We start from the raw sequence: 57,113 nt of genomic DNA on the forward strand, positions 1-57,113 counted from the left end.
ACCGCCCTGACGGTCACGGGATTTGGGAATGGACGACCCGGGGGACGGCCCGAGACGAACGAATTTCCTGGTGCTTCAAGGACCGCGAGCGGTGCGGAACTCAAAGGGGGTTCCTCCGGGCGGCGCGGCGGAGTGTGTGACGTTCCCTGCGCCGCCCGGAGAGCTGGGGTGTTACACGGTCCCCGTCAGGTGCTCGGGCCGCACCGGAGTGCGGTTGAGCTCCAGCCCGGTCGCATTCCGGATCGCCGCGAGGACGGCCGGGGTGGACGACAGGGTCGGGGCTTCACCGATGCCGCGCAACCCGTACGGGGCGTGGTCGTCGGCGAGTTCCAGGACGTCGACCGGGATGGTCGGCGTGTCGAGGATGGTCGGGATGAGGTAGTCCGTGAAGGAGGGGTTCCTGACCTTCGCGGTCTTCGGGTCGACGATGATCTCCTCCATCACCGCCACGCCCAGGCCCTGGGTCGTACCGCCCTGGATCTGGCCGACGACGGAGAGCGGGTTGAGCGCCTTGCCGACGTCCTGGGCACAGGCCAGCTCGATGACCTTGACCAGGCCGAGTTCGGTGTCGACCTCGACGACCGCGCGGTGGGCGGCGAAGGAGTACTGGACGTGTCCGTTGCCCTGGCCGGTGTGCAGGTCGAAGGCCTCGGTCGGCCGGTGCCGCCACTCCGCCTCGATCTCGACGGTCTCGCCCTCCAGGACGTCGGCCAGGTCGCCGAGGACCTCGCCGCCGTCGGTGACGACCTTGCCGCCCTCCAGCAGGAGTTCGGCGGTGGCCCACGCGGGGTGGTAGGTGCCGAACTTGCGGCGCCCGACCTCCAGGACCTTCTCGCGGACGAGTTCGCAGGTGTGCTTCACGGCGCCGCCGGTGACGTACGTCTGCCGGGAGGCCGAGGTCGAACCGGCACTGCCCACCTGGGTGTCGGCCGGGTGGATGGTCACCTGGGTGACGCCCAGCTCGGTCCGGGCGATCTGCGCGTGGACGGTGACACCGCCCTGGCCGACCTCCGCCATCGCGGTGTGCACGGTGGCCACCGCCTCGCCGCCGACGACCTCCATGCGCACCTTGGCGGTGGAGTAGTCGTCGAAGCCCTCGGAGAAGCCGACGTTCTTGATGCCGACCGCGTAGCCGACACCGCGTACGACGCCCTCGCCGTGCGTGGTGTTGGACAGACCGCCGGGCAGCTGCCGTACGTCGGCGCCCTCGCTGGACTCCCACTGGCGCTCGGGCGGCATCGGCATCGCCTTGATGCGGCGCAGCAGTTCGGCGACCGGGGCCGGGGAGTCGACCGGCTGCCCGGTCGGCATGATGGTCCCCTGCTCCATGGCGTTCAGCTGCCGGAACTCCACCGGGTCCATGCCCAGCTTCTTCGCCAGCTTGTCCATCTGTGCCTCGTAGGCGAAGCACGCCTGGACCGCGCCGAAGCCGCGCATGGCGCCGCAGGGCGGGTTGTTGGTGTAGAGGGCGATGGCCTCGATGTCGACGTCGTCGACGACGTACGGGCCGACCGCCAGCGAGGACGCGTTGCCGACGACCGCCGGGGAGGCGGACGCGTAGGCGCCGCCGTCCAGGACGATCCTGCACTTCAGGTGCGTGAGCTTGCCGTCCTTGGTGGCGCCGTGCTCGTAGTGGAGCTTGGCCGGGTGGCGGTGGACGTGCCCGAAGAAGGACTCGAACCGGTTGTAGACGATCTTGACGGGCTTGCCGGTGCGCAGCGCCAGCAGGCAGGCGTGGATCTGCATCGACAGGTCCTCGCGGCCGCCGAACGCGCCGCCGACACCGGACAGCGTCATCCGCACCTTGTCCTCGGGCAGGCCGAGGACGGGGGCGATCTGGCGCAGGTCGGAGTGGAGCCACTGGGTGGCGATGTAGAGGTGGACGCCGCCGTCCTCCTCGGGCACGGCGAGGCCGGACTCGGGGCCGAGGAAGGCCTGGTCCTGCATGCCGAAGGTGTACTCGCCCTCGACGATCACGTCCGCCCGCGCACGGGCCGCCTCCACGTCGCCGCGGACGATCGGCTGGCGGTGGACGATGTTCGGGTGCGGGACGTGGCCGATGTGGTGGTCGTCGCGGCCCTCGTGGATGAGGATCGCGTCCGGGGCGGTCGCGGAGGCCTCGTCGGTGATGACCGGGAGTTCCTTGTACTCGACCTTGATCTTGGCGGCGGCGCGGCGGGCCGTCTCCGGGTGATCGGCGGCGACGATCGCGACCGGCTCGCCGTGGTGGCGCACCTTGCCGTGGGCGAGGACCGGGGTGTCCTGGATCTCCAGGCCGTAGTTCTTCACCTCGGTGGGCAGGTCGTCGTAGGTCAGGACCGCGTAGACGCCGGGCGTGGCCAGGGCCTCGCCGGTGTCGATCGAGACGATCTCGGCGTGCGCGACGGTGGAGCGCAGGATCTGGCCCCAGAGCATGTCCTCGTGCCACATGTCGGACGAGTACGCGAACTCGCCGGTGACCTTGAGGGTGCCGTCCGGGCGGAGCGTGGACTCGCCGATGCCGCCCTTGGTCTGCGAACCCTGCGTGATCTTCGTAGGAGCGCCGTTGGCCGGCATGTCAGACCCCCTCGGACTGGCGTGCGGCCGCCAGGCGGACCGCGTCCATGATCTTCTCGTAGCCCGTGCAGCGGCACAGGTTGCCCGACAGCGCCTCGCGGATGTCCGCGTCGGTCGGGTTCGGGTTGTTCTCCAGCATCTCGTCGGCGGCGACCAGCAGACCCGGGGTGCAGAAGCCGCACTGGACGGCGCCGGCGTCGATGAACGCCTGCTGGATCGGGGACAGCTCCGTGCCCTCGCCGGTCTGCGAGTCGGTGCCCTTGGCCTGCCATGCCTTGGCCGCGTCGAGCGGGGTGCCGCAGGCGCCGGTCGCGCAGCCGCCCTCGGCGCGCTGCTTGGCGAAGTCCGCGAGGCCCTCGACGGTGACGACCTCGCGGCCCTCGACCTGGCCGGCCGCGACCAGGCAGGAACAGACCGGAACGCCGTCCAGGCGGACCGTGCAGGAGCCGCACTCGCCCTGCTCGCAGGCGTTCTTGGAGCCGGGCAGGCCGAGGCGCTCGCGCAGGACGTACAGCAGGGACTCGCCCTCCCAGACGTCGTCTGCTTCCTGCGGACGTCCGTTGACAGTGAAGTTGACGCGCATTACGCAGCTCCCTCCGAGGCGCGGCGGGCGCCGCGGTACGACTCCCAGGTCCAGGTGAGCGTCCGGCGGGCCATGACCCCGACCGCGTGGCGGCGGTAGCTCGCGGTGCCCCGGACGTCGTCGATCGGGTTGCAGGCGGCGGAGCACAGGTCCGCGAACTGCTTGGCGACCGACGGGGTGATGATCTTGCCGTTGTCCCAGAACCCGCCCTCCTCCAGGGCCGCGTTCAGGAAGTCCTCGGCCGTCTTGGCCCGCACGGGCGTCGGGGCGGCGGAGCCGATGCCGGTCCGGACGGTGCGGGTCTCGGGGTGCAGGGCGAGGCCGAAGGCGCACACCGCGATGACCATGGCGTTGCGGGTGCCGACCTTGGAGTACTGCTGCGGGCCGTCCGCCTTCTCGATGTGCACCGCGCGGATCAGCTCGTCGGGCTGGAGCGCGTTGCGCTTGACGCCGGTGTAGAACTCGTCGATCGGGATCAGACGGGTGCCGCGGGCCGCCGATTCCGCCTCGACCCGGGCGCCGGCCGCCAGGAGGGCGGGGTGGGCGTCACCGGCGGGCGAGGCCGTGCCGAGGTTGCCGCCGACGCCGCCGCGGTTGCGGATCTGCGGGGAGGCGACCGTGTGCGAGGCGAGCGCGAGGCCCGGCAGCTCGGCACGGAGATTCTGCATGATCCTGGTGTACGGGACGGAGGCACCCAGCCGTACGGTGTCCTCGCCGACCTCCCACTCGGCGAGGTCGCCGATGCGGTTCAGGTCGAGCAGGTACTCGGGCCGGCGGTGGTCGAAGTTGATCTCGACCATCACATCGGTGCCACCCGCAATCGGCACAGCGGTGGGGTGCTCGGCCTTCGCGGCGAGCGCCTCCTCCCAGCTGGCGGGGCGAAGGAAGTCCATGACCGGCTCTCTTCTTCTTCGTCTCGTGGGTCGTACAGATTGAGCCAATCCGTGTGCGGCGGGCCCGGCTCGTTCATGTCCTGTTAACGCGGAGTGGACTCAGTACACCGCCCAGTACTCCGGCGGGGTCAGTCACCGAAACCATGAAGGAGTTGGCTGGCCACGGTGGGCATCTTGTAGATTCGTATGAACAGAGGTCATCGGAAACCTCTTCGTTTTCCTCGGGAAACGCAGGACACAGCCCGACGACCCCGGAGAACGGCCTGTGCGCCCCGCGCCGGGTCCCTCCCCCGTCACCCATCCAAGATTCATCGTAGGTTTCGAGACAAGAGAACGGCGGCGACGAGATGCGGCTTCGCGCACTTCTGGACACCGATGCGCTGGGCCTGCGGCTGCTCGGCGGCGAGGACGAGCTGGACCGCTCGGTACGCGGCGTGATGACCACCGACCTGCGAGACCCGAGCCGCTACCTCTCCGGCGGCGAGCTGGTGCTGACGGGCCTGGCCTGGCGCCGGGACGCGGACGACTCCGAACCCTTCGTGCGCATCCTGGTCCAGGCCGGGGTGGCGGCGCTGGCGGCCGGCGAGGCAGAGTTGGGCGATGTGCCGGACGACCTGGTGCTGGCCTGCGCGCGGCACCGGCTGCCGCTGTTCGCGGTGCACGAGTCGGTGGCCTTCGCGACGATCACCGAGCACGTCGTGCGGCAGGTCTCCGGCGAGCGGGCCGGGGACCTGGCGGCCGTGGTGGACCGGCACCGCAGGATGATGACCTCGGGCCCGGCGGGCGGCGGCCCGGACGTGGTCCTGGACCTGCTCGGTTCCGACCTGGACCTGCGCGCCTGGGTGCTCTCCCCCACCGGCCGGCTGATCGCGGGGCCGAAGGTCGCGGGCCCGGCACTGCCGCCGGAGACCTGCGCCAAGCTCGCCGCCGAGCACCTGACCGCCGCCCGCACGGGCCGCCGCGGGCCCCACCGGGTGCTGCTGGGCGGCGCCCCGTACGCCCTCTTCCCGATCCGCTCCTCCGGCCGCTCCCCGCAGGCCGCCAGGGACGTGCGCGAGACGGTCCTGTCGGACTGGCTGCTGGCCGTCGAGGCGGACGCGGGCGACTGGCCGGACGAGCGCCTCGACCTGCTGCAGGGCGTCACCCAGCTGATCGCGGTCGAGCGGGACCGCCGGGACGCGGCGCGCACGGTGCGGCGCCGGCTCGCCCAGGAGGTGCTGGAGCTGGTGCAGACGGGCGCCGCTCCCGCCGAGATCGCCGCACGCCTCAGGGTGGCGGCGCCGGTGCTGCTGCCCGGGCTCGGGGCGGCCCCGCACTGGCAGGTGGTGGTGGCCCGCGTCGAGTGGGAGGGCAGCGAGGGGGAGGCCGGCCCCATCGCCCAGTCGCTGCTGGAGGAGGTCCTGGTCGATCCGCAGGCCACCGGCCCGGAGCCGTTGGACCGCATCGCCGTCGCGCACACCGGCGACGAGGCGATCGCCCTGGTGCCGCTGCCAGCGGTCTCCGCCGAGCACGACGGCTCGGAGACCGGCCTGCTGGCCGACGCGCTCCTGCAGGCGGTCCGCGAGCCCCTGTCGGCGGGCCTGAACGACGACGGGCGGCTCACCCTCGGCGTGAGTGCGGCCGTGCACTCGGCGGAGGGGCTGCGCGGCGCGCTGGAGGAGGCCCGGCACGCCCGCCGGGTGGCGGCGGCCCGTCCCGGCCGCGTGTGCGCGGCCGGCCATCAGGAACTGGCCTCGCACGTCCTGCTGCTTCCGTTCGTCCCGGACGATGTCCGGCGCGCCTTCACCGCGCGTCTGCTGGACCCCCTGACGGACTACGACCGCCGGCACCGGGCCGAGCTGATCCCGACGCTGGAGGCGTTCCTGGACTGCGACGGCTCCTGGACCCGCTGCGCCACCCGGCTCCACCTGCACGTCAACACGCTGCGCTACCGGGTCGGCCGCATCGAGCAGTTGACGGGACGGGACCTGTCGCGCCTCGAAGACAAGCTGGACTTCTTCCTTGCGCTGCGCATGAGCTGAGCCGGCAGGGGCGTGAGGGGCCAAACCAAGTCACGCCAATGCCCCACTACTTTGTGAAATCTTTCACCCACCCTCTTGGCCCGGCCCGGGCATTGGTGCTGGAATGCCGCCACCACTCAACAGCTCGATGGCGTGCTCGGGGAGGGCAACGTGGCGCATTCCGCCATGTCTGGTAACGGAACGACCGCCGGTGACGATCCCCTCCAGACCGCGGTATGGCGGTTGCGCTCACGGGCCTGCTGGGTGGATGCGGCGGCCCTGCTGCCACCCGACACCCCGAAGGCCGCGCTGCAGCGGGCGGGGCTCCTGGTCGAACGGTGCCTGTACACCGAGCGGGGCTGGGAGGACGCCGAGGACGCCCTGCGGACGGCCGAGGCGCTCGCCCACACCGACGAGGAGCGCGGCGCCGCCGCCTGCGAGCGCGGTCAACTCGCCTACGCCGCCACGCTGCACGCCGTGCGGGACCGGGCGGACGAGGCGCGGGCCGCGCTGGGGCGGGCGGCGGCGCTGATTCCTCCGGGGGGTGCGGCACGGGCGCTGCTGGACTTCCGCAGGGGTCTGCTGGCCGAGAACCTCGCCCGCTCCCCGCAGGCGGCCCGCGCGGCGTACCGCCGGGCCCACGCGGGCGCCACCGCGCACGCCGACCCGCTGCTGCTGTCCTTCACCTGGCGCCATCTCGCCGGACTCGCCCTGCGGGACGGCGAGATGGCGGAGGCGCGGCACGGTTTCGCCGAATCACTGCGGATCCGGGAGGAGTTGGGCTACCTGGTGGGTACGGCCCCTGCGCTCGCGTCCTTGGCGGACACGGAGTCCGAGCCGGAGGCGTCGCGGCTGCGGGAGGAGGCCCGGCGGCTGTTCAGGCTGCTCGGGGGTGTGCCCACGTGGCTGGCCCGCCAGCTGACACCGCCTGCTGCGGGGGCAGCGACGGCCTAGGGTCCGTTGCGGCGACGCTCCCGGCTCGTGGGCGACGGATCGCTGGGGAGCCGCTCTCCGGAAAATCCCGGGCTTGCGCCCGGAGCATGGAGATAGCCTCGGCACTGCCATCGTCCGACGGGGAGGGGTAGGGCATGCAGGAGCGGGACTGGGTCGACCGTGCGGGAGAGCTGTTCGAGGCGGCGATGTTCGGCGGGGACACGTCCGCACTGGACCGGTCGGACGACCTGCTCGACGGGATCGAGGCTCCGCTCTCCATGGCGCGGGGCAAGGTACTGCACGTCCGCTTCCTGGACGACCGCGAGGAGAACGGCCAGGAACTGGTGCTCTTCGAGCGCGCGGCCGAACTGTACCGGCGTCTGGGCGACACGTCGGGTGAGGCGGACGCGTTGTTCTGGGTCGGCTGCTGGCACCAGGTGGTGAAGGGGGACGGAGCTGCCGGCAGGCCGTACTTCGAGCGGTCGTACGCGCTGGCGCAATCCGTCGGAGACCGGAGGACGATGTCCTACGCGGTACGCCATCTCGGCTTCGCCGACAAGGACGCAGGCCGCTTCGACCAGGCCCGCGAGCGGTTGACCGAGTCGGTGACGCTGCGCCGGGAGATCGGCTTCAGGCCCGGGGAGGCGGCCGGCCTGGTGGCACTGGCCTACCTCGCGGCCGAGACCGGCGACCCGTCGACGGCGTTCCACCACCTCGACGAGGCCAGGTCGGTCGCCGAGAGCTGCGGCGCCAAAGCCGTGACGGGGTGGATCGAGCAGGCCCGCACGCTCATCGGCGCCCAGGATCCGAAGTGAAGGTGCCGGTCACAGCCGCTCACTGAGAACCGCGCCCGGTGTCGCGGCCGCGACGCCCTGGCACGGGCCTGGGCACAGCAGGAGCGCGGGGAACTGCGCGAGCAGCCACCACGGGACCCGCGCCGGCGGGCGAACCGCACCCTTCCCTCCGGGAGGTCCCGCTCAGCTCGCACCGGCGAAGTGCTCGCCCACCAGCTGCCGCACGACGTCGAGATCCCGCGCGATCAGCGCCTCCAGCAGCGCCGCGTGTTCCGCCGCGTCCGCCACCAGGTCCGCGCGGCCGTGCCGGACCGGGCCGTCCACCGGCGGCCACTGGGACCGCCGGTGCAGATCCTCCGCGACCTGCACCAGCTGCCCGTTGCCCGACAGGGACAGCACCGCCCGGTGAAAGGCCCGGTCGGACTCCGCGTACGTCGCCGCGCAGCCGGAGGACGCCGCGCGTACCGTCGCCTCCGCGAGCGGACGCAGCTCGGCCCATCGCTCACCGGGCACCGTGCGGGCGAGCCGCAGCATCACCGGGACCTCGATCAGAGCCCGCACCTCGGCCAGCTCGGCCAGCTCCCGCGCACCCCGCTCGACGACCCGGAAGCCGCGGTTCGGCACGACCTCGACGGCGCCCTCCAGAGCGAGCTGCTGCATGGCTTCGCGCACCGGCGTCGCCGAGACCCCGAAGCGTTCGCCGAGGACCGGCGCCGAGTAGACCTCGCCCGGCTGCAGCTCGCCCGCCACCAGCGCCGTCCGCAGCGCGTCGAGGATCTGCCCGCGCACCGAGGAGCGCTGCACGACGGCTCGTGGCCGTGGAATCGGCTGCTCGGCGTGCGTGTGCTCGCCCCGCGCGCCCGGCACGGCGGTGTCCCGCTCCCGGTCCACGTCCCGCGCACGCTGCTGCGCGGGCACCCGGGCGGCGCCCTGTGCCCCGGCGGGGCTGTGCACGCCCTGCTTCACGGGGTCCTCCTCCGACCGGTCGGCACTTGGGTCATTAACGGCGGGTTGTTACTTGTCCGTCAAGCACCTTAGGCGTACAAGGCGACGGTTCAAATTCCCCGCCGGGCGAATAAGGTTAGCCTTGCCTTTACGACTGAGCCCTCCTGGCGATCAGCGGTCTCCCCGTGCCCGCTGCGGCTTCGCCGCTCACCGCCGCGTATGCCCGCCCCTGCGACATCCACCCGGACCTGGTCGCGACCGCCCTCGATCCGGCGGAGCCGATGGCCCGAGTGAGAGATGACTCACCGCCGACGGGCTCACGGCGAGCGGCAGCCGCCCCGGCGCCTTCCCGGCCCCGGGCGAGGCGCAGGTGCTACGCGGCCACGGACACCGGGCCCGCCCGGACGTCCCGCCCGAGCGGAGTCTCCCCCTGACTCCCCCCTGGCTCCCCCTCCGCTCCCGCCTCCGCTCCCGCCTCCGCTCCCGCCTCCGCTCCCGCCTCCGCTTCGGCGGCTCGCCCTCCGGCTGCCCGAGGACGCCTTCTGCACGGTGCGCCCCGAGGACCCCTGCGCCACCTGCCCGCACGCCTGCACCACCTGCCCGCACGCTGCACCACCCGCACGCACGCCCGCGACGGCGACTCCATCGCCAAACCCGCGGCGGCCACTGCCGCCTGAGTGTCCATCAGGTCATGAACTCGCCCCCGAGTCCTCTAGGATCGTCGGGATCGGGTCACCCACCCTCGGATCCGCAATTCACAATTTCCTCACTCGTCGCAGGAACTTTCCGAGGAACCATCCGTACGGGTAGTCTTATTCGAACTCAACTCCCGCCCCTCAAGCGGCAGTTCGAGCAGATCGTCGTCCTGGGCATCCCCTTGCATATTTATGACGACCTCTTGCCCCGAAACCCCCTGAGGGCCCTCGGGAGTGGGCCACTATGGCGGGCGTTACGCCCTATCCCAATGCAAGGGACCCCTGATGAGACTGACCGACATATCGCTGAACTGGCTGCTTCCCGGCGCCGTACTGCTCCTGGGCATGCTGGCGGCGGTGGCGGTGCTCGCGCGCGGCAAGCGCTCCTCCGGGGAGAACGCGAGCGCGGACGACTCCTGGGAGCGCAGCGAGGAGCGTCGCAGGCGCAAGGAGGCCGTCTACGGCACCGCCTCCTATGTGTTGCTGTTCTGCTGTGCGGCGGTCGCGGCCGCACTGTCCTTCCACGGTCTGGTCGGCTTCGGCGAGCAGAACCTCGGGCTGACCGGCGGATGGCAGTACCTGGTGCCGTTCGGCCTGGACGGTGCGGCGATGTTCTGCTCCGTCCTCGCGGTGCGCGAGGCCAGCCACGGTGACGCGGCCCTCGGCTCCCGGATACTCGTATGGATGTTCGCCGCGGCCGCGGCCTGGTTCAACTGGGTGCACGCGCCGAGGGGCGTGGGGCACGACGGCGCACCGCAGTTCTTCTCCGGCATGTCGCTGTCCGCGGCCGTCCTGTTCGACCGCGCGCTGAAGCAGACCCGCCGGGCCGCCCTGCGTGAGCAGGGTCTGGTGCCGCGTCCGCTGCCGCAGATCCGCATCGTGCGCTGGCTGCGGGCTCCGCGCGAGACCTACCGGGCCTGGTCGCTGATGCTCCTCGAGGGCGTGCGCAGCCTGGACGAGGCCGTCGAGGAGGTCCGCGACGACCGGCGGCAGAAGGAAGAGACCCGGCAGCGCAGGCGCGACCAGCAGCGCGTGGAGCGCGCCCAGCTGAAGGCCATCAGCCGAGGCCACCGCGGCTTCGTCGGCCGCACCGGCGCCCGACAGGTCGAGATGCAGGCCGTGGAGCGCGGCCCCGCGCAGGCCACCGCGGAGCCTGCCATATCCGCGCCGGAGCAACTGCCCGTACGCTCTCGGCCCTCCCTTCAGCCGGTTCGCAAGGGTTCTGAGCCGGTCACCGTCGACCTCACGGCCGAGGACGACACGATGGCCCTGCCGCGCCTGGACTCCCTGGAGCGCAAGCTGAAGGATCTTGAGCAGCAGTTCGGCTAGCCCGTCCGCGGGGAGGCCAGTGCGTCACTGCGGATCCGTCGTGGCTGCTCGCGCAGTTCCCCGCACCCCTTTCCGGCGCTCGACGCGCCCCGGGGCGGGGGGCGGAGCAGAACCACCACACCCCCCCCCCCCGGTCGCGCCCCCCTCCCTGGTGGGGGGTTTGTGCGCCCGGGTGTCTTGTTGGTGTTGACTGGAGTTCTCCCCCGCCCCGTTGCCGTCTCCGGCCCGCCTCAGGCGGCCTCGGCGCCGAGTTCGAACCACACCGACTTGCCCACCCCGTGCGGTCGTACGCCCCAGGAGTCCGCGAGGGACTCGACCAGGACCAGTCCCCGGCCGTGAGTGCCGTCCCCCGTGTCCGGTGCGCACGGGCGCGGCCTGCGGGCCACGAAGTCCCGTACCTCCACGCGCAGTCCGTGCGACGAGACGACCGCGGTCAGGACGGCGTCGTCGTCGGTGTGCACGAGCGCGTTGGTGACGAGTTCGCTGGTGAGCAGCTCGGCTATCTCCGAGCGGCCGGGCTTGCCCCAGTGCCGCAGCAGTTCGCGCAGCTCCCGCCGTGCCTCGGGCACCGCCCTGAGATCCGCCCGCCCCAGCTTGCGCCTGAGCCGGTGCGCGTGCGCCCGATCCGTGATGGTGTCGGCCTCTTCCCCCGCCTTCGCCGAGGAGGCCCCGATGGCCACGGGACCGCCCCCTCGCGCCTGCCTCTTCATGACCCCCGCCTGCATGTTGCCGAACCTGCCCCTCCTGGTCGAACACGTTCACGGGAATCCATGCCCAACGCTCTTGTGGGCACGCATGACCCCCCGCCGACGGCCGACTGTTCGGCCACGCCCGTACGGCCGTCCGTTCGGCCCCGTGGCACCCCCGCGCCTCCTCCGGACCCGCCAAGAGCGCCGTACCACGCCACGGGCGTCCCATCCCGGCAGGGTGCAGCCGTCCGCCGACGGTGGCCGACGGGCCGTCACACGGCGTGAAAGTGGCCGGAAACCATCGCTCCGGTCGGCTCCTTCAGGGCCGGGGGACGTTGCGCAGATTGGAGCGGGCCATCTGGAGCATGCGGCCGACGCCGCCGTCCAGCACGATCTTCGAGGCGGACAGCGCGAACCCGGTGACCATCTCCGCGCTGATCTTCGGCGGGATGGACAGCGCGTTGGGATCGGTGACGATGTCCACCAGGGCGGGGCCCTTGTGCCGGAAGGCGTCCTTGAGCGCCCCGGCGAGCTGCTTGGGCTTCTCCACCCGCACCCCGTGGGCGCCGCAGGCGCGGGCGACCGCGGCGAAGTCGGGGTTGGTGTTGGCGGTGCCGTACGAGGGCAGGCCTGCCACCAGCATCTCCAGCTCGACCATGCCGAGGGAGGAGTTGTTGAACAGCACGACCTTGACCGGCAGGTCGTACTGCACCAGCGTCAGGAAGTCGCCCATCAGCATGGCGAATCCGCCGTCGCCGGACATGGAGACGACCTGCCGGCGCCGGTCGGTGAACTGGGCGCCGATCGCCATGGGCAGCGCGTTCGCCATCGAACCGTGCGAGAAGGAACCGATGATCCGGCGGCGGCCGTTGGGCGAGATGTAGCGGGCGGCCCACACATTGCACATCCCGGTGTCGACCGTGAAGACGGCCTCGTCGTCGGCGACTTCGTCCAGGACGGCGGCCACGTACTCGGGGTGGATCGGGACGTGCTTGTCGACCTTGCGCGTGTACGCCTTGACCACGCCCTCCAGTGCCCCGGCGTGTTTCTTCAGCATTTTGTCGAGGAAGCGCCGGTCGGTCTTCTCCCGCACCCGCGGGATCAGACAGCGCAGCGTCTCGCGGACGTCGCCCCACACGGCGAGGTCGAGGCGGGAGCGGCGGCCGAGCACCTCGGGCCGCACGTCGATCTGGGCGATCTGCACGTCGTCCGGCAGGAACGCGTTGTACGGGAAGTCGGTGCCGAGCAGGATCAGCAGGTCGCACTCGTGGGTGGCCTCGTAGGCGGCGCCGTAGCCGAGCAGCCCGCTCATGCCGACGTCGTACGGGTTGTCGTACTGGAAATACCTGCGCACGTCGTCGGCAGAAGAAAGCCCCGCTCACCGGGGGCGTGGGGACGCGTAGGTGAGCGGGGCTTCGTACCGCCCCTTTCCCGCGGCGGATGCGGGCGCCGTCGGGGCGGTCCCTCGTCCCAGCGGGGCCGTTCATGGTGAAGCTGCCGAAGTAGGCCGTAACGTCGTGCAGCCCCGTCGCAGGATCTCTCCTCCGCGGCGGGGCTGTTGTCGGGACGGGAGGATTCGAACCTCCGACTCCCCGCTCCCAAAGCGGGTGCTCTGACCGCTGAACTACGTCCCGTTGCACAGGGGTTGACCAACCTGTAGCGTGTGTGATTCCGCTACCCATCGGGGGTGTCGTGACGGTTTGTGTTCTAGCGCGCTTACAGCCGCCGACCGGCTGTCGAGGGGCTCCATAGCTCCTCGCGCGCTGCCCTGGACTGACGGGCGTCTCGCCGAGACGTGCCGGTGTCCAGTGTGCTCGCGAACTTCACACAGCGGAGGAACAAAGTGGCGTCCACGCAGACGACCTCACAGAACTGCCACCACCCGGGCCGTGATCTGGCGATCGTTGCACTGGTGTCGACTCTCGTCGGGCTGCTTGCCTTCACGGTTGTCGGCTTGCTCGGTGGCGGTACTCTCGACGCCCTGAAGACCGGCGGAGGAGCTACCGTCGCCGTCGGGGGAATTGGCCTCGTCGTGCTCCAGTATCTGAAGCGCAACGACTAGTGCTCACCTGAAGGGGCGGCCTCTGAGAGGTCGCCCCTAGCGAGAGCCCCCGGCGCGACTCGAACGCGCGACTCCCGACTTACGAGGTCGGTGCTCTGGCCAACTGAGCTACGGAGGCGATAGCCCCGCCCACAAGGGACGGGGTGGGTTGTTGCTGCCCGGGTCCCGTCGTCGGACAGCATGTGCGCCCTCGCGGCGTCGCTGCCGGCGCACTGCTCACCGCTTCTGGGACTGCCGTCCCCCCAACGGTGGTTAGGGCGCGCGCTGCGCAGTCGCGCACGGGACGCCCCTCTGTGTGACGGGCGGGATTCGAACCCGCATCACCCGGACCACAACCGGGCGCTCTAGCCATTGAGCTACCGCCACCATGAATCCCAGCGCGGCAGACCCCTGGACTCCAGGGCGGGACACGTCGGGACCGCACAGGCGGGAGGAATCGAACCTCCGTGGACGGTTTTGGAGACCGCTGCTCTACCACTGAGCTACGCCCATTCGTCCGGACCGTGAGGCCCGGGTGTTGGTCGCCGCGCCACGGTGACAGCACCGAAGCCGCGTCCTCTGTGCGCCTCTGCGTGATCCGGTCCCCCGGTCCGTCAGCGCTACAGCAGTGAAGGGGCCGGAGTCGAACCGGCCGACGCCAGGCGGACGCCCACCGAGTGTTGCCCGGGGTCACCTGCGGTCTCGTTCGAACCCGTCCACACATGTCCAAAAAGTCGCTGGCGTTGGGGTTCGAGCGCTGTGAATGTGTCTCCGCCCGACCAACCGGGCCGCACTGACTTCGGAAGGGATCCGCTTCATGCTGTCTCGCCGTACGTCCCTGAGATCCGCCGTCGCCGTCCTCGGCATCGGTGCCGCGATCGCGCTATCTTCGCCCACGCCCGCTTTCGCCGCCAACGAGGGCGACCACTGGTTCGGCACAGCGCACTGCACTGCGGATCACAAGATCGAGCTGCACTACGTCAATGGCGGCTGGCACGACGTGGTGGAACTCAACCCGACCTATGTTGGCGGCTACTGCAAGTTCGTTCTAATGGACAACCAGCGCGTGCTCTGGGACTCCGCGGGTGCCGGCTCCGGCTGGTGGCCCGACGGCCCAAACCACTACATCTGTGCCTTTCTCGTGGACACCACTACCGGCGATGCCGTGTACGCCTCCAGCGACGTCTGCAACTGAACCCACAGTACGAGGACCATCGGCGCAAGAACCGCCGTTGCGCCCGTCGAAACCTTAGGACGGCCGGACCGCTTCAACCGCGTCGTCAACCCGGAGGAGAGAGCGGGGAGCGCGGGAGCGGTGCCGGCCGTCGAGGAGGGGGAGCGGAGCCGCGCCATTCGCCGGCGTCGCACGTCCTCCCCCTCCTACTTAGGTAATGGGGGAAGTGTTAGGCGTTAACGATCTTGATAGCGCCCCCCGGCCGGGGTGGGTCCAAAGTGCCAAACTAACCCCTGTTTTCAGTTCTCTCTTAACGCGTGTTAGAGAGAGTAGAAATAGGTGGTTAGTTTGGCACTTTGGACCCTAGTGCGGCTCAACTGGCTACGCTCACTGGCAACATGGGTCACCACGCCTACGCTCCGGAGTTATCCACAGGAGGCTGTGGACGATGAGGACGCTACCTGACGTCAGCCACGCGGGTCGGCGACGCCGCAGAGGACGCCAAGAGCCCCGGGAGGCGGCTCCATGGGGCTCCATAGCTGTTATCAACCCGTTACTTCACAGGCTCTCCTGATGAGCCACGTCCTCCAGGGCGTCCGCCTCCAGGTCGATGTGATCCGGCGTCACCAGTGCGACGGACAGCCTCTTACGCACATCACGAGCCCCGCGGTACGTCTCCCCCACGGTCACCTGAAATCCGACGTCGAGAAGCATCTTCCGGCGCACCTGCGTGTCGCCCTCCGCCTCGCGCCATGCGTCGCCGTACGTGACACCCGTGCGGATCTCCTCCGTGCGTGCCGGGACGATGGGCTGTTCCTTCAGCCGGTCCAGCTTGTCCGACCGACCTTGTATCTGCCGCCCGACGGCGTCCGCTGCAGCCCCACGGAGGTTGGCGAGTTGGCCGGCGAGAGTGTCGATGTCCGCCTCTAGTTCCTTGATCTCGTCGCGATGGTCGACACCGGGGATGGTGACGACCTCGACGAGTTCGAAGCGCCCGAAGCGGGCAAGGAACTCTTCCTCGACGTACTCGTCCACGGGGCCGGCCGTGACGTACGTGGGCTTGACGCACACGCGGCCGTGGGCCTTCGCTGCGCACCGGTACTGACGCTTCGCGGTCTTCGTGTGCGGCCCGGGGTTGATCCATCCCTGATACAGCTTGCCCTCGCAGGAGCCGCAGAAGACGACGCCCAAGAGCGGGTGTGCGTCGCTCTTGTTCTCACCACGGGTGCCCTCCCGGGCGTCCATGGCGGCTTGGAGGCGACGCCAGGTGACATCGTCGACGAGCTGCGGCCCGAGCTTCACCGGCTCGCCCTCGTCGTCGCGAACGGGCTCGTTGCCCAGCGTGAGCCATCCACGCAACGACGGTTGCCGGAGGAGGGAACTCACCATGCCGGGGTTCCAACGGGCGTTGGGATCCGTTTTTTTCGGAGGCGTGGCCACCAAACGCCGGTGATTGGCAGGCGTCATACCTGGGTGTTTGGCGTTGAGCCATGCCGCGATCGTGTTGTACGACTTCGGGTCGGCGTTGTCCAGCACCATGGAGACCATCTCGTCAATGATGCTGGCCGTTTTCTCGTGACGTCCCAGCCACCAACCCTCGTCCTCGTCCGGATGCGGCACGGGCATTCGGCCGAACGGAATTCGCCCGCCTTTCCATCGGCCGACGCTGCGGAGATATTCGGAGGCCCCCTGCGTCCGCTCCTGAATTGCCTGAACTTCCATCTGAGCGGCGAAGGCGAGGATCATCAGAATGAGTTCCGACATGGGCGACGTCATGTCGAGTTCGAGTCGCCCGCCGCCCGGGCCCTCGGCGAAGATCAGCCGCTTTCTGTTGTCCCTTGCCCACCCCGCGAGCCACGCCATATCTCGCATGCTTCGGACTGCCCTGTCGAGACGCCACCACGCGATAGCATCGAATTCCTCGGGTCGGCTGAACCACGGACCCAGCTCGGGCCGGTCCTTCGGGGCTACCTTCGCCGCACTGACGTCAGGGTCGTCAGCCCAGCCGATGACCCGCCCGCCGATGGCGGCCGTCACGGTCTCGATGGCTATCCCCTGACGGTCAAACGAGGTCGAATTGTCCTTGACCCGGGACAGCCGTCGAGCGCCCAACACGCGTGTCTGCATGGGGAGTAGTGTACATACGCAGGTGTCCCGTGTACGGGTTGTCGTACTGGATCCACTCCTTGCCGCGCAGCGCGTGCCCCACCGGCGACTTGATCCGTTGCGCGAACTGCATCACTTCGGTGTGTGCGCCGGCCGTGCCGCTGCCGCAGAAGAGGGTGACCCGGCCGGCCTTGTCGATCATCTCCACGAGCCGGTCGATCTCGGCGTCGCCGGGCCGGACGGTGGGGCGGGAGGTGACGAGGGCACTCTCGAGGGCCTTGTCCGGGGCGGGTTCGGCGGCGATGTCGCCCGGCAGGGACACCACGCTCACTCCGCTCCGGCCCACCGCGTGCTGGATGGCGGTCTGCAGCAGCCGGGGCATCTGCTTCGGGCTGGAGATCAGCTCGCTGTAGTGGCTGCACTCCTGGAACAGCCGGTCCGGGTGGGTCTCCTGGAAGTAGCCGAGGCCGATCTCGCTGGAGGGGATGTGCGAGGCGAGGGCGAGCACCGGGGCCATGGAGCGGTGGGCGTCGTACAGGCCGTTGACGAGGTGCAGGTTGCCGGGGCCGCAGGAGCCGGCGCAGGCGGCCAGCTTTCCGGTGATCTGGGCCTCCGCACCGGCCGCGAAGGCGGCGGTCTCCTCGTGGCGCACGTGGATCCAGTCGATGGCGGCGTTGCGGCGGACGGCGTCCACGACCGGGTTCAGGCTGTCGCCGACGACGCCGTACAGGCGGCGCACGCCGGCGCGGACGAGGATGTCGACGAACTGTTCGGCGACGTTCTGCTTGGCCATGGCGGTCGTCTGCCCCTTCGGTGTCCCGGGATGCACCTCCCCCGTTCCATCAATCCACAGGGGCCGCGGTTACGCCTCCCACACGGCCGCCGCCGTACGGTCGTCGGCGTAGCCCTTCACCCGCACCTGGGCGTCCGCGAGGAACGCGGCCAGGCCCGGCGCGGCGCGGCGGGCCCAGCGCCGGGCCAGGTAGGCGCAGAGTGCGGCCTCCCCCCGCAGCGGATCGGCGAGGCCGCCGGTGCACATCACCAGCACATCACCCGGACGGGCTACCGAGGCACGGAAGCGGAACGGCTCCCGGGGCGGTTCGGGGGCAGGCTCGTACGGGCTCGGCGGGGTCGGGATGCCGAGGTCCATGGTGAGCCGGTCGCCCTCCGGGGTCTCGGCGGGGGGCGAGCCGAAGCCGAGGACGGGTTCGGCACCGTCGGCGGCGGACACCTGCGGCTCGATGTCCTGCCACGCGCCGTCCCGCAGCCGGAACAGGCCCCCTTCACCCGCGCCGAAGAACACCCGGGTCCGGCAGTCCGGGTCGGCGGGCAGCAGCAGACAGCGCAGGCTCGCCGTGTACTCCTCGGGGTCCAGGCCCTGTTCGACCGCGCCGGCGCGCAGTCTGCCGAGACTGCGGTCGGTCAGGCGGTGCAGTCCGGACTTCAGCTCGCCGCGCCGGGCGGCCCGGATGTCCTCGACCAGGCTTCGATGGCTGCGGCCCACGGCCTGCCCGATCAGCCGGCAGGCCTCGGCCGCCGCCAGGTGGGCGCCCGGTGCGGCCCGCGCGCCGGTCGCCATGGCGACGAGGAGCAGCGCCTGCTCCCCCGTCCCGAACCGCGCGGTGAGCAGCGAGTCCCGGCGCGGCTCGCCTCGGTACCGCCCCGAGTCCCCGCGCAGCGACACGGCCCGCAGCGTGCACGCCCCGTACCGGGCACCGTCCAGCACGGTGTCGGCGACCAGTTCACCGAGGTCGTCGGGGTCGGCGGCGGGCAGTGCGGTGGGCTCGGGGTCGTAGGTGGGAGGGCCGGAGCCGACGTAGTCGAGGGAGGAGGGCGGCGGGGGCGGCGGGGGCGGCGGGGAGGGCAGGGGCGCTGTGGCCGGAGCTTGGCGATCGGGTGGAGCAGGGCGGTCGGGTGGGGTGAGGCGGTCGGGTGGGGTGGCCGGTGCGGAGGGACGGTCCGCAGGGGGCGCCGCCCCCGTCCGGTCCCCGGCCTCGGCCGGCGCGGGCGGGAGGGTCACCGGGGTCCCGGGCTCGGTGGCCGGAGGGTCCCATGGGGCGCGCTGCCGGGGCGGTGTCGTGCCCAGGGGTGGTGCGGAGGCCTGCCCGGCCTGGGTCTGCGGCGCGGGCGCGGCGGTCCGTCCCGTCGCGGCGGGCGGCGTCGGCGTGGTCGCGGTGGGCGGCGGTGACGCCGCTCGCTGCAGGGGGACCGCGGGCTCCCTGCGCGGCTGCTCGCGCGGATCCCGGGGAGCCGTGCCACCGGTGGCTCCCGCCGCCCCGCCGGACCGCCCCGCCACCGCGTTCTTCGCCGAGGTGAAGCGGTCGTCCAGGGAATCGGGCGCGGCCGTGGGGCCGGTGTCCTCGCTGAAGTCGTCGTACAGCTGGCCCCACCAGTCGTCCTCATGACGGGCGGGGCTACCCCCCTGCTGGCTCATGCCCCTAATTGTCCACCGCACGGGCCGGTTGAAAACGGGGCATGGGGAAAATCCGGGCCACGAGCCCGCCTCGAACGACACACCGGGGGACATCCCGAACTCCCGTACGAGAGAAGGGAGATGACCGCCGGGCGGCCCCACCCCCCACGGGTGGGCCGCCCGGCGACATCCACAGTGACCCGGCCCCGCATCCCCTTCGCACGCGCCCGCGCACGTGCGGGCCCGGGTCACCGGCCCGCGCGACCGGTGCCGCCGGGGCGCCGGCCGATTGGCCTGATTGTGGCTTGGTTTCCTGGGAGGCGGCTGTGGGTCGTGAGCACGGCCGCACCTCCTCGGTGCTGCCACCTTGGCAGAGTCACCGTCGGTACGACGATGATGTGCGGCGGCGGGTTTGCGCCGTGGCCGGTTCCCGCCAGGGCGCATCGCGCAGAGGGCTGGCTCTCAGGGGAGGGACGTGGGTCGATGCTGGCAGCGATAGGCCTGGACGAGACGCACGAGGCGGCGTACCGGGCGCTGGTGTCCGTGGGCGCCGCGGAGGTGGCCGATCTGGCGCGGCGGCTGTCGCTGGCCGAGCCGGACACCGAGCGTGCGCTGCGCCGGCTGGAGCGGCACGGCCTGGCAGCCCAGTCCCCGGCCCGTCCGGGCCGCTGGGTGGCCGCCCCGCCCGGGGTGGCGCTGGGCGCGCTGCTCACCCGGCAGCGGCACGAGCTGGAGAAGGCGGAGCTGGCGGCCGCGCTGCTGGCCGAGGAGTACCGGGCGGCCGCCGCCGAGCCGGAGGTGCACGACCTCGTGGAGGTGGTGACCGGAGCCTCGGCCGTCGCGCAGCGCTTCCTCCAGCTCCAGCTGGGGGCCGCCGAGGAGGTGTGCGCGCTGGTCACGGGCAACCCGGTGGTGGTCTCCGGGACGGACAACGACGCGGAGGAGCAGGCGGCGGGGCGCGGGGTCCGCTATCGCGTGGTGGTGGAGCGGTCCGTTCTGGACCTGCCGGACGGGCTCACCGAACTGACGGCGGCGCTCGGCCGGGACGAGCAGGTGCGGGTGGTGGACCGGGTGCCGACGAAACTGGTGGTCGCCGACCGCTCCCTCGCCCTGGTGCCGCTCACCTCGCGGTCGGCCGAGCCGGCCGCGCTCGTGGTGCACGCGAGCGGCCTGCTGGAGCTGCTGGCCGGGCTGTTCGAGTCGGTGTGGCGCGAGGCGCTGCCGCTGCGGCTCGGCGCGTCCGGGGTGGCCGAGCAGCAGGCCGACGGCCCGGACGCGACCGACCTGGAGGTGCTGTCACTGCTGCTGGCCGGGCTGACCGACGCGAGCGTGGCCAAACAGCTCGACCTGGGCCTGAGGACCGTGCAGCGCCGGGTGAAGCGGCTGATGGAGCTGACCGGGGTGACGACCCGGCTGCAGCTGGGCTGGCACGCCTACGAGCGGGGCTGGGTGGCCCGGGAGGGCTCCCGCTGACCTGCGGTTTCTTCGGCTCTCCGGCACTCTGGGCAGATGGGAGCGTGGGAACTCCTGCTGGTCGGCGTGGTGATGGTGCTCGGCCTGTGCGGAGTGCTGGTACCCGGGGTGCCGGGGTCCTGGCTGGTGTGGGCCGCGGTCCTGTGGTGGGCGCTGAAGGACCCGCAGCCGCTCGCCTGGGGTGTGCTGGTCGGGGCCACCGCGGTGCTGCTGCTGTCCCTGGTGGTGCGCTGGATGCTGCCGCCGAGACGGCTGCGGGCGAGCGGTGCGACGCCCCGTATGGGGGTGTACGCCGGTGTCGGCGCGTGCCTTGGCTTCTTGCTGATCCCGGTGCTGGGCGCGGTGCCGGGCTTCATGGCCGGCATCTACCTGCACGAGCGGCTGCGGCTCGGCGGGCACGGCGAGGCGACGGCCGCACTGCGCACCACGATGCGCTCGGGCGGCTCCAGTGTGCTCACCGAGCTGTTCGCCTGTCTGTTGATCGTGGGGGCGTGGCTGGGAGCGGTGGTGTGGGGCTGAGCCGGCGGCGGACACGATGGTGCGGCACTGACCGGGCCGCACGCGAGATGGTGCGGCACTGACCGGGCCGCAGGCGGCGGGCACCGTGCATCCGGACTGCGGGGGACGACCGGGCGGGGCGGGCGGCCGGAGCACGGCCCCCGGCGCCGGGCGGTCAGCGGGCGACGGGATCCAGGCCGGTGGGTGCGGCCGCCTCACGGACCAGGGCGGCGGCCACGGTGTCGGCGACCGCGCGCATGCCCGCGTCGTTGAAGTGCAGGTGGTCGCCCGGGTCGTAGCCGGACAGGATGCGCTCGGGGGCGGCCGGGTCACGGACGGCCGCGTCTGCGTCGGCGACCGCGTCGAAGGCACCGCCGGTGCGGATGAACGCGTTGACCTTCTGCCGCACCGCCTCGCGGGCCGGTGTGTAGCCGGAGAAGCCGCCGTACGGGGTGAGGGTGACGCCGACGACCCGGATGCCGCGGGCGTGGGCGCGGGCGACGAGGGTGCGGTACGCGGTGGCGAAGGCGGCCGGGTCGGTCGCCTCGGGGGTGCCCTTGATGTCGTTGATGCCCTCCAGCACGACCAGGACCCGCACCCCGGCGCGGTCCAGGGCGTCGGCGTCCAGGCGTGCGAGGGCGCTCGGTCCGGTGCCGTCGCGCAGCAGCCGGTTGCCGGCGATGCCGGCATTGAGGACGCCGAGCCGGTCGCCGCTCAGGCGCTGGGCGAGCCGGTCGGGCCAGCGGTGGTTGGTGTCGGGGGTGGAGCCGGTGCCGTCGGTGAGGGAGTCGCCGAAGGCGACGACGCTGCCGACGGCGTCGCCGCGGACGTCGACGCCGGTGACGTAGTACCAGGAGCCGATCGCCGTGGTGTACGCGGAGCCGTTCTCGTCGGAGGCGTGGCCGGCGGGGGCCAGGTAACTGGTCTGCAGGGCGGTGCGGTGGTAGGTGGCCGGGCCGCTGTCGACCGGGGTGAACACGGTGACCAGCAGGTCGGCGCCGGCCGGTACGGACAGCGGGACGGGGTCGGTGAACAGGTCCTGGCCCGGTGGGACGGTGACCGTCGGGGCGCCGCTGAAGGTGGCGGTGTGCAGGGTGTGGGGCACGGCGTCCGGCCCGGCGGCGCGGCGCAGCGCGACCGTGACCGCACCGAGCTGCAGCGGGGCGGTGCCGAACCGGTTGCTGACACGGATCCGCACGGCGGTGCCTCCGACGCTGACGTGGACGACGTTGCGGATGGTGGCACCGGGGAGCGCGGCAGTGGTGCCGTGGGGCGCCGTCTCCCAGCTGCCCGTCCACGGTGGCGGCGCGGGTTCGGCGACGGCCACCGCCGTCGTCTCGGGCAGCAGCGCGACCACGAGCGCCACGAGGACCCGTCCGACCATGCCCATGTGCGCCCGCCCTTTCGTCGCCCGTCGGAGGCGACCGTCCCACACGGCGGGAACGGGGGGCCGGAACATCACCCGCGGTCCACCCGGTCGGCGTAGGCCCTCCGGCCGGGGCCGAGGGCCGCTCGCTGTGCCGGACAGGCGGAACCGAACGGTGTACGTCCGCGCCGGGGGCCGGCGGGGAAGAAGCCCGGCCCCCGGACAGGCGGAACCGAACGATGTCCGTCAGCGCCGACGGCCGGGCGAGGAGGAGCCCGGACCGGGCAGCGCGCCCTCCAGGTCACCGGCCCGGGCAGCGCACCCGCCACGGTCACCGAACCAGGCAGCACACCCGCCACGGTCACCGAACCAGGCAGCACACCCGCCACGGTCACCGACCCGGGCAGCACACCCTACGGATTCACCGGACCGGGCAGCGCGCCCTCCAGGGTCAGCAGCCACACCTTCCGGTCGAGTCCGCCCGCGTATCCGGTCAGTGAGCCGTCGGCGCCGATCACTCGGTGGCAGGGGCGCACGATGAGCAGGGGGTTGGCGCCGATCGCCCCGCCGACGGCCCGGACGGCGGCGCGGGACGCGCCGATGCGCGCGGCGATCTCGCCGTAGGTGGTGGTGGCGCCGTACGGCACGGAGTCGAGCGCGGCCCACACCCGTTCCCGGAACGCGGTGCCGTGGGTGCTGAACGGCAGGCGGAAACCCTTGAGTTCACCGGCGAAGTAGGCGGCGAGCTGTTCCTCGGCCGCCCGGAAGGGCCCGGGGTCGTGCCGCCAGCCGTCCTGGACGACCCGGCCGCCCTTCTGCCCGGGCACGGACAGCGAGGTGAGCGCGCCGTCCGGTCCCGCGGTGAGCAGGAGCCGGCCGAGCGGGGCGGCCACGCCCGTCCAGTAGATCGTCTCCATCAGTCGGTCCACTCCCCCGCGACACGCAGATGCTGGACGGCGTAGGACCGCCACGGCCGCCAGGTGTCCGGCACGTCCATGCCGGGCGGGGCCACGTCGGGATCCCCGAGGGTGCGCACGCGGACAGCGGCGACGACGGCCGGGTCCATGCCGGGCAGGGCGAGCAGCGCGTCCTGGGCGTCGTCCCGGTCGGCGCCCGGGTCCAGGTGCACGGTCCCGTCGGCGAGGGCGGCGGCGAGTACGCCCAGCGTGTCGCCGGACGGGGACCCGGACCCGCCCTCGGCCACGGTCCCGGCAAGGGCGGCGGGCTCCGGGAAGAGGTGGGTGAGGCTGCCGCAGGGGGCGTCGAGCGCCTTGCCGTACCGCTGGACCAGGCTCTCCGCGCCGGCCACCCCCACCAGCGCCCGTACAGCGGGTTCCAGCGGGTCGACGGCACCGGGCGAGCGCAGGCCTGGCCGGGCGGCGACCAGCGGGGCGAGCCGCGGGTCCGCGCCGAGCCGTTCGTCCACCGCGTACGGGTCGGCGTCGAGGTCGAAGAGCCGCCTCAGCCGCTGCACGGCGGTGGTCAGGTCCCGTGGGTCGGTCAGGTGCAGCCGGGCGTCGAGCCAGCCGCCCGGATGGGTGCCGCCGCCCGCCTTGGGCGTCCGGCTTCGCTCCTGGACGGCGACGATCGCGGTGCCGTACGGCAGCCGCAGGGTGCGCCGGTAGGTACGCAGACCGGGGGCGCCGCTCACCTCCTCGACGCCGGGCACGGCCTCCCGCGCCAGCTGGTCGAAGACGGCGGCGGCCTGGTAGGGGCCGCGGTGGGCGAGCCGGAGGGGGATGCCCGCACCCGGGGTGGCCCGGCGGGCTCCCCTGCCCCGGGGGGCGGCGTCCCGTACGCCGGTCGGTGTCGCGTCGTACACCTCGCGGATCGTGTCGTTGAACTGCCGCACGCTGGCGAACCCGGACGCGAACGCGATCTCGGTGACCGGCAGGTCGGTGGTCTGCAGCAGCACCCGTGCGGTGTGCGCGCGCTGGGCGCGGGCGAGGGCCACGGGTCCGGCGCCGAGTTCGGCGGTGAGCTGGCGCTGCACCTGGCGGGCGCTGTAGCCGAGCCGGGAGGCGAGGCCCCCGACGCCCTCGCGGTCGACGACGCCGTCGGCGATCAGGCGCACGGCCCGGCCGACGGCGTCCGCGCGCACGTTCCACTCGGCGGACCCCGGCACGGCGTCGGGCCGGCACCGCCGGCAGGCGCGGAAGCCGGAGCCCTGCGCGGCGGCGGCCGTCGGGAAGAACCGCACGTTCCGCCGCTTCGGGGTGATCGCCGGGCAGCTGGGCCGGCAGTAGATCCCGGTCGTCTCGACGGCGAAGAAGAACGCGCCGTCGAACCGTCCGTCCCGGCTGCGCACTGCTTCGTACCTGGTGTCCTCGTCCATCACGTCTTCCAGTGTGGGACGCGGCCGCACAGCGGGCTGGCGGAAATCGGACGTGCAGTCGGCTCGGGACCGCCGTGACGGTCGTGGCCCGTCGGGACCACCGTGACGGTCGTGGCCCGTCGGGACCACCGTGACCGTGCCCGTCACGCCTGTCATGGCCGTCATGGCCAGGGCATGCCGTGACGGCCAGGGGGTGCCGTGACGGCCAGGGGGTGCCGTGGTGGCTCGGGATGCCGTCATGGCTGGGGGGTGCCCTCGTCCCACTGGTCGTCGTGCCACTGGTCCAGGAGCTCCTCGGCCGTGTCGGCGGCCGGCTCCCGGCGGCCGTCGTGCAGGGACTGCTCCGCCCAGATCACCTTGCCGCGGGCCGTGTAGCGGGTGCCCCAGCGGGTGGTGAGCCGGGCGACCAGGAAGAGGCCGCGGCCGCCCTCGTCGGTGTCCGCCGCGCGCCTGAGGTGCGGAGCGGTGCTGCTGCCGTCGGAGACCTCGCAGATCAGGTGGCGGTCGTACAGCAGCCGGACGCGGACGGGCGGGGAGCCGTAGCGGATCGCGTTGGTGATCAGCTCGCTGAGGACCAGCTCGGTGGTGTAGCCGAGGTCCGACAGTCCCCAGGTGTCCAGGGTGCGGGCGCACGCGGAGCGGACCGGGGCCACGGCGGCCGCCTCGGAGGGCACCTCCCACTCGGCGATCCGGTCGCGGTCCAGCAGCCGGGTGCGGGCCACCAGCAGGGCGACGTCGTCGCTCGGCCGGTCCGGCAGCACCGTACGGAGGATGTCGGTGCAGGTCTCCTCCGGCGTACGGCCGACCGTGCCGGCCAGCGCCGCGTGCAGCTGCACCAGGCCCGTGTCGATGTCCCGGCCGCGGTCCTCGACGAGCCCGTCGGTGTACAGCACCAGCCGCGATCCTTCGGGCAGCGTGAGCTCGCACGTCTCCACCGGCATGCCGCCGCCCAGGCCGAGCGGCGGGCAGACCGGCACGTCGGGGTAGGAGGCGGTGCCGTCGGGCAGCACCACGGCGGGCCCGGGGTGACCGGCCCGGGCGATGCTGACCCGCCCGGCGACGGGGTCGTAGAGGGCGTACAGGCAGGTCGCTCCGGTGATGCCCGCGCCGGCCTCGCCCGTCTCGTCGCTGTCGATGCGGCTGACCAGCTCGTCCAGGTGCGCCAGCAGTTCGTCGGGGCTCAGGTCGAGGGCGGAGAAGTTGAGCACGGCGGTGCGCAGCCGGCCCATGGTGGCCGCCGCGTGCAGCCCGTGCCCGACCACGTCGCCGACGACCAGCGCCACCCGCGCCCCGGGCAGCGGGATGACGTCGAACCAGTCCCCGCCCACCCCTGCCCGGGCCGGCAGATAGCGGTGGGCCACGTCCAGGGCGGACTGCTCGGGCATGCGGCGCGGCAGCAGGCTGCGCTGCAGGGTGACGGCCGTGGTGTGCTCGCGCGTGTAGCGCCGGGCGTTGTCGATGGCGAGTGCGGCGCGGGCCACCAGTTCCTCGGCGACCGCCACGTCCTCCTCCTCGAAGGGTTCGGGCCGTTCGGAGCGCCAGAAGCTGGCCACGCCCATGAGGATGCCGCGGGCGCGCAGCGGGACCACCATCATCGAGTGGATGCCGTGTTCGATGATCCTGCGCGCGTTGACGGGGTCCTGGTCCTGCCATCCGCTCAGGGCGCGCATGTCGGCCTCGAGCACGGGCTCGCCGGTGCCGAAGCCGATCGCCTGCGGGGTCTCGGAGCCGAAGTCGGTGAGCGTGCCGACCGGGAACAGCGGATGGTCCTCATGGATGCCGGTGAGGGCCGCGCGGCGCATCATCGTGCCCTCGGGCTCGCCGCCCTGCTGGATCGAGTCGACCAGGTCGATGCTGGTGTAGTCGGCGAACCGGGGAACCGTGAACCGGGTGAGTTCCTCGGCCGTGTGTGCCACGTCGAGGGTGGTGCCGATCCTGGTCATGGCGTCGTAGAGCAGCCGCAGCCGGTGCTCGGCCACGGCGGCCTTACCTGCGACGGCCCGCAGTTCGGTGGTGTCCCGCAGTGTCACGACGCTGCCGGGCGGGCCGCCGTAGGGCGCGGTCGGCCGGACGCTCACCGCCAGCAGCCGCTCACCGGCCTCGCACACCTCGTCCGTGACGGGCCGCCCGCCGAAGAGCAGTCCGTTCAGGCCCGGTCCGAGGCCGAGGCCGGCGACGTGCCGCCCGTGCGCGTCGGCGGGCAGGTCGAGCAGGCGCCGTGCCTCGTCGTTGGCGAGCAGCAGCCGGCCGTCCTCGTCGAGGATGAGCACCCCCTCGCGCGTGGCGTGCAGCACGGCGTCGTGGTGGTCGTACATCCGCCGCAGTTCGGCCGGTTCCAGGCCGCGGGTCTGCCGCCGCAGCCGGCGGCTCACCAGCGCCGTTCCGGCCGTCGCCAGCACCAGGGCACCGGCGCCGGCGCCCAGCAGGAGCGGCATCTGCCGCATCACGCGCGCGTTCACGCTGTGGACGGTGATGCCGACCGACACCAGCCCGGCGACCTTGCCGCGGCCGTCGAGGACCGGGACGGTCGTGTCCACGGCCTGGCCCACGGGCGTGCGGAACGTGGAGGTGTACCGGTGCCCGGCGAGGCCCTGGGCGTAGGTGCCGGTCACGTGCTTGCCGATCAGGTTCGGGTCGGGGTGCGACCACCGGTAGCCGGCCGGGCTGAACGCGACGACGTAGTCGACTCCCGACGTCCTGCGGGCCGCCTCCGCCCGGGGCTGGAGCAGCGCGCTCGGGTGGGCGGAACGCATGGCGGCGAGCGTGCCCGGGGCGTTCGCGAAGGACTCGGCACCCACGAGCGAGCGGGCCCGGGCCTCGGCCAGGCTCGCCTGCTGGGCCTGCAGGGCCAGCGCCGTCACGGCCACCGCACCGAACAGGACCACGATGACGAACTGCAGGACGAACATCTGGCCCGCGACGGTGCGCAGGCCCGGCGGGAGGCGGCGGTGGCCCTCGGCGGCCGGGAGCGCCTCGGCCTGCGCGGGGGCGGGCCGCACGTTGAACAGGCCGAAAAGCCTCTTCATGGTCTATTTCTAGCATCAGCCGATGTAACGGACGCGCTCGACGGGCACGGCACACCGGCCCGGCCCACACCCGGAAGGGCCGGGCTCCGGTCGAACATGATCAAATCACGACGCGGGGTGAAGGACGGCCGCCGATGACGAACGCACCTTCACCACCGCGCGCAAGGCATCGTTGTCATGCATGACAAGAGACGGTCGTCACAGGACTGTCAAGCATGACCGGGCACCACGACGGATAACTTTTACCAAAGATGACGGGTCGATGACCGAGTGCGGGGGAAACGTGAACGATCTGGGTGGGTCGGCAGGCGCATCGGACGCCGGGCCGCTGCGGCAGGAGGACATCGAGGTGTACTCCTCGCTGCTGCCCCGGCTGCCGGGTCCCATCGACGGGACGACGCCGCCGAACGCGGTACGCCGGCTCGTGGCGAACGGACTGCTGTACCGCAGCGGCGAGGACGACGCGGGGGGCACACCCGGCGACGGCACCGACGACGCCATCTACATGGCCGTCAACCCCGGCCTCGTCTGCGGCCGGCGTGCGAGCGAGATCCTCGGTGAGGCGCAGGAGGTGCTCGACCGGCTGCTGCACACCCAGGAGGCGCTGGCCCCGGCCGTGGAGGCGTACCGGCTGCACCGGGACTCCGGCGGGTACGAGGTGCACTCGGGTCTCGCGCACATCAATGCCGCCATCGAGATGGCCACCCGCGAGTGCCACGAGGAGATCCTGACCTCGCAGCCGGGCGGCCCGCGCTCCGCGGAGGTGCTGGCGGCCTCGCTGCCGCCGACGCTCGCCATGCTCGGCCGGGGCGCCCGGATGAAGACGATCTACCAGCACAACGCCCGCACCAGCGCGACCACCCGGGCCTATGTGCGCACCGTCGAGGAGCAGGGCGCCGAGGTGCGCACGCTGGACGAGAACTTCGACCGGCTGATCGTCTTCGACCGAAAGATCGCCTTCATCCCCAGCACCGCGGACCGCACGGTCGCCGTCGAGGTGCGCATCCCGGCCGTCGTCTCCTTCCTGGCCCTCGCCTTCGAACGGTCCTGGATCCGTGCCGTCCCCTTCACCCCGCCGGGCCGGGACAAGGTGACGGCGCGGATCACCGACGAGCTGGAGCTGGCGATCATGCGGCACGTGGTGGCCGGCGACAAGGACGCGGTGACGGCCCAGCAGTTAGGGATCAGCGTCCGGCGCTGCCAGGAGTACATCGCCCGGATCTCGGCGCGGTTCGGCAGCCGCAGCCGCGCACAGCTCGGGTACCTCATCGCCAAGTCGGGGGTCCTGGAGGGGGATGCGGAGTGCCCCCCGATGACGGACGAGGTCCCCGGCCCGGGTCAGGTCGACCGGGTTCCCGCCCTGTCGTCCGTCTGTCCGCCGGCCTGATCCGGTGGCTCCCCGCTCCGGCCCTGCCCCGCACGTCCTCCCCCGGCCAGCCAGGCATACGCCGCATGGGCCGTCACCACTCCCACCCCCAGCACCAGGCATACCGCCCACAGCACATCCCCGCCGTACGTGTCGCGCACGGTCATCCCGAGCGGGGCGCCCAGCACCAGGCCCAGGTTCCACACGAACTGGTAGGCGCCCTGGTAGGAGCCCGCCCGGCCCTCGGGGGCGTGCCGCACCAGGAACGCGGACGCCTGCGGCACCAGCAGGATCTCGCCCAGGGTCCACACGGTGAGCGCGGCGGCGTACGACCATGCGCTCCCCGCCACGGAGTTGGTGCCGAAGCCGACCGCGATCAGCAGCCCGGCCAGGACGAACTGGGCGTCCATGCCGAGCCGTTCGGCCAGCCGGGAGACGACGGGCTGGAGCACGATGATCAGCAGGCCGTTGAGGGAGACGACCAGGCCGTAGGTGTGGGGGTCCAGCCCGTGGGCGGCCATGTCCAGGGGCAGTGTCGACTGTTTCTGGAGGTAGATCAGGGCGAGGCAGAAGGACAGGAACAGGAAGCGGGCGACCGGCCCGGAGCGGAACGGCGCGAGCAGACCCCGCCCGGGGGAACGCGCCTCTCCGGCCGCCCCGCCGCCCGTCCCCGCATCCCGCCCCGGCAGCCGCAGCGCGATCAGGCTGTAGCCGACCGCGGTGGTCATGTTGAGGACGATCAGCCAGAGGGCGCCGCGCTCCAGCAGCACTCCGGAGACCGCCGGCGACACGGCCGCACCGATGTTGGACGCCCAGTACAGCAGGCCGAAGGCCCGCACATGGCCCGTCGCGGGCAGCTTCCCGGAGACGACCACCGCCCCGGCCGGCTTGTGCACCGTGGAGGCGCAGCCGGACAGCACCACGACCCCGGCGAGCACCGCGGCCCGATGGGTGCAGGCCAGGGCGGCGGAGGCGGCCAGCGATGCCGCCTGCGACAGCAGCACCGCCGCCCGCGGCCCCAGCCGGTCGGCCAGCACCCCGCCCACCAGCGACCCCGCCACCGACCCGGCGCCCCACAACCCGACCAGCACGCCGATGGTGCCCAGGGACAGTCCGGTCTCGGCGGCCAGGAACAGCGAGAGGAACGCGGGGACGAGGATGCCCAGCCGGTTCAGCAGCGTGCCGGCGAACAGCAGCCAGAACACCGGTGGCAACTGCCCCCGCCGTCCCTCACGCGCGGACGGGGAGCGCACGGCCGTCATGCCGATTCCAGCTCCTGCCAGTCGGTCAGGCTCTGCAGGGCGAAGATGTCCTTCACGGAGGCGATGCGGTCCTCGAGTTCGGTGGTGTCGCCCCGCTCGACGATCGTGCCGTAGGTCTCGCGCAGCGCGCGGATGGTGGCCCGCAGACCCTGGTTGGCGTAGATGACGGTGGACACGCCCGCCTTGACGGCGTCGTCGATGTGCCAGTCGGGGTAGGTCGTCGGGACGACCACCACCGGTGCCCGGTCGCCCCACTCGGCGAGGAAGGCCAGCACCTGCTCGTTGGTGGGCTTCTTGGAGTGCACGAGCACACCGTCGGCGCCGGCGTCGACGTACGCGTGGCAGCGCTCCAGGGCGACCTCCACGCCGAGCCCGTCGATCAGCGCCTCGGTGCGGGCGATGACGAAGAAGTCCTCGGTGCGCTGGGCCTGCTTGGCGACCCGCAGCTTGGAGCTGAAGGTCTCGGTGTCGAGGAGGGTGTGGCTGGTGGCGACGAAGCTGTTCATCTTGGGGAACTGCTTGTCCTCGATGGCGACGGCGGTGATCCCGGCGGCCTCGTACTCGCGGACCATGTGGGCCACGTTCAGGTTGTTGCCGTAGCCGGTGTCGACGTCGGCGACGACCGGGATGCCGAGCGCCTTCTGGGTGTGGGCCGCGGCCTCCAGGTACTCGGTCATCGTCAGCACGCTCGCGTCGGGCAGGCAGCGGGCGGCGGACACCTCCAGGCTGGACGCCCAGACGGCGTCGAACCCGGCGGCCTCGGCCAGCCGGCCGCCCAGCGCGTCGTGCGCACCGGCGACCCGTACCGCGCTCCCGGCGGCACGACGGGCGGTGAGGACCGTACGGAAGGAGGGGTGTGGGGTGGACTTGAGCATGGCGGTGCTCCTCCAGGCGAGATGGGGCGAGTGGGCGAGGGCGTCAGACGGACGCACTCACGCCGATGGCGTCGGCCGCGGTACGGGCGCGCCGCAGTGCCTCGCGCCCGCTGGGGGCGACGGCGACGACGTGCCCGTACCGGGCGGTGTTGTTGGGAAGCGCGGGCACGTGGGTGCCCGGCTCGACGTACAGGCCGACGTCGACCACTCCGGGCAGCCGGGCCGCCGTGTCGACGCCGGCGACGGCGGTCACGACGCCCTGCGCCGCCGGCAGGAAGGCGATGGCGGCGGCCCGGCTGCTGCCGGGCACGGGCAGGGGGCGCGGGTCGGCCCGCTCCAGGTACATCGCCACCAGCTCGGCGGGAATGTCCACACCTGTGCTGAGGGCGACGAGCTGCGTGATCCGGTCGCCTGCCGGGCGGCAGTTGATCTCGATGAGGCGAGGGCCGTCGGCGGCCAGCCGCAGTTCGACGTGGGCGGCGCCGAAGTCGAATCCGACGGCGCGCAGCGACCGTAGGGCCACGTCCGCGCACTGCTCGTCCAGGCCGGAGCCCAGGGCGGCGGGCACGTGGTGTCCCGTCTCGCAGAAGTACGGCAGTTCGCCCAGTTCCTTGGAGGTGACGGCGAGGACGACCGCCTCCCCTCCCCGCACCAGCACCTCGACGCTGACCTCGGGTCCGTCGACGTACTCCTCGACGAGCGCCGCCGGGATCTTGCGCTGACCGCGCTCGTTGTGGGTGTCCTTCAGCAGCAGCCGTACGTGATCGGCGGCCTCGTCCCGGTCACGGCACAGGCGTACGCCGTTGCTGCCGCCGTCGTCGAGGGGCTTGACCACGCAGGGGTACGCCAGGGCGAGGCCGTACACCTCCTCGGGCCGCTCGACGCGGGCGAAGCCCGGCACCGGCACTCCGGCCGCCGCGCACCGGGCCCGGGTGGCGGACTTGTCGCGGGCCGCGCGGACGCCGTCCGGGTCGGGGCCGGGCAGGCCGAGGGTGCGGGAGGCCACGGCGGCGCTGATCATGTGCCATTCGCCGACGGCGACGATCGCGTCCGCCGGGCGGTCGAGCCCCTCCACGGCGGCGACGACGGCGGCCGGGTCGTTGGTCTCGCAGGTGACGACCTCGTCGACGAGGGAGAGGTCCAGGCGTTCGTGCCCCGGCGCCAGGTACATCGGCAGGTCCCGGGTGAGGAAGGTGACCCGGTGCCCGGCCCGGCGGGCGGCGGCGATCGCCTCGTAGCCGCTCCCGGTGAGGTTGCTCTCCAGGAACACGACATGCCGTGCGCTCATCCGGCGGCCTCCGGGCCGACGACCGCCGGGCCGGCAGCCTCCGGGCCGGCGCCCCGGGCCCCGCCGTCCCGCATCTCCCGCACGACGAACAGGTCCTCGCACAGCCTGCGCAACTCGTCGAGGTCTGCGAGGAGTTGCTCGGGTGAGGGAGCGCGCAGCTCGATCCGCAGCGGTGATCCGGCACCCTCGTGGCGGGGCTGGACCAGATCGCCGGGGTGCTTGTACACGTCGACCTGCGCGGTGGACGCCAGGGCGCGCACCCGCTCCAGGCCGGCGTACTCGACGAGCGTCCCGGCCCGGTCCGGGTAGGGCGTGACGACCGCGGCGGCCCCGCACCGCACCGGCTCGACCGAGGGCTCCACGCCGCGCAGGACGTCCCGGTAGCCGCCGATGAGGTTGATGCCGTAGGCCTCACGCAGCAACGGGGCACGGTTGGCGCCGGGGCGGCCGGCCACCTCGATCAGACGGGGGCCGGTGGGTCCGTGCACGAACTCGACGTGGGCCAGACCCCGGCGGATGCCGAGGGCGCGCACGGCGTCGGCGGCCAGGGCCCGCATCCGCTCCCGCTCGGCGGGCGTGAGGCGGGTGGCGGTGACCCGGGCGAAGTGGTGGAAGTCGGTGCCGCCGAGGTCGGTGCCGGTGACCACGTCGACGACGGGGGTCGTCCACACCCGCTCGTCGAGGACGAGGCACTCCACGGAGTGGTTGGTACCGGTGAGGAACTCCTCGACGAGGATCTCCGCCGGGGTGTCGGTGACGCGCTGTCCGGCGCTGAACTCCGGGAGGGTGGCGGCCAGTTCGCGGTAGGCGGCGGTCAGCTCGGCGGCGTCCTCGCAGCGGGAGACGAAGTAGCTGCCCCACAGGTTGCCGGGCTTGAGCACCACCGGGTAGCCGGTGCCGGCGGCGAAGGCCAGCACCTGTTCCTCGCTCGTGACGACGGCCGAGCGGGCCGAGGCGTGCTCGCCGATGTGCTCCGCGAACCGCCGCCGCATCTCGCTCTTGCTGCGCACGGCCGCCGCGGCCTCGCCGCTCATCGCGGGCAGCCCGAGCCGTGCGCAGACCTCGGCCCACAGCTGCACGAGGGTCTCGTCGACGTTCAGCACGGCCTCGATCCGCCACCGCCGACCGATCTCCTCGAGGCTCCGTACGACCGCGTCGGCGCCGTCGGCGAACCGTATCCGCTCGACGAGGGCGAACTCCTCCGGTTCGAGGGTGTGCACGCTGTCGGAGTCCCGCAGCACGCCGAGAGCGACGCCGGAGTCGAGCAGCCCGGTGTAGAACTCGGGTCGCTGGACGGCACCGAAATACAGCACGAGGGGTTCATTCGACATGGGTCATCGCCTCCCGCAGCGAGTCGAGCCCTTCGGCGATCCGGTCCTCGGCGATCGCGTACGACAGCCGCACGAACCCCTCGGCGCCGAAGGCGGTGCCCGGGGTGACGGCGATGTGCGCCTGTTCCATGAGGACACCGGTGAGGGTGTCGGTGTCCGGGACGGGAACGCCGCCGATCTTGCGGCCGAGGACCTCGCGGACGTCGAGGAAGTAGTAGAAGGCGCCCTGGGGTGTGGCGGCGGGGCGGATGTGGTCGATGGCGGCCAGGGCCTCGCCGACGCGGGCGTGCCGGCGGGCGAGGATGTCGCGGGCCTGCGCGGTGAAGCCGTCGAGTTCGCCTCGGGCGGCGGGCAGCAGCGCGTGCTGGACGACGCTGGTGACGTTCGAGGCGGTGTGGCTCTGCAGGTTCTTCAGGACGTCGATCAGCGGGCGCGGTCCGTGCACATGGCCGGCCCGCCAGCCGGTGACGGCGAAGCTCTTGGAGAACGAGCCGATGCCGACGGTCAGTTCGCGGGCCTCGGGGACCAGGGCTGCGGGGTGGGCGTGGGTGACGCCGGGCAGTACGAGTTCGCCGTAGCACTCGTCGAAGACGATCCACACCCGGTGGGCGAGGGCCCAGGCGGCGATGCGGGCGAGCTGCTCCGGCGGGCAGACGGCGCCGGTGGGGTTGTTCGGGGTGTTGAGGACGAGCATCCGGGTGCGCGGTGTGCGCAGCGCCTCCAGGCGGTCCACCTCCGGCACGAACCCGGTGTCGGAGGTCTCCACCGGCACGGGCTCGCCGCCTGCGATGCGGATCTGGGCGGCGAAGGTGCCCCAGCCCGGGTTCGGGACCAGCGCCTGGTCGCCCGGGTCGAGCAGGGCGAGCGCAGCGAGGTGCAGGCCGTGCTTGGCGCCGGTGGTGACGATCACCTCGCCCGCCTCGTACGGCACCGCGGACAGACGGCTGATGCGTTCGGCGAGGGCCGCGCGCAGAGCGGGCAGTCCGGCGGTGTCGGTGTAGCGGTGGGTGTCGCCGTCGGCGGCCGTGTGCAGGGCGCGGAGGACTTCGGCGGGCGGGGCGAGGTCCAGCTCTCCTGCGGCGAAGTTGATGATCTCGACGCCCTGGGCGCGCAGGGCCTCGGCCTTGTTGCGGGTACCGGAGGTCTTGGATCCGGACACGGAGTGCGCGCGTGCGGCCATGCGCATGCGGGGCTCCTATCTGTCTGAAGGGTCGTGCGAAGGACGGACTGCGGGTGCACCGGTCAGCCTGCGACCACCCCCGCCAGCACCGACACCGAGCTGACGACGAGCAGTCCGAGGACGGCCTGCCTGAAGCGTTCGGAGTCGAAGCGGGCGAAGATGCGCTCCCCGACGAAGATCCCGATGAACAGGGCGGGCACACCGGCGAGCAGCGCCCACCCGACGTCGGCGGTGAGCTGTCCGCTGAACCCGAAGCCGGCCAGCGATGCCGTGCTCGTGCCGGAGAAGACCACCCCGAGCGTGGCCCGCTGGACGCGGGGCTCCAGCCGCAGGCTCTGCATCGCGGCGACCATCGGCGGGCCGTCGATTCCGGTCGAGGCGAAGGAGGCGCCGGAGAAGGCGCTGATCCAGGCGACCGCGCCGAGCCCGCCGCGCACGGTGACGCGGCGCCACACCATGAACGTGCACAGCAGCACGACGGCGGCGATGACCAGCGAGAGCGCCCGGGCGGGCAGCTCGTGCAGCAGCCACACCCCGAACGGCACGCCCGCGAGGCCCGCGCCGAGCGAGACGGCGGTGATCCGCTTGTCCACGTGCCGCCAGTCCCGTACGGCGATCCACAGGCTGAGCGGCAGCGCCATGATCGCGGCCACGACGACGGCGGTCACCGGGTCGAGCAGCAGCGTCAGCGGCGGCACCGCGACCAGGGAGAAGCCGAAACCGGCGGTGGTGCGCACGACGGAGGCCAGGGTGAGGACGAGGAAGACTCCGACGACGGCGGTCATACGGCCTCCACAACGGGGTTGGTGAGCTGGCCGAGGCCCTCGACCGCGACCGTCACGACGTCACCGGGGTACATCCGGGAGACGCCCGCAGGGGTGCCGGTGAGGATCACGTCGCCGGGCAGCAGGGTCATGGCCGTGCTGATGTGGGCGATCAGCTCGTACACGGGGCGGACCATCTGGTGGGTGCCGCCGTCCTGGCGGAGTTCGCCGTTGACGGTGGCGGTGATCCGCAGTGCGGCCGGGTCCAGGTCGGTCTCCACCCAGGGGCCGAGGGGGCAGAAGGTGTCCGACCCCTTGGCCCGCCACCACTGTCCGTCCGGTTTCTGCAGGTCGCGGGCGGTGACGTCGTTGGCGCAGGTGTAGCCGAGCAGGGCGGCCGGCACCTCCTCGGGCTTCAGGTCGCGGCAGCGGACGCCGATGACGGCCGCCAGCTCCGCCTCGTGGTGGAGTTCCTCGCTGTACCCGGGGAAGACGATGTCCGCCCCCGGGCCGATCACACTGGTGGACGGCTTGAGGAAGATCAGCGGCCGTTCCGGCACCTGGTTGCCCAACTCGGCGGCGTGCGCGGCGAAGTTGCGGCCGACCGCGATGACCTTGGAGGGCTCCACGGGGGCGAGCAGCGTCACCTCGGCCGAGGGCCGATCGGGACCGGCGCCCGGGCGGCGGTCCCCGTACGGATCGCCGTCGAGCGGGGTGATCAGCCCGTCGGCGCCGAGGATGCCGTACGAGACGCCGCCGGCGCCGAAAGCGCCGGGGTGCTCCCCGGGTTCCGTCTCCTGGTACCTCACGATGCGCATGCGTCACCCGTTCTTTCGCTGTGCTGGTGTGGTGCGTCCGGTCGTCAGGGCCTTGCGCAGCAGCGCCGCCAGATGCGTGGCCCGGCGTTCCGTGCCCTGGGAGATCTGCGTACGGCAGGAGAAGCCGTCGGCGACGATCGCGGTGCCGGCGTCGGCGGCCCTCACCTTCGGGTACAGCTCACGCTCCGCCGAGGACCGGGAGACCTCCCAGTGGCCGGGCTCGTAGCCGAAGTTGCCGGCGAGGCCGCAGCAGCCCGCGGTGACCACGTCGGTGTCCACGCCGAGCCGTTTGAGGACTTCGAGCTCGGCGCCGTGGCCGGGGCCTGCCTCGGTGTGGCAGTGCGGCTGGAGCACGGCCTCGGTGTCCAGGGTGCCGAAGGGCCAGTCACCGTCGTGCCGGGCGACGAGTTCGGCGAGCGTGGTGGTCTGCTGTGCCAGCCTGCGTGCCGTCGGTGACTCGGGCAGCAGCTCCACGGACTCCTCGCGCAGCGCCTGTGTGCAGGACGGCTCGACGCCGACCACGGTGCGGCCGGCCGTCAGGTGCCGCTCCAGGGACTTCAGGGAGCGGTCCAGCACGCTTCGGGCGACGCCCAGTTGACCGGTGGAGTACCAGGTCAGGCCGCAGCAGACCGGGCCGTCGGGCAGGACGACCTCGTAGCCGAGCGCCTCCAGCACCTCGACGGTGTCCTGCGCACCCGACGGGTCGAGGAAGTTGGAGAAGGTGTCCGGCCACAGCACGACCGTCTCCCTGGTGGGGGTGGTCGCCGCCCTGCGGGCACGGAACCACTGGCGGAAGGTGCGGGGCGCGACCCCCAGCAGTCCCCGCCGCGTCTCCAGTCCGGCGAGCCGGGACAGCCCCCGGGCGATCCCCGGCCGCCGCGCGAGCGCGTTGACGGCCCCCGGCGCGAGCGAGGCGAGCCGGCCGAGCAGCGGCAGCCAGCCGAGCACGTAGTGGGCCCGGGGCCGCAGCCGTCCCTTGTAGTGCTGGTGCAGGAACTCCGCCTTGTACGCCGCCATGTCGACGTTGACCGGGCACTCGCTCTTGCACGCCTTGCACGACAGACACAGGTCGAGCGCCTCGCGGACCTCTTCCGAACGCCAGGCGTCCGGCAGGGTCTCGCCGCGCAGCATCTCGCCCAGCACCCGGGAGCGGCCCCGGGTGGAGTGCACCTCGTCACCGGTGGCCTGGAACGACGGGCACATCGCGCCGGCGGCGTTGCGGCAGCTGCCGACGCCGATGCAGCGGCGTACGGCGCCCGCCATCGAGCCGCGGTCGGCGGAGAGCGTGAGCAACGGCAGGGAGTGCCGGTCGTGGCCGGGCCCGGGCCGCACGGAGGCGTCCAGTGGGGCGGGGTCGACCAGGATGCCCGGGTTGAGCAGCCCCTGCGGGTCCCAGATGTTCTTGAACTCCCGGAAGGCGCCGATGAGTTCGGGTGAATAGGTGCGGGTGAGCAGCTCGGAGCGGGCCCGCCCGTCCCCGTGCTCGCCCGAGGCGCAGCCGCCGTGCGACACGGCGATGTCGGCGGCCGTCTCGATGAAGGTGCGGTAGTCGGCGATGCCGGTCTCGCTGGTGAGGTCCCAGTCGACGCGCAGGTGCAGACAGCCCTCACCGAAGTGGCCGGTGATGGTGCCCTGCCGCTTCCGCTCGTCCATCAGGGCGTGCAGGTCCTTCAGGTATCCGGCGAGGTTCTCGGCGGGTACGGCGGAGTCCTCCCAGCCGGGCCAGGCCTCCCGCCCGTCGGCCATGCGGGTGGCGATGCCGGCGCCGTTGCGCCGGATGCTCCACAGGGCGTCGGTGCGTGCGGAGTCGGTGAACACCTCCCAACGGGCGCCGGCCTCCCGCCCGATGCGCCGGGCCCGGGCCTCGGCGTCCGCCGGGTCGGTGCCCTCGATCTCGCAGTACAGCCAGGCCCCTCCGGGCGGGAGCAGGTCGACGCCCTGAGCCCGGCCCGGCCGCGAGCGCAGCGCGTCCACCAGGGCGGCGTCCATGCCCTCGACGGTCAGCGCACCGGCCCGCGCCAGGGCGGGGGCGGCAGAGGCGGCGTCGTACACGTCGGGGAAGCCGAGGACCAGCAGCACCCGGGCGGCGGGCACCGGCACCAGGCCGATGGTCGCGCCGAGGACGATGCCGCAGGTGCCCTCGGAACCGACCAGGGAGCGGGCCACGTGGAAGCCCCGCTCGGGCAGCAGCCGGTGCAGCCCGTAGCCGGAGACCTGCCGGCTGAACCGCCCCAGCTCGGTGCGGATCGTGGCGAGATGAGCGTCCCGCAGGTCACGCAGCCGGGCGTCGAGCTCCTGGTCGCCGGTGGTGCCCGCGCCCATGCTGAGCAGCCGTCCGTCGGCGCGCAGCACGTCGATGCGCTCGGTGATGTCGGCGGTGGTGCCCCAGGCCACGGAGTGCGGACCGCAGGCGTGGTTGCCGATCATCCCGCCGATGGTGCAGCGCGAGTACGTCGACGGGTCCGGGCCGACGGTCAGCCCGTGCTCGGCGGCGCGGGCTCGCACGGCGCCGAGCACCGCGCCGGGCTGGACGGTCGCCGTACGGGCGTCCGGGTCGATCTCCAGCACCTGGTTCATGTGCCGGGAGAAGTCCAGCACCAGGCCGGGGCCGATGGCGTTGCCGGCGATGGAGGTGCCGCCGCCGCGCGAGGTGACCCCGACCCCGTGGGCCGCGGCGACCGCCACGGCGGTGGCGGCCTCCTCGGCGTCCCGGGGTTCGACGACCGCGGCCGGCACGACCCGGTAGATCGACGCGTCGGCGGTGTAGGCGGACCTGGTCAGGGCGTCGGTGCGGGCGGCGGGCAGGCGTTCGGCGAGCTCACGCAGAAAGCCGTCCGGGACGCCGCCCGACCCTGCCCGGGACGAGACGTCAGACGTCATTGCGCGGGAAGAAGTCGACGAGCAGCATGTCGCGGACGCCGGCGCGGTGGCCCTCGGCGGGTTCGATCGCGTCGACGCCGTGGAAGACGCGCCGGTCGTCGATGACGATCGTCTCGAACGTCTCGGTGAGCGTGGTGCGCAGCAGCGGCCGGTGCTCGCGGTCGTAGATCTGCGAGGCACCGCCCTGGACGCCGCTGCGGCCCATGAAGACCTGGGCGACGAAGTGGTGGCCGTCCTCGTGGACGCCCTCCGGAGCGGGCAGGCCCTCGGCGTCACGGGTGGCGACGATGCGGATCTGGTGGATGCCCACACCGCCCGTCTCCCGGTCGAACGCGCCGGGCAGCCGGTCGGCGAGGGCTGCGACGAGGGTGCGCAGCACGCCGGAGGACGCGAACTCCCCGGCGAGCGGCGGGAAGTGCCGGTCGATGCCGCCGTGCAGGGCGTTGACCTCGACGGACTGGTGGAAGGCGCCCTGCGAGTCGGGCTCCAGGCGGTCCACGCCGCTGAACGAGCCGTAGCGGCGGCGCCGGTAGTCGGCCCCGTCCTTCAGGTACGCGTCCACGGGCAGGTCCTCCCAGGCCTCCCGGAAGACCTTCAGCTCCTCTTCCGAATGGGCCGCCAGCGCCTGGAGCAGGTCGGCGGCGGGTATGTGCAGGAACGGCGCAACGGTGGTGGTCATCAGTTTCCCCCTCAGGTCGGCGAACTCGGGCGACGCACGCGGGTGCCGGGCTCGGCGGCGGGCTCGGGGTTCGAGCCCGGACGGCGGGCCGAGCGACGGGCTCGGGCGTCGGGTTCAGCGATGGGCTCAGGCGACGGACGGTGCGATCGGCCGCCCGACGTCCCAGCCGATGTCGGTGGTGAGCGCGTGGGTGGCGGTGAGGAGGACGGCCCCGAGGACGGTGGCCGGGATCAGAAGGCGGCGGAGCACGGTGGTACGGCCTTTCCGGATGGCGGTGCGGATGAGCTCTGTGGTGGCGGCCTCGGTGGGCCGCTCGGGCCACGCTTCGTGCGCTGGTGTTCACAGCGGGTTCAGGTGGCCTTCCACAGCGTGTCCCACCCGTAACAGCCGTTTCAAGATCACTAAGGGGGCCGGAACCCGCAGTGCGGAAACATGACGGGGCGCGTGCCGCGCGCAGGGATGCGTTCGGTGAGGCATGCGCGTGTTGGGTTGACATCACCGGGGCGTCCCCGTTCGCACCGCCCAGGCCATGCGGTCACCTTTCGCACCGCCCAGGCCATGCGGTCACCTGCCGAGGGCGCGAGCGCCGCCTCCCGCACGATCGGCGGGTGGGTGGCCGCGGTGGGTGGCCACGACATCCTCCGGCGGGACGCACCCGGTTCCGGACGCGCAGCCGCATTCGGCAGGACGGAGCCGCCTCCGGCAGAACGCAGTCACCTCTTACAGAAAGCAGCCACCTCCGGCAGGGCGCCGGAGCGGCCTGCCGGAGGTGTGGTGTGCTGCGGCCGGGCCGCTACGCGCAGCAGCCCGCCGGGGAGGTGTGGTGCCGTGGTCAGGTTGCTATGCCCAGCGGCCCCGCTTGGCCTCCATCGCCGCCTTTCCCTCCGCACCCTTCCGCTTCCAGTCCTTCTTGATCTCGGACCTGAGGCGGGCGTCGGTCTTGGCGACGATCCACTGGTTCTCCCGCATCAGCTTGCGGTAGCTCTCCAGTCGGCGGGCCGGGAGTTCCCCGCTCTCCACGGCCTGGCGCACCGCGCAGCCGGGCTCGGTCTCGTGTACGCAGTCGTGGAAGCGGCACTGTCCGGCCAGGTCCTCGATCTCGGAGAACACCTGCCCGACCCCGGTCCCGGCGTCGAACAGGCCGACTCCCCGCAGCCCGGGGGTGTCGATGAGCACGCCCCCGGAGGGCAGGGGCAGCAGGTTGCGGGTGGTCGTGGTGTGCCGGCCCTTGCCGTCGACGTCCCGCGCGGCCTGCACATCCATGACGTCCTCGCCGACCAGGGCGTTGGCGAGGGTGGACTTGCCCGCGCCGGACTGGCCGAGCAGTACGGACGTGCCGGAGCCGACGAGGGCGGTGAGCACGTCGAGGCCCTCGCCGTGCAGTGCGCTGACGGTGAGTACGGGCACGCCGGGCGCGGTCGTCTCGACGTCCTGGACGAGGTGGGCGAGCGTCACCGGGTCCGGCACGAGGTCGGCCTTGGTGAGCACGACCACGGGCTGCGCGCCCGACTCCCAGGCCAGGGCCAGGAACCGCTCGACGCGCCCGAGGTCGAGTTCCAGGGCGAGCGAGACGGCGACGACGGCGTGGTCGACGTTGGCGGCGAGGATCTGGCCCTCGGACCGCTTGGAGGAGGTGGAGCGCACGAAGGCGGTACGGCGAGGCAGCAGCGTCCGTACGTACCGCGGGTCGCTGCCTTCAGGGTCGACCGCGGCCCAGTCCCCCGTGCACACGACCTTCATCGGGTCACGGGGGACGACGAACTCGGTGTCGGCACGGACGGTTCCGGCCGGGGTGACGACGTCGCACTGACCGCGGTCAACGCGGACGACGCGGCCGGGCAGGAGACCCTGCTCGGCGTAGAGAGCGAACTCCGCTTCCCATCCCTCGTCCCAGCCGTACGGGGCCAGAGGGTGCGACGAAGCGGAAGAAGCCGAAAGAGAAGAGAGATTCAAGGGGAACCCTTCACAGGGCGGCCCCGGCCGCGCGCACTCGCAGGCGCGAAGAGAGCAGGAAGGATCAGCCGGAGACCACGGAGGTGGAGTGGATGAACTTCTGGTTGCGGGCAACGCCCATCACAGAGACAGCCATGGGTCACACCTCCCGTTTCTCACTCGACAGACGGCAGCGGCCAACAGCCACTGCGTGAAGCGGATCTCACCCTAGAGGCGGCCGCATTCCGGTGCCACCGATTTTTCTGGCACGGTCAAAAACCGTGCTGGTCGAGGAGTCGCATCAGGTTGCGCTTGCGCTTCTGGCCGGCACGCAGAGCGGCGAGGTACGCGGTGAACTCGTCTTCCGTGCCCAGGCGGCCATGACAGTCGCGCATGCTCAGCAGCAGACGGGTCACTTGCTCGTACACGGCGTTGCCTGTCTGTTTCATGAGCGGTTCGACCAGCCGCAGGTAGACCCCGAGCGCGTCGGCAGGACGGACGGCGCGGGCCTGGTCGGCGAGGGCGAGCCACTGACGGTCGTGCGCACGCGTTGCGGCCGCGGCCCGCCAGGCGGTGTCGACGTCCCCGTCGTCGAGCAGGGCATCGACCAGGACCGGGCCGCCGTGCCAGGACTGCTGCCGCTGCCCGGTGTCGGCGCGCAGCAGCACGAGCGCCTGCTCCCGCTCGGCCTGCCAGCAGCCGGCCGCCTGTGCCGCCGTACGCAACTGCTGGTACGCGACCAGGGAACGGCGGGCAGCGAACCGGGTACGGCGCAGGGCGACGGCGTCAAGGAGCCGGTCGGCGCGGGTGTAGCGGTCACAGAGGTAGTCGACCAGAGCGATGTCGGGGGTGAGGTCGTCGGGCGTTTCCTCAATGCCCCGTTCCGCCCACCGCAGGGCCTCGTCAGGGCGGCAGGCGGTGTCCAGTTCGCGGGCGACGGTCAGGTGGGTGCTGCCGTCCGGGGCGAGGTCGGCCGCGTGCACGGCGACCCATCCGTCCAGGTCTCCTACGGCCTTGGCCAGCCGTTCCATCAGGTACTTCTCTGCCCGGCCGGTGCGGTTGCGGCGCCAGGCGGCAGCCGCCAACTCCCTTACCCGGCACACCCCTTGCGCGCCGAGGACATCCTCGTAGTCGAGGGGGTCGATGCCGGTGAGATCGTCCAGGTCACTGAGCAGATGGCCGACCAGCCACCGCGCGGTCTCGTTCGAGTCGGGGCGTGCTGCGCGGCACGCGTCGAGGTGGGCTTCGGCAGCCGCAGACCCGATTCGGTCCAGGTGACCGTCGGAGTCGTCGATCGCGTCCTGCGCCTCGCTCAGCAGCCGCATCGCCTCCCGGGACAGCGAGATCGCGTCCGCGGCCCGCCCGGCGGCGGTCAGCGCGGCGATCGCGGCCACCGCCTGAGAGGCCTGTTCGCCGTAGGCGTGGGCATCGGCGGACTCGACGTAGCCGTAGCGTGCGAAGGGGGCGGTGTCGAGGAGTTCCCGGATCCGGGTGCGGACCTCGACCAGGTCCCCCCGGGCGCTCGCCGCCCTCAGCTCCAGCCGACGCGCCAACTGCCGGTCCTCTGCAATCTGTTCCCGTACCAGAGCGAGCAGCTCGTCCCTGGAAAGCGCAGCCAGCCACGCATCCAGCTCCTGGGCACGAGTCCTGGCCCGGCCGCGCTGACGCGGCACGGCCTCCGGCTCGGCGAGCAAAGTCAGGCCCAGGGCGACCAGGTGCTTGCAGAAGTTGCCCTCCATGCCGTACGGGCAGTCACACTCCCCGACGAGGCCGTCGGGTCCGTCGAGGGTCAGCTCCGCCTGGTAGGCGTCCGCCCCGTGGACGGTGGCCGTGATCCAGCCTTCGCCGACCTCCACAGCAGTCACCGCGGCCAGATACCCTCGGCCCCGCTCGAAGGACCGTGACCCGGCCAGCGCCCGCAGGTCGTCCTCGTCGAAGTCCAAGTCCTGTGCCACAGGGGCATTCAACCGGAGAAACGGAGCGACGGCCTCTGCAGTACCCGTATCGCCGGATGGGCCGGCACGCACGTCCACACCCGCACGCCGGGCAGCCGCGGCTCACGATTGCAACGCTGACTCGCTCTCCTGCATGCCTGAATCATGACATTCGCCTCCCCGAGTTGATCACTGTTCATACGAGGACCTCGTTGATCACAGATCGTCGGTGTCATCCGCTGTGTCGAGGCTGATCCCCGGATCCTCGGCGCTCGACTCGTCGTCCAGAATCGGCTTGCCCATCACGTCCGAGATGCTCCGGAGCAGCGCCGCTCTACGGGCGGTGAAGAATCCGTCGAAGTCATCGGTGGCCATGAGTTCCGGTTGGGCCAGGTGGGAGCGAATGCGTTCGGCGACGCTCTCGTGAGGGGTCTGCGCGGTCTTGACCAGACGGCCCAGGTAGTCGGAGGGAGATGCCCCTCCGATGATTCGGTTGGTGCGCGCCGTCAACGGGGTCTTGTTGATGATCGAGTTGTAGTCGGCGGGGGCGTATCCGGCTTTTTCGCACCACGTCTTGGGGAAGATGTGGTGGATGTCAATGGACTCGTCGAAATATCCGGTGACCTCGGCCTTCTCTCCGGTGCGCCAGTCCAGGGCCCCCGCCTTGAGCAGCAGTGCGTAAATCCCCTTGTAGGCAGCGCTGTTGCGAGTACGGAGAGTCAGCAGGCGTCCGGGGGCGAACTGCGCAGCGGTGACGGTCCGGGGCTCTGCCGCATCCTCGCGGATCCAGTCGACGACATCCGGCAAATCCTGGCTGAAGCGCGTCTCGGTCGAGCCGCCGTACAGCTCCCCGAACACACCGCACCAGTACCAGCGGGCGAGCTTGCGCTGGGCCCCGGCGCTCTGCGCGGCATCTCCCGCCAGGGCCAGGATCGCGGCAAGCGGTATCAGCTGTGTCCCGTAAGGCAGGAACTTCGTATCGAAGAGAAACTGCTGGTGCAGGAACTTGGCCGCCGCCTTGAACCCGTCGATGACGGACGACGAGAAGCGTACGTAGTCCTCCAAGGCGAGGGCGAGCATGTCCTTGCGCTTGCACCCGATGCGCGGCAGTCGCTCCTCTTCCGTCCCGCGTTCGGCCTCCCGCCTGCGCCGTTCGGCCGTGGCCAGCAGGGTGACTGCCTGGAGGAAGTCCGTGTTGGAGACCTCGCGAAGGATGCGGTACTCGGGCGCGTTCCAAGCAGCCCGGCACTTCCGCTCCCAGTGGTTGCGCAGATCGAACTCGTCCGCCGCGTAGGTGGCGGTCAACAGCTCGAAGACGGTCAGGGTGACACCGCCGGTGTTGACCTTCTCAAACACCTGGCACACGGCTTGCCGTGGGGTCGCCTGCCCGAGTTCGATGACCGGCACGTGGTAGCGGTCGAAGGAGCGGACGAAAGCCTCGTTGAAGTCGCGCCACAGTCTGCGCTTGTCCTTGTCGCCGTCCCAGTAGTCGGTGAACTCGTAACCCCAGTCGCCGCCGTCGAAGACGGCGTGAAGCGGGAAGAGATGCGCCTCGTACTCACGCTCGGGAGTCGAGTAGTCCTCGACGACCTGCCCCCGGAAGTTGAGGACCTTGCGCGTTTTCGGCAGGAACCGGATGGCGTCCTCGCGGTCGCTGTTCTCGTCGAGAGCCTGAACCATGTCGACGTAGAACCAGCCCGACACCTGATGCTTGCGCAGGTCCTGGGTGACCACCGGACCGTTCAGCTTCAGGGACTGGAACAGCGACGTCAGCCGCTGCTGCCCGTCGAGTACGAGCGTGTCGGGCTCGGGCTCACCGGCCGGGGTGGCCCCTTCGATGGGCCGGTACTTGAACCGGACGTCACCACCCGCCTTGAGCAACATGACAGTGCCGACGGGATAGCTCAGCGAGATCGACGCAAGGAGGCTGGCGATGTTCGGGTAGGGCCACACCCAGCCCCGCTGGAACTCGGGCAGTTGGGCCTTGCCAACCTCGACCTGCCGCAGCAGATCTCGCAGCGGCCGCTTGTCGATGCTGAACGCTTCGTCGGGCACATCGGCTCCTTGAGGCTGCCGGTCACCAAAGGTGGGCGCCTGAGGTCGACTTGTCTCGTGCAACAGAAAAACTACTGGTTGTCATGACATCGGGTGCCAGAATTGCAAAACCCCTCGGATCTTCATCAGTGGCAGGCCCGAGGGGCGTGCAGGCCCGCAGATTCACCGACCGTCTCCACTCCCTCCGAGGGCGATCCGGAGCGGTCCCGGCCGGCCGGGCCCTGCAGAAGCACTGCGACCCGGTTCCGGGCAATATAGCGAAATGCGGACAAGATCATGTCGATCAATAAGATTTCGGCAAGGTCGCCAACCTTGAAAGAACGGAGATCGCCAATGAGATGATCCACGACATACTCACCGACCCGAACCCGGTCGAGAAGGTCAACACCTCGGCAGCGGGTCAATAAGGCGGCATCACCCGGGACTTCAGGGTTCACGGCGGCGACTGGGTGCCCGTTGGAGTTGGCGTGGCGGTCGGCTCACCTTCGAAGGATTTCTGTGATGAAGTACCGGCCGGAAGACTTCGTCGTCGACGGAGCTCTGCGCGATGCATGCATCCTCGACACCACGCTGGACGACTGGCGGCGCATGTTCGAGGGGTTGCGCGTGCTTCCGGGACGGCACGTCCTCACGTGGACGCTTGCCGATACCTCGGACACCTGTATTCCGGATGCCCCTGCCGTCTGGTCCCGGCTTGAACAGGACCCAGAGGAATCGGCGAGCCTGGCCATCGACATCGGAGGCATGTGGTTCACCAGTCACCTCTTCGAGATCGAGGAGATCGAGTTCACCTTCGACCCCCGCGACGTGGTGGACCAGGAGACGTTCGAACCTGTTCGCGACTTCGTGACCTGGCTGGGGACAGCCACGGGCCAAGAAGTCATCGTGACCATGGAGGGCACCGACCACGCCACCATGCCCGCGCTGCTTCGGTGGCAGCCCCCGTCCTCCTGACACAGAGGTATGTAGCGAAGAACCGCCATCGTGACCGGAGACCCAGGTGTCACCGTGATCGTCCGTTTCGGAGCCAGGCCATGTCTGGAGCGAGCCAGTTCTCTGCCCTCGGACGGCATGTCCCGATCAGGAACCCGGCGATCATCCTCGTGGCATCACCATGGGCGCTGGGCCCGGAGTGGATACGTACCGAGGGCCGCCACCTTCAGGGTCGACCGCGACCCAGTCCCCCGTGCACACGACCTTCATCGGTTCACGAGGGTAGGGCGTGCTGGGCATCAGAAGTGGGAGAGGTGTTGAGCGAAGTGTGGAACAGGGGGAACCCTTCGAAGGGTGGCCCCGGCGGCGCGCTCGGCGCGCGGAAGATGTGTGGGCGTCAGCCGGAGACCACAGGGGTGGCACATCCGTACAACACCCGCGGCCGGCGGAGCGACCTCACGCCGCGACTCGTACCGCGGCGCGAGGTCCTGGGGCCTGCGGGCATCAACTGCGCACACAGGGTCATGGCCGCGCCCCGCCGTCCCGGATCCGGCAAACGGCGATGATGTGCAGGGCCGAGTCGCAGCCGGGACCGCGGGAGCGCAGCCGGGTGTCGGTCAGGCGGTGGCCAACGCGCACTGGCCTCGGTCGGCCTTCATCGGTCCGGCGGCGCTGGGACGGACCTCGAAGTCGAACATGGCGGTGGGTACGTACAACGAGCAGCAGGCATTGGGGATGTCGACGATGCCGCTGATACGTCCCTCTATGGGGGAGGAGCCGAGCAGCAGGTAGGCCTGCTCTCCGCTGTAACCGAACTTCTTGAAGTACTCGACGGCGTTGAGGCAGGCCCGGCGGTAGGCCAGCGTCGCGTCGAGGTAGTAGTTCGTGTCCGTGTCGTGGTCGACGGAGACCCCGATGAAGGTGAGGAACTCCGTGTACCTCGGCTCGACGTTGCCCGGAATGAACACGGGGTTGGTGGTGATGCCGTACGTCTCCATGCCGCCCTTGATCAGGTCGACGTGGAAGTCGACGAAGCCGCCCATCTCGATGGCGCCGCAGAAGGTGATCTCTCCGTCGCCCTGGCTGAAGTGCAGGTCGCCTCCGGAGAGCTTGGCGTCCTTGACGTGTACGGGGAAGAAGACCCGCGAACCGCGTGTGAAGTTCTTGATGTCCTGGTTGCCTCCGTTCTCACGGGCCGGCACCGTGCGTGCACCTTCCGCGGCGATGCGCGTGGCGAGGTCTCCGGTGGCCGTGCCAGCGAGTGCGTTGGTGCTGTCCGGCGGGACGGCGAGCGGCGGGACCCGGTTCGGGTCGGTGTCGATCAGCGCCTGCTCGCGGGCGTTCCAGCGGGCGAGCATCTCGGCGGACGGGGCGGTTCCGAACAGCCCGGGATGGGTGATCCCGGTGAAACGGATCCCGGGAAGGTGACGGGAGGCCGCCTGCTGGCCGTGGAATTCCCATATCGCCTTGTAGGCGTCCGGGAAATAGTCGGTCAGGAAGCCGCCGCCGTTGGCCTTGGCGAAGATACCGGTGTAGCCCCAGCCCTGGCCTGCCGCGTCCCCGGTCTGCTGCGGCACCGGGCCGAGGTCGAGCAGGTCGACGACGAGCAGGTCGCCGGGTTCGGCGCCCTCCACGCCTATCGGACCGCTCAGCATGTGAGGGATGGTCAGGTCGATGTCGCGTACGTCGTTGGCGGTGTCGTTGTTGCCGACCTGGCAGTCGGTCCAGTCGCGGCATTCCATGCGGAACTCCGCTCCGGGCTTCACCATGGCGACGTTGGGGACGTCCGGGTGCCACCTGTTGTGTCCGGGAACATCCTGGTCACGCATCGACTTACTTTGGTCCACGTTGAAGATGATTTCAGGCATGACAGCTCCTCGTTTCTGTTCCCGTCACGTTTGTGCGCCCACGCTTCCGGCCGCCGGGGCGGCTGGGGCGGGCTGCCGCGAATTCCGGGTGAGCGGCCACAGCGCCCCGAACACCACCACGCCGAAGACCGCCAGCGCGATGGCGGTTTCATTGGGACTCACCCAGTAGCCGGAGAGCAGCAGCGCCGCCGGAATCACGCCGGTGACCCAGCCCTCGATCGCCGTGACCCAACCCGTATAGGTTCTGAGGCTGTCCATCTTGAGACCGAGCAGCAGGAAGAACAGGAACCACAGGAATGCCCAATAGAGCCAGATGACCCCGAACGGGTAGTCCCTGAAGAGCCGGAAATTGACGAACGAGTACCCGAGGGCCACAACCGCCACGAACAGCGAGTAGTAGCCGACGCCGGTGGTGTCCAGACCGGCGAGGAGGCCCACACCTACATAGAGGTAGGTGAAGCCGAACAGATAGATGCCGGATGCCGCCAGGATCCCTCTGGGGTCGCCGGCGGCGACGAAGATGAGATAGGTCGGCGTCAGCACCTGCAGTGCGCCCACGAACAGGTTGAACACCGCGGCCGCCTTGGCGTCGACCTTCCCGAGCAACAGCATTCCGTTGATGAAGAGCACCGCACCGACGAAGAGCAGTCCCACGTTCTGCACGGGGACACACCTCCTGACTCCGCGTAGACGCCCTCAGGGACGCGGCAGCCGCGAGAGCGCGGGGTGCTGGTGCCGTGGCACCCTTGTGCGTGGCGGCACTTCGGAGACTACTGCCGGGGCCTCACGGGCCTGCTCCTCCCGGTCATGAAGGGCGGCGACCGCGTGCGAGGTCAGCGTGAGGCCGGGCGAGGAGTACACGCGCCTCGCAGGGCCTGTGCAAACAGGACAGCCGTATGCCTTGGGCGCCGTCCCGATCGCCAACTTCACGTCGAAAGGCCCGCATCGGCTGCATAGATATTCGTAGGTTGCCATCAGCAGCCTCCGGACGCCGGTGGACGCTGGCCAACCCGAGTGCGTGCGGTGCGCACCCGACTGGCGCGCGCCACAACGCATTTCCTACGTTCAAGGAGACGTCCCGTAAATCTACGTGTCAAGTACCGGACGACCGGTACTGGACCTTCTCAAAGCGACCCGATGGGGAGCGCCGTCGCTGCTGCCGAAAGACCTGTCGCGCGACTCGAAACGGCGTGCAGCAGGGATTTGCCGACCTGCCCTTTCTCACACAGGCAGACCAACTCGTAACTGAATGTGGAGAACGTCGTACAGGCGCCGCAGAAAGCGATCCGCCCATGGTGACGACCTGCTGCGGCAGTGCGTGCCGTGCCCTGAGGCGCGTCAGAAGCCCAGGCGCGAACGAGCCGGTCGCGTTGACGGCGAACGTCGTCCGCGGGAACGTCGCCCCCGGGCGGGGAAGGCCGGCCCCAGTACGCAACGGGCCGTCCGGCCCGGCGGGCCGCCGAGCACGACCGCCGCCAGGACGCCCCCCGCACGGACGTGCACGGAACGGCTCCCGAACTCCCGTCGCAGACCCCATCGGAATAGCCGCATCCCTATCCACCGGAACACCTCCCCATTATCCGTAAGGATTGCAGCGCCGACGCACACTCGACTAAGATTCAAGATCATTGGTGTTCTACCGTTTTGCTGGCGCCCCCTGTTCACCGGAGCAGTGGCCCCACCGATGGAGGACGGCCATGGCAAAAATCCTTGCGGTGCTCTATCCGGACCCCGTGGGCGGTTATCCTCCCGACTACGCCCGCGACGAGATTCCCACCATCACCGGCTATCCGGGCGGTCAGACCGCGCCGACCCCGCAGGCCGTCGATTTCACCCCGGGGCACCTCCTCGGCTGCGTCTCAGGAGAACTGGGACTGCGCCGGTTCCTGGAGGACCGGGGTCACACCCTCGTCGTCACGAGCGACAAGGAAGGGGCGGACTCCACCCTGGACCGCGAGCTTCCCGACACCGACGTGGTCGTCTCGCAGCCATTCTGGCCCGCCTATCTGACCCCCGAACGCATCGCCGCGGCTCCCCGGCTCAGGCTCGCGATCACCGCGGGGATCGGGTCGGACCACGTCGACCTGCCAAGCGCCATCGCCCACGGCATGACCGTGGCCGAGGTGACTTTCAGCAACAGCATCAGTGTGTCGGAGCACGCCGTGATGCAGATTCTCACCCTGGTGCACAACTACATGCCGGCTCACGAGTGGGTGATCACCCAGAAGGGCTGGAACATCGCCGACAGCGTCTCGCGCGCCTACGACCTCGAAGGCATGGACGTCGGCGTCCTCGGCGCCGGCCGAATCGGCCAGGCGGTACTGCGCCGCCTCAAGCCGTTCGACGTCTCGCTGCACTACTGCGACGTGCACCGGCTGCCCAAGGAGGTCGAGGAGGAACTGGAGCTGACCTGGCATCCCGACGCCCGTTCGCTGGCCTCCTCCGTCGATGTGCTCTCGATCCACACTCCGCTGCATCCGCAGACGAAGAACCTCTTCGACGACGAGCTGATCGGGGCCATGAAACGCGGTTCGTACATCGTCAACACCGCACGGGCGCTCATCGTCAACCGGGACGCCGTGGTGCGGGCCCTCAACAGCGGCCAACTGGCCGGTTACGCCGGTGACGTCTGGTACCCGCAGCCGCCACCGCCCGACCATCCCTGGCGCACCATGCCCTACGAGGCGATGACGCCGCACGTGTCCGGGTCGACCCTCTCGGCGCAGGCACGCTACGCGGCCGGTACGCGGGAGATCCTGGAGTGCTGGCTCGACGGACGCCCCATCCGCCCGGAGTACCTGATCGTCGAAGGCGGTGGGCTCGCCGGGACGGGAGCGAGCTCGTACACGGTCGCCGGATGACCGACACAGGCAGGGGCGACACCCGGCGGACAAGAAATCAGCCGAAGATTCAATAGAAGATCCACCACTCCCGGTTGTGAGCCGATTCACGCACTATTTACTGGACGGGCACAGGCGAGGCCTTTAACGTCCATAAATAGATTGTTTTTCCTTATGTGGAGATACCGGCGCCGCGCGTATTCTCTCGTAAGAAAACCAGGCGGACGCCGGGAAGGTGGATCAGTGACCATGGACGCAGTGTGGGTCCGGGGCGTGACCGGCATTCAGATGCACCACGTGACCGACCTTCAGGATGCCGTCAGGTTTTTGGGCAACGCAGCGATGGCACTGCGGGCCGCGCACGTAAGGACCGGCACCGACCAGTACTCCGGCATCGCCGCCGAGCTCAAGGCTCTGGTGGAGCGAGTGCGTGAGCTGGAGGACGAGGCGCGGTCGAGCATGCACGAACTGCACTCCACCGACCCCGAGCGGTTCGTCCGCTGCCGGGACGGCCACGAACCATGGCCCGGCGAGATCCCGGCGGGATTCATCCCGCGCCACACCTGCAAGGACGAGTGCCTGTACCACGACCGCGAGGTCCTCGACGCCATCATGCAGTGCACCTGCGGCCGGCCGCCGTGCCGAGCCTGTGAGATCGGCGGGAAGCTCTGACGAGCCCCGGGGCTCCCATGGCCGAGCCTGATCGGAACACCACCTGATCACATACAGTCATGGCACCCCACTCGCGGTGATCCGGACTGACTGTGACCACAACGACGTCACCCGACTCCAGCACAGTGACAGCCATCGGTCGCACCTCCCGTTCCCCACGCGGCCGACGGCGGCGGCCACCGGCCACCGCCTGATCTGCACCCCACCTCAGAGAGCCGCGTCCCCGGACGCCACGGAACACTGCTCCTCGCCGTACGACGTCATACGACGAACAGCGCGACGATGAGCACGACCAGCACACCGACGGCCGTCCCGATGAAGCAGCCCGGCTTGACCATCAGCTCACCGATCCGGGCAGTGAGGCCGGACCGTTCGGCCGTGAAGACCGAGGAGCCCGTATGCCCCCGGGGCTGCGGGGGAGCCGTGGGCATCGGGACCGTGACGGGTGCCGGCGGGACGGTGGGCGGATTGCTGCTCCGGCTGATCGCGTCCTGCAGGATCTGGCGCCACAGTGCGGGCGGAAGATCGGGAACCTGGCCGTTGGGCGGTTCGACGATGGTCCGCCAGAGCCAGTTGCCCGTGGTGGGGTGGCGGTCCCGGCTCATCCGGTACTGCAGCTCCAGCAGCTCGTTCAGATAGCGCTCGTCCCGGGCCAGCGGGGCCACGGCCCAGTGGAAGAGCACGGCCGCCCGCTCGGACATGGCGGCCCTGGACGCGTGCTCCGTGCCGGGTTTCTGCGGCGTGAAGTACAGATCCTTGCTGAGCACCTCCGCGCACAGGGCGTGCTGCATGTCGCGGTCGCGCACCTTGACGCGGCCGGACTTCCCCAGCTCGCTGAGCACCAGATCCAGGGAGTCCTGCGGCAGTTGGCCGGAGCGCAGCTCGCCGAGGAGAAAGGCGTCGGGCTGCTCGGCCAGCTGTGCCATCAGCAGGCTGCGCCGCATGTGGTCCCCGCGGTGGTGCTCGCGCAGCTCCCGTTGGAGGGCGTACGGGTCACGGGCGGCCGGAACGTTCGGCCCGGCCGGCCCCGCATGTACGGTCGGCCCGGCCGGCCCGGTCTGTACGGTCGGCCCGGCCGGCCCGGTCCTGGGAAGACCGCTGCCGGGTGCGGACCCCTGCGGCGCACCCGGCCCGGGTTCGTACCCGGGCTTGTGTGCGGGTTCGTACCCGGTCCCGTACCCGGTCCCGTGCGCCTGCCCTTGCGCGGCCCCTTGGGCAGGCCCATGCACGGGCGGTTGCCAGGTCTGCGACGGTGGTGGTGCGGTCGCAGCCTCCGGACGCGGCTCCGGGCCGACCGTGGCCCCCGCCTGCCCCTGCTCGCGCTCCTGTTCCCGGGCCCGCGCCTGCCCGCCGTAGCGTCCCTGTTCCGCGCTCCGGTCGAGGTCCCGGTCCCGCTCGCGATCCAGGTCCGGGTCCCTGTCGCGATCCAGGTCCGGGTCCCTGCCGGGATCCAGGTCCAGGTCCAGATCCAGGTCCCTGTCCCGCGCCAGGTCCCCGTCGCGGTCCGGATCCCGGTCCCGGTCCGGCGCCGGGCTCCCTCCCGCCGCGCGGGACGCGGGCGCCGCGGCCCGGTGCCCCGCCGGGCGGTCGGTGGCGAGGATGTCCCGGAGCCGGGCGCGCCGCCGCTCCCAGTCGAGGGCCGCGCCGCCGGCGAGGTCCTCGACGAGGTGCGGCACGCCGGGAGGGGCCTGGCGGTGCGCGAGGAGGTAGTCCACCAGCCGTTGCGCCGCCGCGTGCTCCAGCCCGGGCCGGGACACCCGACGGCCCATGACCCGGGCGAGCGGGCCGGATCCGCCCGTGTCCGGTTCCCAGCGCGGTACGGACATCAGCCGCAGCGGGTGGGTGTCCACCGTGTCATAGGTGGCGAACGTCCACTCGTGCCGCAGCCAGGACCCGAAGAGCAGGAACAGCCCGAGATAGACCAGCGGCACCCCGTCGGGGTCCGGCCAGTCGCGCGGTGTCTTGTCCTCCAGGAGCAGCGACACCCGCTGCGCGGGATCGCGCAGCAGCTCCGCGGTGGCGAGGATCAGCGCGTGCTGGACGGTGGGCAGCAGCTCCAGCATGTCCGGCAGCCGGGTGCGCGCCAGGTCGTCGAGTTTGCGGCAGTCGAGCTCCGACAGCCGGCCGGAATCGCGCTCGGCCCTGTCCTGCCTGCGCCAGCCGCCCCAGGCGAGGCCGAGGCACTGACGCGTCTTCAGGACCGCGGGGGAGCCGACGAGGACGTGGCTGACCGTGCTCGGCCGGCCCGCCCGGTCGGTGGTCGGCCAGCGCTGTACGAGCATGACGTCGCCGTCACGGGACAGGGTGCGCACGACGCTGGGCCGTGCCGCCGCCGCGCCGGACACCCACAGCAACGAGCCGAGGTCCCGGCCCAGTTCCTCGGCGCGCTCGGCCGGGCAGGAGTGGGCGACGGCGTTCATGCCGGTGCCCTGGCGGCCGTGGTTGCCGTCCCAGCGGAAGACGACCTGATGCACCGAGTCCCGGTCCTGGAAGCCGTTCACTGAAGTTCCTCTCCCCCGGATCCCTCTGCGTCTTCTCTGTCCTTGGTGCCCGCCGCGTCCCCTGCACCCGGCCACGGCACCGCCTCGACGACGGGCGTCTGGCCCACCGCGAACGCCTCGGCACCGCCCGGCACGTCGATCAGGCCGTGCATCGCCAGCAGCGCGAGCAGCGGTTCCAGCACTCGCCGGGGCCCCGCACCCGCCGGATAGCGGCCGTGGGCCTCCTGGCCCCCGGTGGCGGACGCGATGTGCAGGGTGCACCGGCGGATCGCGTCGAAGGGGCGCAGCCACGCCTGCCCGGCGTGCCGGCGCAGCAGCCCGTACACGTCCCGGCTCTCCTGGTGCATCAGCACGGGGTCGAGCGCTGTGGCCTGCGGCCGGCTCAGCCACCGGTCGACGGGCGGCTGGAACCGGAGGAGGTCCGCCTTGCCGAGCACCATCGCGGCCGGCACCTCCAGGTAGGGGCCGCTCTTCCGCAGCCGGTCCAGGATGGTGCCGAAGGCGAGGTCGCCGTCCCGGTTCACCTCCACTCCCCAGCGCTCCCTGACGTGCTCCAGCTGGGGCAGCGGCAGGGCCAGCGCCGGATCGACGACGAAGAGGAGGGCGTCGACCCCGAGCAGGAACCGCAGCGCCGCATCGGTGCGCACGAGGTCCTCGCCGCCGAGGTCGAAGAAGGCGACCGGGCGCACCTGCCCCCGGGCATCCGTGATCAGCAGCGACTCCACGAAGCGTGCGAAGTCGTCCCTGCCCAGGGCGGCCGTGTGGTCCAGGACCTTGCCGCTGCGCAGGGGCTGCACCCGTTCGCGTACAAAACGCGCGTGCTGCTCCGGGTTGACGGACTGCCACTTCAGCCCGAACGGCTCCAGGCCGCCGTCGGTGACGGCCGCGATCATCTGCGTCAGCAGATGGCTCTTTCCGGTGGAGGACTGGCCGACCATGGCGACGGTCAGCGGGCGGCCGTACATCAGGTAGGGCACCGGGATGAAGTGCTCGGGGAAGTCCGCGTCCGCCGTGCACTTCTGGACGGCACCGCGCATGACGTCGTGCCGCCGCACCGGGTTCTTGATGCCGCCGAGGTCCAGCGGCTTGTACTGCATCCTGCTGTCGGTGACGAAGAGCTTGCCGAGATCGAGCTGTATGGTCTCGAGGCAGTAGGGGCAGAACACATCGCCGGTGCCGCGCCCGGCCGCCGCCCCGGACCCGTCCTCGGAACGGGCGACGGGCGCCTGCCGTTTGAGGCGCAGCGACTCCTCGAAGGCCTCCCGGTGCCCACGCATCTCGTCGGCGGGCAGGGTGAGCCGGACACGGCGGGCGGCTCCCGGTGCCACGAGGTCGAGCACCTGGGCGGGCGTCGGCCGGTCGGTGGCCCGCGGGGCGAAGGCGCGCCGCAACGTCTGGTCGAGCACGCGGTGTTCACCGAGGTCGGCGGGGGCCCGGTCGGCGGGTCCGGGCCGGCCGGTCACCAGCCGGTAGAGCACCTGGGCCACGCTCCACACCGCGTCCCGCGAGTCGGTGAGGCCTTCGCCCTGGCGCTGTTCGGGCGAGCAGAAGGGCTGCCGGCCCCACGGGCTCCTCGGCCGTCCCGTCCTCGTCACCCCCTCCAGCCCCCACAGCTGGACCCGGGCGCCGTCCCAGAGCACGGTGGCGGGCGAGACACCGCGCGGCACCAGGCCCTGGCCGTCGAGCAGGCACAGGGCGAGCATCAGGTCCCGGGTGAGGCGCTGCTGGTCGCTCGCGGCCATCACATGGGTCCGCGCGGCGGCGATGCCGCGCGGTGCGGCGTACAGCAGGAACGGCTCGGCCGCGTCCAGCTCGTAGCCGATGATCCTCGGGAAGAGCGCCGCGTACTCCGTGTCGGCGAGCACGCGATGGAGCTGCAGGGCGGTGCCCGCCTCGGTGTCCAGCAGGGCGCGCGCCGCGGGATTGGCCGCGTCGGCCGTGGTCAGGCGCACCTGCACGCATTGCTCCGCGTCGTCGTCGAGCAGGCAGTTGCGGATCAGCTGGGGCAGCAGCGGGTCGCGGCGGGACTCGCGGCCGAAACGGGCCGGGGTGACCCGGCGCCAGCCCGAGGGCACGGTGAAAGCGA

The 57,113-nt window shown here is 71.4% G+C and carries 43 protein-coding genes, 4 tRNA genes and 3 pseudogenes (1 of these 50 running past the window's edge); 13 read left to right on the plus strand and 37 right to left on the minus strand.

All coding sequences use genetic code 11. The features are described from left to right. Window positions 1-171: 171 nt before the first annotated feature. Genes AB0H32_RS16575 through AB0H32_RS16585 form a run of 3 tightly spaced genes read right to left on the minus strand, consistent with a single transcriptional unit; the run spans window position 172 to window position 4,032 of the window. On the minus strand, window positions 172-2,556 hold the full coding sequence (locus tag AB0H32_RS16575) for a molybdopterin cofactor-binding domain-containing protein (protein ID WP_361120138.1): 2,385 nt from the start codon (window positions 2,554-2,556) through the stop codon (window positions 172-174). A 1-nt stretch (window position 2,557) separates the two neighbouring features. Beyond that, the gene (locus tag AB0H32_RS16580) at window positions 2,558-3,139 is read right to left on the minus strand and encodes a (2Fe-2S)-binding protein (RefSeq protein WP_361120141.1); all 582 of its coding nucleotides are present in this window, start codon (window positions 3,137-3,139) and stop codon (window positions 2,558-2,560) included. Next, entirely contained in the window at window positions 3,139-4,032 is an 894-nt protein-coding gene (locus AB0H32_RS16585) for an FAD binding domain-containing protein (protein ID WP_361120143.1), read from the minus strand. Before AB0H32_RS16585 ends, AB0H32_RS16580 begins: the two co-directional genes overlap by 1 nt. A gap of 347 nt (window positions 4,033-4,379) precedes the next feature. Between AB0H32_RS16585 and AB0H32_RS16590 the strand changes: the two genes are divergently transcribed. The 3 genes from AB0H32_RS16590 (at window position 4,380) to AB0H32_RS16600 (ending at window position 7,780) form a co-directional block, all read left to right on the plus strand. Then, on the plus strand, window positions 4,380-6,053 hold the full coding sequence (locus AB0H32_RS16590) for a PucR family transcriptional regulator ligand-binding domain-containing protein (protein WP_361120146.1): 1,674 nt from the start codon (window positions 4,380-4,382) through the stop codon (window positions 6,051-6,053). 165 nt (window positions 6,054-6,218) lie between these two features. Further along, window positions 6,219-6,986 (plus strand): hypothetical protein, encoded by a 768-nt coding sequence (locus tag AB0H32_RS16595; RefSeq protein WP_361120149.1) that lies wholly within the window; start codon window positions 6,219-6,221, stop codon window positions 6,984-6,986. A 134-nt stretch (window positions 6,987-7,120) separates the two neighbouring features. Continuing rightward, window positions 7,121-7,780: a tetratricopeptide repeat protein gene (locus AB0H32_RS16600; protein WP_361120151.1), complete on the plus strand. Its 660-nt coding sequence runs from the start codon at window positions 7,121-7,123 to the stop codon at window positions 7,778-7,780. A 162-nt stretch (window positions 7,781-7,942) separates the two neighbouring features. Here the strand turns inward: AB0H32_RS16600 and AB0H32_RS16605 are convergent, their stop codons facing one another. Next, a complete protein-coding gene (locus tag AB0H32_RS16605) occupies window positions 7,943-8,725 on the minus strand; it encodes a GntR family transcriptional regulator (RefSeq protein WP_361120154.1) in 783 nt (260 codons plus the stop codon). Window positions 8,726-9,684: 959 nt separating this feature from the next. On the opposite strand from AB0H32_RS16605, the gene AB0H32_RS16610 reads away from it, so the two are divergent. Beyond that, window positions 9,685-10,728, plus strand: coding sequence for a DUF2637 domain-containing protein (locus tag AB0H32_RS16610; protein ID WP_361120157.1), 1,044 nt, complete (start codon window positions 9,685-9,687; stop codon window positions 10,726-10,728). A gap of 230 nt (window positions 10,729-10,958) precedes the next feature. Here AB0H32_RS16610 and AB0H32_RS16615 read toward each other — a convergent pair whose 3' ends face one another. From AB0H32_RS16615 to AB0H32_RS16625, 3 genes and pseudogenes are all read right to left on the minus strand, one after another. Continuing rightward, window positions 10,959-11,408, minus strand: coding sequence for an ATP-binding protein (locus AB0H32_RS16615; RefSeq protein ID WP_361120160.1), 450 nt, complete (start codon window positions 11,406-11,408; stop codon window positions 10,959-10,961). 328 nt (window positions 11,409-11,736) lie between these two features. Continuing rightward, window positions 11,737-12,756, minus strand: a pseudogene (locus AB0H32_RS16620) (thiamine pyrophosphate-dependent enzyme); the annotation flags it as partial. A gap of 222 nt (window positions 12,757-12,978) precedes the next feature. Further along, window positions 12,979-13,051: transfer RNA gene (locus AB0H32_RS16625), tRNA-Pro, on the minus strand. Between the two features lie 209 nt (window positions 13,052-13,260). Between AB0H32_RS16625 and AB0H32_RS16630 the strand changes: the two genes are divergently transcribed. Next, window positions 13,261-13,479 (plus strand): hypothetical protein, encoded by a 219-nt coding sequence (locus AB0H32_RS16630; protein WP_361120163.1) that lies wholly within the window; start codon window positions 13,261-13,263, stop codon window positions 13,477-13,479. Between the two features lie 44 nt (window positions 13,480-13,523). Here AB0H32_RS16630 and AB0H32_RS16635 read toward each other — a convergent pair. From AB0H32_RS16635 to AB0H32_RS16645, 3 genes are all read right to left on the minus strand, one after another. Continuing rightward, window positions 13,524-13,597, minus strand: a tRNA-Thr gene (locus tag AB0H32_RS16635). 176 nt (window positions 13,598-13,773) lie between these two features. Then, window positions 13,774-13,845: transfer RNA gene (locus AB0H32_RS16640), tRNA-His, on the minus strand. Between the two features lie 55 nt (window positions 13,846-13,900). Then, a tRNA-Trp gene (locus tag AB0H32_RS16645) sits at window positions 13,901-13,971 on the minus strand. Between the two features lie 304 nt (window positions 13,972-14,275). On the opposite strand from AB0H32_RS16645, the gene AB0H32_RS16650 reads away from it, so the two are divergent. After that, entirely contained in the window at window positions 14,276-14,653 is a 378-nt protein-coding gene (locus AB0H32_RS16650; RefSeq protein WP_361120166.1) for a hypothetical protein, read from the plus strand. A 537-nt stretch (window positions 14,654-15,190) separates the two neighbouring features. Here the strand turns inward: AB0H32_RS16650 and AB0H32_RS16655 are convergent. From AB0H32_RS16655 to AB0H32_RS16665, 3 genes and pseudogenes are all read right to left on the minus strand, one after another. Further along, window positions 15,191-16,759: a recombinase family protein gene (locus AB0H32_RS16655; protein ID WP_361120169.1), complete on the minus strand. Its 1,569-nt coding sequence runs from the start codon at window positions 16,757-16,759 to the stop codon at window positions 15,191-15,193. Window positions 16,760-16,790: 31 nt separating this feature from the next. After that, a pseudogene (locus AB0H32_RS16660) lies at window positions 16,791-17,531 on the minus strand (thiamine pyrophosphate-binding protein); the annotation flags it as partial. A gap of 69 nt (window positions 17,532-17,600) precedes the next feature. Continuing rightward, on the minus strand, window positions 17,601-19,172 hold the full coding sequence (locus tag AB0H32_RS16665; RefSeq protein WP_361120172.1) for a protein phosphatase 2C domain-containing protein: 1,572 nt from the start codon (window positions 19,170-19,172) through the stop codon (window positions 17,601-17,603). 462 nt (window positions 19,173-19,634) lie between these two features. Between AB0H32_RS16665 and AB0H32_RS16670 the strand changes: the two genes are divergently transcribed. Together AB0H32_RS16670 and AB0H32_RS16675 are read left to right on the plus strand one after the other, a co-directional pair. Further along, the gene (locus AB0H32_RS16670) at window positions 19,635-20,624 is read left to right on the plus strand and encodes a helix-turn-helix domain-containing protein (protein WP_361120174.1); all 990 of its coding nucleotides are present in this window, start codon (window positions 19,635-19,637) and stop codon (window positions 20,622-20,624) included. 36 nt (window positions 20,625-20,660) lie between these two features. Beyond that, window positions 20,661-21,143, plus strand: a complete 483-nt coding sequence (locus AB0H32_RS16675) for a DUF456 domain-containing protein (protein WP_361120177.1) — start codon at window positions 20,661-20,663, stop codon at window positions 21,141-21,143. Between the two features lie 154 nt (window positions 21,144-21,297). On the opposite strand, the gene AB0H32_RS16680 is transcribed toward AB0H32_RS16675, so the two are convergent. The 4 genes from AB0H32_RS16680 to AB0H32_RS16695 form a co-directional block, all read right to left on the minus strand. Then, the gene (locus tag AB0H32_RS16680; protein WP_361120180.1) at window positions 21,298-22,512 is read right to left on the minus strand and encodes an SGNH/GDSL hydrolase family protein; all 1,215 of its coding nucleotides are present in this window, start codon (window positions 22,510-22,512) and stop codon (window positions 21,298-21,300) included. Between the two features lie 389 nt (window positions 22,513-22,901). Then, the gene (locus AB0H32_RS16685) at window positions 22,902-23,405 is read right to left on the minus strand and encodes a methylated-DNA--[protein]-cysteine S-methyltransferase (RefSeq protein WP_361120183.1); all 504 of its coding nucleotides are present in this window, start codon (window positions 23,403-23,405) and stop codon (window positions 22,902-22,904) included. After that, the gene (locus AB0H32_RS16690) at window positions 23,405-24,823 is read right to left on the minus strand and encodes an AlkA N-terminal domain-containing protein (protein ID WP_361120255.1); all 1,419 of its coding nucleotides are present in this window, start codon (window positions 24,821-24,823) and stop codon (window positions 23,405-23,407) included. Before AB0H32_RS16690 ends, AB0H32_RS16685 begins: the two co-directional genes overlap by 1 nt. A 236-nt stretch (window positions 24,824-25,059) precedes the next feature. Further along, the gene (locus tag AB0H32_RS16695; protein WP_361120258.1) at window positions 25,060-27,732 is read right to left on the minus strand and encodes a SpoIIE family protein phosphatase; all 2,673 of its coding nucleotides are present in this window, start codon (window positions 27,730-27,732) and stop codon (window positions 25,060-25,062) included. A gap of 400 nt (window positions 27,733-28,132) precedes the next feature. Between AB0H32_RS16695 and AB0H32_RS16700 the strand changes: the two genes are divergently transcribed. Further along, the gene (locus AB0H32_RS16700) at window positions 28,133-29,236 is read left to right on the plus strand and encodes a hypothetical protein (RefSeq protein ID WP_361120186.1); all 1,104 of its coding nucleotides are present in this window, start codon (window positions 28,133-28,135) and stop codon (window positions 29,234-29,236) included. Here the strand turns inward: AB0H32_RS16700 and AB0H32_RS16705 are convergent. The 14 genes from AB0H32_RS16705 to AB0H32_RS16770 form a co-directional block, all read right to left on the minus strand. Then, entirely contained in the window at window positions 29,188-30,477 is a 1,290-nt protein-coding gene (locus AB0H32_RS16705; protein WP_361120188.1) for an MFS transporter, read from the minus strand. The two genes, AB0H32_RS16700 and AB0H32_RS16705, sit on opposite strands and share 49 nt — an antisense overlap. Further along, window positions 30,474-31,352, minus strand: a complete 879-nt coding sequence (locus AB0H32_RS16710) for an isocitrate lyase/phosphoenolpyruvate mutase family protein (protein WP_361120191.1) — start codon at window positions 31,350-31,352, stop codon at window positions 30,474-30,476. Before AB0H32_RS16710 ends, AB0H32_RS16705 begins: the two co-directional genes overlap by 4 nt. Before the next feature lie 43 nt (window positions 31,353-31,395). Further along, window positions 31,396-32,640 carry an ATP-grasp domain-containing protein gene (locus AB0H32_RS16715; protein WP_361120194.1) on the minus strand — a complete coding sequence of 415 codons (1,245 nt, stop codon included), beginning with the start codon at window positions 32,638-32,640 and terminating at the stop codon, window positions 31,396-31,398. After that, the gene (locus AB0H32_RS16720) at window positions 32,637-33,971 is read right to left on the minus strand and encodes an ATP-grasp domain-containing protein (RefSeq protein ID WP_361120197.1); all 1,335 of its coding nucleotides are present in this window, start codon (window positions 33,969-33,971) and stop codon (window positions 32,637-32,639) included. Before AB0H32_RS16720 ends, AB0H32_RS16715 begins: the two co-directional genes overlap by 4 nt. Beyond that, a complete protein-coding gene (locus AB0H32_RS16725; RefSeq protein ID WP_361120200.1) occupies window positions 33,961-35,157 on the minus strand; it encodes an aminotransferase class I/II-fold pyridoxal phosphate-dependent enzyme in 1,197 nt (398 codons plus the stop codon). The genes AB0H32_RS16720 and AB0H32_RS16725 overlap by 11 nt, the downstream gene beginning before the upstream one ends. 56 nt (window positions 35,158-35,213) lie before the next feature. Continuing rightward, window positions 35,214-35,936 (minus strand): sulfite exporter TauE/SafE family protein, encoded by a 723-nt coding sequence (locus AB0H32_RS16730; protein ID WP_361120203.1) that lies wholly within the window; start codon window positions 35,934-35,936, stop codon window positions 35,214-35,216. Next, window positions 35,933-36,733, minus strand: coding sequence for a fumarylacetoacetate hydrolase family protein (locus AB0H32_RS16735; RefSeq protein ID WP_361120206.1), 801 nt, complete (start codon window positions 36,731-36,733; stop codon window positions 35,933-35,935). The genes AB0H32_RS16730 and AB0H32_RS16735 overlap by 4 nt, the downstream gene beginning before the upstream one ends. A 3-nt stretch (window positions 36,734-36,736) precedes the next feature. Next, the gene (locus AB0H32_RS16740; RefSeq protein WP_361120209.1) at window positions 36,737-39,613 is read right to left on the minus strand and encodes an FAD-binding and (Fe-S)-binding domain-containing protein; all 2,877 of its coding nucleotides are present in this window, start codon (window positions 39,611-39,613) and stop codon (window positions 36,737-36,739) included. Next, entirely contained in the window at window positions 39,603-40,292 is a 690-nt protein-coding gene (locus AB0H32_RS16745; protein WP_361120212.1) for a 2OG-Fe dioxygenase family protein, read from the minus strand. Before AB0H32_RS16745 ends, AB0H32_RS16740 begins: the two co-directional genes overlap by 11 nt. A 126-nt stretch (window positions 40,293-40,418) precedes the next feature. Continuing rightward, on the minus strand, window positions 40,419-40,541 hold the full coding sequence (locus AB0H32_RS16750) for a hypothetical protein (RefSeq protein ID WP_361120215.1): 123 nt from the start codon (window positions 40,539-40,541) through the stop codon (window positions 40,419-40,421). A gap of 591 nt (window positions 40,542-41,132) precedes the next feature. Then, a complete protein-coding gene (gene rsgA / locus AB0H32_RS16755) occupies window positions 41,133-42,245 on the minus strand; it encodes a ribosome small subunit-dependent GTPase A (RefSeq protein WP_361120218.1) in 1,113 nt (370 codons plus the stop codon). A gap of 251 nt (window positions 42,246-42,496) precedes the next feature. Next, entirely contained in the window at window positions 42,497-44,179 is a 1,683-nt protein-coding gene (locus AB0H32_RS16760; RefSeq protein ID WP_361120221.1) for a hypothetical protein, read from the minus strand. Window positions 44,180-44,374: 195 nt separating this feature from the next. After that, window positions 44,375-46,213, minus strand: coding sequence for a DUF262 domain-containing protein (locus AB0H32_RS16765; protein WP_361120224.1), 1,839 nt, complete (start codon window positions 46,211-46,213; stop codon window positions 44,375-44,377). 125 nt (window positions 46,214-46,338) lie between these two features. Then, window positions 46,339-46,650, minus strand: coding sequence for a hypothetical protein (locus tag AB0H32_RS16770; RefSeq protein WP_361120227.1), 312 nt, complete (start codon window positions 46,648-46,650; stop codon window positions 46,339-46,341). Window positions 46,651-46,714: 64 nt separating this feature from the next. Between AB0H32_RS16770 and AB0H32_RS16775 the strand changes: the two genes are divergently transcribed. Then, window positions 46,715-47,167 carry a hypothetical protein gene (locus AB0H32_RS16775; protein WP_361120230.1) on the plus strand — a complete coding sequence of 151 codons (453 nt, stop codon included), beginning with the start codon at window positions 46,715-46,717 and terminating at the stop codon, window positions 47,165-47,167. 596 nt (window positions 47,168-47,763) lie between these two features. Here the strand turns inward: AB0H32_RS16775 and fmdA are convergent. From fmdA to AB0H32_RS16795, 4 genes are all read right to left on the minus strand, one after another. After that, complete coding sequence (gene fmdA / locus AB0H32_RS16780; RefSeq protein WP_361120233.1) at window positions 47,764-49,014, minus strand: formamidase; 1,251 nt, start codon at window positions 49,012-49,014, stop codon at window positions 47,764-47,766. Window positions 49,015-49,038: 24 nt separating this feature from the next. Continuing rightward, window positions 49,039-49,677: an AmiS/UreI family transporter gene (locus AB0H32_RS16785; protein WP_361120236.1), complete on the minus strand. Its 639-nt coding sequence runs from the start codon at window positions 49,675-49,677 to the stop codon at window positions 49,039-49,041. 33 nt (window positions 49,678-49,710) lie between these two features. Next, complete coding sequence (locus tag AB0H32_RS16790; RefSeq protein WP_361120239.1) at window positions 49,711-50,070, minus strand: FmdB family zinc ribbon protein; 360 nt, start codon at window positions 50,068-50,070, stop codon at window positions 49,711-49,713. Window positions 50,071-50,138: 68 nt separating this feature from the next. Further along, entirely contained in the window at window positions 50,139-50,507 is a 369-nt protein-coding gene (locus AB0H32_RS16795) for a CrcB family protein (RefSeq protein ID WP_361120242.1), read from the minus strand. A 204-nt stretch (window positions 50,508-50,711) separates the two neighbouring features. Here AB0H32_RS16795 and AB0H32_RS16800 point away from each other — a divergent pair, with 204 nt between their 5' ends. The 3 genes and pseudogenes from AB0H32_RS16800 to AB0H32_RS16810 all read left to right on the plus strand — a co-directional run. After that, entirely contained in the window at window positions 50,712-51,875 is a 1,164-nt protein-coding gene (locus tag AB0H32_RS16800) for an NAD-dependent formate dehydrogenase (protein WP_361120245.1), read from the plus strand. Between the two features lie 228 nt (window positions 51,876-52,103). After that, window positions 52,104-52,526, plus strand: a complete 423-nt coding sequence (locus AB0H32_RS16805) for a hypothetical protein (protein ID WP_361120261.1) — start codon at window positions 52,104-52,106, stop codon at window positions 52,524-52,526. 19 nt (window positions 52,527-52,545) lie between these two features. Beyond that, window positions 52,546-52,644, plus strand: a pseudogene (locus AB0H32_RS16810) (IS5/IS1182 family transposase); the annotation flags it as partial. 142 nt (window positions 52,645-52,786) lie between these two features. On the opposite strand, the gene AB0H32_RS16815 reads toward AB0H32_RS16810, so the two are convergent. Both AB0H32_RS16815 and AB0H32_RS16820 read right to left on the minus strand, forming a co-directional pair. Next, window positions 52,787-55,027, minus strand: coding sequence for a hypothetical protein (locus AB0H32_RS16815; RefSeq protein ID WP_361120249.1), 2,241 nt, complete (start codon window positions 55,025-55,027; stop codon window positions 52,787-52,789). Further along, window positions 55,024-57,113, minus strand: partial view of a hypothetical protein gene (locus AB0H32_RS16820; RefSeq protein WP_361120252.1) — the 3' portion only. Its footprint extends 58 nt past the window's final position; the window shows 2,090 of its 2,148 coding nt (coding positions 59-2,148); the start codon falls outside the window, past its right edge — the gene reads right to left on this strand; its stop codon occupies window positions 55,024-55,026. The genes AB0H32_RS16815 and AB0H32_RS16820 overlap by 4 nt, the downstream gene beginning before the upstream one ends.

Source organism: Streptomyces sp. NPDC020362 (assembly GCF_040642095.1).
Lineage (GTDB): Bacteria > Actinomycetota > Actinomycetes > Streptomycetales > Streptomycetaceae > Streptomyces.

Coding starts and splice junctions, on each gene's coding strand:
- AB0H32_RS16655 (WP_361120169.1), bottom strand. CDS start 16,759: ATGCAGACACGCGTGTTGGGCGCTCGACGGCTGTCCCGGGTCAAGGAC.
- AB0H32_RS16710 (WP_361120191.1), bottom strand. CDS start 31,352: ATGCTCAAGTCCACCCCACACCCCTCCTTCCGTACGGTCCTCACCGCC.
- AB0H32_RS16670 (WP_361120174.1), top strand. CDS start 19,635: ATGCTGGCAGCGATAGGCCTGGACGAGACGCACGAGGCGGCGTACCGG.
- AB0H32_RS16665 (WP_361120172.1), bottom strand. CDS start 19,172: ATGAGCCAGCAGGGGGGTAGCCCCGCCCGTCATGAGGACGACTGGTGG.
- AB0H32_RS16790 (WP_361120239.1), bottom strand. CDS start 50,070: ATGCGTTGTGGCGCGCGCCAGTCGGGTGCGCACCGCACGCACTCGGGT.
- AB0H32_RS16740 (WP_361120209.1), bottom strand. CDS start 39,613: ATGACGTCTGACGTCTCGTCCCGGGCAGGGTCGGGCGGCGTCCCGGAC.
- AB0H32_RS16705 (WP_361120188.1), bottom strand. CDS start 30,477: ATGACGGCCGTGCGCTCCCCGTCCGCGCGTGAGGGACGGCGGGGGCAG.
- AB0H32_RS16585 (WP_361120143.1), bottom strand. CDS start 4,032: ATGGACTTCCTTCGCCCCGCCAGCTGGGAGGAGGCGCTCGCCGCGAAG.
- AB0H32_RS16725 (WP_361120200.1), bottom strand. CDS start 35,157: ATGCGCATGGCCGCACGCGCGCACTCCGTGTCCGGATCCAAGACCTCC.
- fmdA (WP_361120233.1), bottom strand. CDS start 49,014: ATGCCTGAAATCATCTTCAACGTGGACCAAAGTAAGTCGATGCGTGAC.
- AB0H32_RS16800 (WP_361120245.1), top strand. CDS start 50,712: ATGGCAAAAATCCTTGCGGTGCTCTATCCGGACCCCGTGGGCGGTTAT.
- AB0H32_RS16610 (WP_361120157.1), top strand. CDS start 9,685: ATGAGACTGACCGACATATCGCTGAACTGGCTGCTTCCCGGCGCCGTA.
- AB0H32_RS16715 (WP_361120194.1), bottom strand. CDS start 32,640: ATGAGCGCACGGCATGTCGTGTTCCTGGAGAGCAACCTCACCGGGAGC.
- AB0H32_RS16805 (WP_361120261.1), top strand. CDS start 52,104: ATGGACGCAGTGTGGGTCCGGGGCGTGACCGGCATTCAGATGCACCAC.
- AB0H32_RS16775 (WP_361120230.1), top strand. CDS start 46,715: ATGAAGTACCGGCCGGAAGACTTCGTCGTCGACGGAGCTCTGCGCGAT.
- AB0H32_RS16595 (WP_361120149.1), top strand. CDS start 6,219: ATGTCTGGTAACGGAACGACCGCCGGTGACGATCCCCTCCAGACCGCG.
- AB0H32_RS16685 (WP_361120183.1), bottom strand. CDS start 23,405: ATGGAGACGATCTACTGGACGGGCGTGGCCGCCCCGCTCGGCCGGCTC.
- AB0H32_RS16575 (WP_361120138.1), bottom strand. CDS start 2,556: ATGCCGGCCAACGGCGCTCCTACGAAGATCACGCAGGGTTCGCAGACC.
- AB0H32_RS16675 (WP_361120177.1), top strand. CDS start 20,661: ATGGGAGCGTGGGAACTCCTGCTGGTCGGCGTGGTGATGGTGCTCGGC.
- AB0H32_RS16580 (WP_361120141.1), bottom strand. CDS start 3,139: ATGCGCGTCAACTTCACTGTCAACGGACGTCCGCAGGAAGCAGACGAC.
- AB0H32_RS16600 (WP_361120151.1), top strand. CDS start 7,121: ATGCAGGAGCGGGACTGGGTCGACCGTGCGGGAGAGCTGTTCGAGGCG.
- AB0H32_RS16650 (WP_361120166.1), top strand. CDS start 14,276: ATGCTGTCTCGCCGTACGTCCCTGAGATCCGCCGTCGCCGTCCTCGGC.
- AB0H32_RS16735 (WP_361120206.1), bottom strand. CDS start 36,733: ATGCGCATCGTGAGGTACCAGGAGACGGAACCCGGGGAGCACCCCGGC.
- AB0H32_RS16680 (WP_361120180.1), bottom strand. CDS start 22,512: ATGGGCATGGTCGGACGGGTCCTCGTGGCGCTCGTGGTCGCGCTGCTG.
- AB0H32_RS16695 (WP_361120258.1), bottom strand. CDS start 27,732: ATGTTCGTCCTGCAGTTCGTCATCGTGGTCCTGTTCGGTGCGGTGGCC.
- AB0H32_RS16720 (WP_361120197.1), bottom strand. CDS start 33,971: ATGTCGAATGAACCCCTCGTGCTGTATTTCGGTGCCGTCCAGCGACCC.
- AB0H32_RS16730 (WP_361120203.1), bottom strand. CDS start 35,936: ATGACCGCCGTCGTCGGAGTCTTCCTCGTCCTCACCCTGGCCTCCGTC.
- AB0H32_RS16690 (WP_361120255.1), bottom strand. CDS start 24,823: ATGGACGAGGACACCAGGTACGAAGCAGTGCGCAGCCGGGACGGACGG.
- AB0H32_RS16745 (WP_361120212.1), bottom strand. CDS start 40,292: ATGACCACCACCGTTGCGCCGTTCCTGCACATACCCGCCGCCGACCTG.
- AB0H32_RS16590 (WP_361120146.1), top strand. CDS start 4,380: ATGCGGCTTCGCGCACTTCTGGACACCGATGCGCTGGGCCTGCGGCTG.